Annotated in this window: 38 protein-coding genes; 24 read left to right on the top strand and 14 right to left on the bottom strand. The window is 71.9% G+C overall.

Annotated features, from left to right (window positions below):
* Positions 1–86: 86 nt before the first annotated feature.
* Complete coding sequence (locus tag F8271_RS06895) at positions 87–3,800, top strand: S8 family serine peptidase (protein ID WP_151488812.1); 3,714 nt, start codon at positions 87–89, stop codon at positions 3,798–3,800.
* 87 nt (positions 3,801–3,887) lie between these two features.
* Here F8271_RS06895 and F8271_RS06900 read toward each other — a convergent pair whose 3' ends face one another.
* The 5 genes from F8271_RS06900 to F8271_RS06920 are packed head-to-tail and all read right to left on the bottom strand — an operon-like array spanning position 3,888 to position 9,345.
* Entirely contained in the window at positions 3,888–4,445 is a 558-nt protein-coding gene (locus F8271_RS06900; protein ID WP_151488813.1) for a GNAT family N-acetyltransferase, read from the bottom strand.
* Positions 4,435–6,489, bottom strand: coding sequence for a penicillin acylase family protein (locus F8271_RS06905; protein ID WP_151488814.1), 2,055 nt, complete (start codon positions 6,487–6,489; stop codon positions 4,435–4,437). The genes F8271_RS06900 and F8271_RS06905 overlap by 11 nt, the downstream gene beginning before the upstream one ends.
* Positions 6,486–7,298: an ABC transporter ATP-binding protein gene (locus F8271_RS06910; protein ID WP_151488815.1), complete on the bottom strand. Its 813-nt coding sequence runs from the start codon at positions 7,296–7,298 to the stop codon at positions 6,486–6,488. The genes F8271_RS06905 and F8271_RS06910 overlap by 4 nt, the downstream gene beginning before the upstream one ends.
* A 29-nt stretch (positions 7,299–7,327) precedes the next feature.
* Positions 7,328–8,356 (bottom strand): iron chelate uptake ABC transporter family permease subunit, encoded by a 1,029-nt coding sequence (locus F8271_RS06915; protein WP_151488816.1) that lies wholly within the window; start codon positions 8,354–8,356, stop codon positions 7,328–7,330.
* Positions 8,353–9,345, bottom strand: a complete 993-nt coding sequence (locus tag F8271_RS06920; RefSeq protein ID WP_370461874.1) for a FecCD family ABC transporter permease — start codon at positions 9,343–9,345, stop codon at positions 8,353–8,355. Before F8271_RS06920 ends, F8271_RS06915 begins: the two co-directional genes overlap by 4 nt.
* 188 nt (positions 9,346–9,533) lie before the next feature.
* Here F8271_RS06920 and F8271_RS06925 point away from each other — a divergent pair, with 188 nt between their 5' ends.
* The 7 genes from F8271_RS06925 to F8271_RS06955 all read left to right on the top strand — a co-directional run bounded on the left by F8271_RS06925 (position 9,534) and on the right by F8271_RS06955 (position 19,386).
* Complete coding sequence (locus tag F8271_RS06925; RefSeq protein ID WP_151488817.1) at positions 9,534–10,565, top strand: ABC transporter substrate-binding protein; 1,032 nt, start codon at positions 9,534–9,536, stop codon at positions 10,563–10,565.
* Positions 10,566–10,569: 4 nt separating this feature from the next.
* Entirely contained in the window at positions 10,570–11,427 is an 858-nt protein-coding gene (locus F8271_RS06930) for a siderophore-interacting protein (RefSeq protein ID WP_151488818.1), read from the top strand.
* A 95-nt stretch (positions 11,428–11,522) separates the two neighbouring features.
* Positions 11,523–13,073 (top strand): aspartate aminotransferase family protein, encoded by a 1,551-nt coding sequence (locus F8271_RS06935; RefSeq protein ID WP_370461875.1) that lies wholly within the window; start codon positions 11,523–11,525, stop codon positions 13,071–13,073.
* Between the two features lie 35 nt (positions 13,074–13,108).
* Positions 13,109–14,386, top strand: a complete 1,278-nt coding sequence (locus F8271_RS06940) for a lysine N(6)-hydroxylase/L-ornithine N(5)-oxygenase family protein (RefSeq protein ID WP_151488845.1) — start codon at positions 13,109–13,111, stop codon at positions 14,384–14,386.
* Positions 14,383–14,976, top strand: coding sequence for a GNAT family N-acetyltransferase (locus F8271_RS06945; protein WP_151488819.1), 594 nt, complete (start codon positions 14,383–14,385; stop codon positions 14,974–14,976). The genes F8271_RS06940 and F8271_RS06945 overlap by 4 nt, the downstream gene beginning before the upstream one ends.
* Positions 14,973–16,820, top strand: coding sequence for an IucA/IucC family siderophore biosynthesis protein (locus tag F8271_RS06950; RefSeq protein ID WP_151488820.1), 1,848 nt, complete (start codon positions 14,973–14,975; stop codon positions 16,818–16,820). Before F8271_RS06945 ends, F8271_RS06950 begins: the two co-directional genes overlap by 4 nt.
* A gap of 232 nt (positions 16,821–17,052) precedes the next feature.
* Positions 17,053–19,386, top strand: a complete 2,334-nt coding sequence (locus F8271_RS06955) for a beta-L-arabinofuranosidase domain-containing protein (protein WP_151488821.1) — start codon at positions 17,053–17,055, stop codon at positions 19,384–19,386.
* Positions 19,387–19,402: 16 nt separating this feature from the next.
* On the opposite strand, the gene F8271_RS06960 is transcribed toward F8271_RS06955, so the two are convergent.
* A complete protein-coding gene (locus F8271_RS06960; protein WP_151488822.1) occupies positions 19,403–19,867 on the bottom strand; it encodes a MarR family winged helix-turn-helix transcriptional regulator in 465 nt (154 codons plus the stop codon).
* 137 nt (positions 19,868–20,004) lie between these two features.
* On the opposite strand from F8271_RS06960, the gene F8271_RS06965 reads away from it, so the two are divergent.
* Together F8271_RS06965 and F8271_RS06970 are read left to right on the top strand one after the other, a co-directional pair.
* A complete protein-coding gene (locus F8271_RS06965) occupies positions 20,005–20,565 on the top strand; it encodes an NADPH-dependent FMN reductase (RefSeq protein ID WP_151488823.1) in 561 nt (186 codons plus the stop codon).
* A gap of 88 nt (positions 20,566–20,653) precedes the next feature.
* A complete protein-coding gene (locus tag F8271_RS06970; RefSeq protein ID WP_151488824.1) occupies positions 20,654–21,949 on the top strand; it encodes an MFS transporter in 1,296 nt (431 codons plus the stop codon).
* 113 nt (positions 21,950–22,062) lie between these two features.
* On the opposite strand, the gene F8271_RS06975 is transcribed toward F8271_RS06970, so the two are convergent.
* Entirely contained in the window at positions 22,063–22,548 is a 486-nt protein-coding gene (locus tag F8271_RS06975; protein ID WP_151488825.1) for a GNAT family N-acetyltransferase, read from the bottom strand.
* Between the two features lie 132 nt (positions 22,549–22,680).
* Between F8271_RS06975 and F8271_RS06980 the strand changes: the two genes are divergently transcribed.
* A complete protein-coding gene (locus tag F8271_RS06980; RefSeq protein ID WP_151488826.1) occupies positions 22,681–23,343 on the top strand; it encodes a fasciclin domain-containing protein in 663 nt (220 codons plus the stop codon).
* Between the two features lie 51 nt (positions 23,344–23,394).
* Here F8271_RS06980 and F8271_RS06985 read toward each other — a convergent pair whose 3' ends face one another.
* Positions 23,395–24,414, bottom strand: coding sequence for a phosphotransferase family protein (locus F8271_RS06985; RefSeq protein WP_151488827.1), 1,020 nt, complete (start codon positions 24,412–24,414; stop codon positions 23,395–23,397).
* Positions 24,411–25,475 (bottom strand): LacI family DNA-binding transcriptional regulator, encoded by a 1,065-nt coding sequence (locus tag F8271_RS06990; protein ID WP_151488828.1) that lies wholly within the window; start codon positions 25,473–25,475, stop codon positions 24,411–24,413. The genes F8271_RS06985 and F8271_RS06990 overlap by 4 nt, the downstream gene beginning before the upstream one ends.
* Positions 25,476–25,567: 92 nt before the next feature.
* Here F8271_RS06990 and F8271_RS06995 point away from each other — a divergent pair, with 92 nt between their 5' ends.
* From F8271_RS06995 to F8271_RS07035, 9 genes are all read left to right on the top strand, one after another.
* Complete coding sequence (locus F8271_RS06995) at positions 25,568–25,912, top strand: cupin domain-containing protein (RefSeq protein WP_151488829.1); 345 nt, start codon at positions 25,568–25,570, stop codon at positions 25,910–25,912.
* On the top strand, positions 25,905–26,621 hold the full coding sequence (locus F8271_RS07000; RefSeq protein WP_151488830.1) for a cupin domain-containing protein: 717 nt from the start codon (positions 25,905–25,907) through the stop codon (positions 26,619–26,621). The genes F8271_RS06995 and F8271_RS07000 overlap by 8 nt, the downstream gene beginning before the upstream one ends.
* A 140-nt stretch (positions 26,622–26,761) precedes the next feature.
* Positions 26,762–27,736: an ABC transporter permease gene (locus tag F8271_RS07005; RefSeq protein WP_225854207.1), complete on the top strand. Its 975-nt coding sequence runs from the start codon at positions 26,762–26,764 to the stop codon at positions 27,734–27,736.
* Positions 27,737–27,759: 23 nt separating this feature from the next.
* A complete protein-coding gene (locus F8271_RS07010) occupies positions 27,760–28,764 on the top strand; it encodes an ABC transporter substrate-binding protein (protein ID WP_151488831.1) in 1,005 nt (334 codons plus the stop codon).
* Positions 28,765–28,807: 43 nt separating this feature from the next.
* Entirely contained in the window at positions 28,808–29,563 is a 756-nt protein-coding gene (locus tag F8271_RS07015) for an ABC transporter ATP-binding protein (RefSeq protein WP_370461877.1), read from the top strand.
* A gap of 39 nt (positions 29,564–29,602) precedes the next feature.
* Positions 29,603–30,754 carry a Gfo/Idh/MocA family protein gene (locus F8271_RS07020; protein ID WP_151488833.1) on the top strand — a complete coding sequence of 384 codons (1,152 nt, stop codon included), beginning with the start codon at positions 29,603–29,605 and terminating at the stop codon, positions 30,752–30,754.
* Positions 30,751–31,905, top strand: a complete 1,155-nt coding sequence (locus F8271_RS07025) for a dihydrodipicolinate synthase family protein (protein ID WP_151488834.1) — start codon at positions 30,751–30,753, stop codon at positions 31,903–31,905. Before F8271_RS07020 ends, F8271_RS07025 begins: the two co-directional genes overlap by 4 nt.
* On the top strand, positions 31,902–32,750 hold the full coding sequence (locus F8271_RS07030) for a sugar phosphate isomerase/epimerase (protein WP_225854208.1): 849 nt from the start codon (positions 31,902–31,904) through the stop codon (positions 32,748–32,750). The genes F8271_RS07025 and F8271_RS07030 overlap by 4 nt, the downstream gene beginning before the upstream one ends.
* Entirely contained in the window at positions 32,743–33,951 is a 1,209-nt protein-coding gene (locus tag F8271_RS07035) for a hypothetical protein (protein ID WP_151488835.1), read from the top strand. Before F8271_RS07030 ends, F8271_RS07035 begins: the two co-directional genes overlap by 8 nt.
* Positions 33,952–33,971: 20 nt before the next feature.
* Here F8271_RS07035 and F8271_RS07040 read toward each other — a convergent pair whose 3' ends face one another.
* Positions 33,972–34,691, bottom strand: coding sequence for a PP2C family serine/threonine-protein phosphatase (locus F8271_RS07040; RefSeq protein WP_151488836.1), 720 nt, complete (start codon positions 34,689–34,691; stop codon positions 33,972–33,974).
* On the bottom strand, positions 34,688–35,716 hold the full coding sequence (locus F8271_RS07045; protein WP_370461876.1) for a GntR family transcriptional regulator: 1,029 nt from the start codon (positions 35,714–35,716) through the stop codon (positions 34,688–34,690). Before F8271_RS07045 ends, F8271_RS07040 begins: the two co-directional genes overlap by 4 nt.
* Between F8271_RS07045 and F8271_RS07050 the strand changes: the two genes are divergently transcribed.
* From F8271_RS07050 to F8271_RS33980, 3 genes are all read left to right on the top strand, one after another.
* Positions 35,661–35,882, top strand: coding sequence for a hypothetical protein (locus F8271_RS07050; RefSeq protein WP_151488837.1), 222 nt, complete (start codon positions 35,661–35,663; stop codon positions 35,880–35,882). The genes F8271_RS07045 and F8271_RS07050 overlap by 56 nt on opposite strands.
* Before the next feature lie 329 nt (positions 35,883–36,211).
* Entirely contained in the window at positions 36,212–37,405 is a 1,194-nt protein-coding gene (locus tag F8271_RS07055) for an amidohydrolase family protein (RefSeq protein WP_151488838.1), read from the top strand.
* A gap of 218 nt (positions 37,406–37,623) precedes the next feature.
* A complete protein-coding gene (locus F8271_RS33980; RefSeq protein ID WP_305069469.1) occupies positions 37,624–40,635 on the top strand; it encodes a S8 family serine peptidase in 3,012 nt (1,003 codons plus the stop codon).
* Positions 40,636–40,692: 57 nt separating this feature from the next.
* Here the strand turns inward: F8271_RS33980 and F8271_RS33000 are convergent, their stop codons facing one another.
* Entirely contained in the window at positions 40,693–40,905 is a 213-nt protein-coding gene (locus F8271_RS33000; protein ID WP_225854209.1) for an SDR family NAD(P)-dependent oxidoreductase, read from the bottom strand.
* A gap of 325 nt (positions 40,906–41,230) precedes the next feature.
* Positions 41,231–44,695, bottom strand: a complete 3,465-nt coding sequence (locus F8271_RS07070) for a ThuA domain-containing protein (RefSeq protein WP_151488840.1) — start codon at positions 44,693–44,695, stop codon at positions 41,231–41,233.
* A 370-nt stretch (positions 44,696–45,065) separates the two neighbouring features.
* On the opposite strand from F8271_RS07070, the gene F8271_RS07075 reads away from it, so the two are divergent.
* A complete protein-coding gene (locus tag F8271_RS07075; RefSeq protein WP_151488841.1) occupies positions 45,066–45,566 on the top strand; it encodes a DUF3995 domain-containing protein in 501 nt (166 codons plus the stop codon).
* 70 nt (positions 45,567–45,636) lie between these two features.
* On the opposite strand, the gene F8271_RS07080 is transcribed toward F8271_RS07075, so the two are convergent.
* Entirely contained in the window at positions 45,637–46,137 is a 501-nt protein-coding gene (locus tag F8271_RS07080; RefSeq protein WP_151488842.1) for a hypothetical protein, read from the bottom strand.
* Positions 46,138–46,565 lie beyond the last annotated feature (428 nt).

Below are 46,565 nucleotides of genomic sequence, written 5' to 3' on the forward strand. Positions count from 1 at the left end.
TGATGCGTCGGGGATCGACGGGGATGGAGGGTGAGCTTTGCGTCGATGCTGTGCTGCGTACCACTCCTCGACACAAAGAGGTCATCTTGGCTCTGTCTTCCAGGCGTTGCCGCTCCGGGCTGATCGCCCTCGGCGCCGCCCTCACCCTGGCGGCCGGGTTCACCCCACCCGGCACAGGGGCGTCCGCCGCCCCGCCGAACAACCCGGGCCAGCCCACCGGTCAGCCGCCGGCCGCCCCCGGACACTCGTCCACCGTCACCCTGATCACCGGTGACACGGTCAACGTCACCACCGCGGCCGACGGCAGCACCATCTCGACGGTCCGCCGGCCGGACGGCAGCACGCCGACCTTCCACCGCACCGTGCTCGACGGCGACACCTACGTGTACCCGGACGCCGCGCTGCCGTACGTCACCAGCGGCGTGCTGGACCGGCAGTTGTTCAACGTCACCGAGCTGATCGCCGACGGTTACGACGACGCGCACTCGGACAAGCTGTCGCTGATCGTCACCCTGACCGACGCGGCGGTCCGCAACCGCACCCGTCCCTCGGTGGACGGTGCCGAGCTGGTCCGCCCGCTCGACAGCGTGCAGGGCGCGGCGCTGACCCGTCAGCGGGCCACCGCCGGCACGTTCTGGACCGCCCTCACCGCCGGCACGGCCCGCCGTACGGGCGACGCGCCGACGCTCGCGGGCGGAATCGCGAAGGTCTGGTTGGACGGACGGGTGCACGCCGACCTGGCCGAGTCCACCGCCCAGATCGGTGCCCCGGCCGTCTGGGCCGAGGGCAACACCGCCGCCGGTGTCGACGTCGCGGTGCTCGACTCCGGTGCGGACACCGAGCACCCGGACCTCGCCGGCCAGGTCACCGCGTCGAGCAGCTTCGTGCCGGACGAGCCTGACATCCTCGACTACAAGGGGCACGGCACGCACGTCGCCTCGACGATCGCCGGCACCGGTGCGGCCTCCGGCGGCACCGAGCGGGGTGTCGCCCCCGGCGCCCGGCTGCACATCGGCAAGGTCCTCAACAGTGAGGGCAGCGGGCAGGACTCGTGGATCATCGCCGGCATGGAGTGGGCGGCCCGCGAGCAGAAGGCCCGGATCGTCAGCATGAGCCTGGGCGGCGAATCCACCGACGGCAGCGACCCGATGAGCCAGGCGGTCGACCGGCTCAGCGCCGAGACCGGCGCCCTGTTCGTGATCGCCGCCGGCAACAGCGGCCCGGCGACCATCGGCAGCCCGGGTGCCGCCAACTCGGCGCTCACCGTGGGCGCCGTCGACGCCACCGACCACCTCGCGGACTTCTCCAGCCAGGGCCCCCGCGCCGGTGACGGCGGGCTGAAGCCGGAGATCACCGCGCCCGGTGTGGACATCCTGGCCGCCCGCTCCCACCTCGTACGTGGTGGTTCCGGGGACTACACGCTGATGAGCGGCACGTCGATGGCCACCCCGCACGTCGCCGGTACGGCCGCGCTGGTGGCCGCCGCGCACCCCGACTGGACCGGCCAGCGCATCAAGGAGGCGCTGGTCAGCACGGTCAAGGCCACCCCGGCGTACACCCCGTACCAGGCTGGTGCCGGCCGGCTGGACGCGGTCGCCGCCGTACACGCCACCGTCTTCGCCACCCCGAGCGCCTACTCCGGCTTCCAGGCCTGGCCGCAGCAGCCGGGGACGACGGTCGACCGGACGGTCACCTACACCAACGTCGGCGGCGCACCGGTCGCCCTGCGGCTGGCTCTCGACGCGCCGACCGCGCCGGCCGGCCTGTTCGCCCTGTCCGCCGACACGGTCACCGTGCCGGCCGGCGGCACCGCGACGGTGACGCTGCGCGCGGCGTACGACAAGCTGCCGGTCGAGAAGCAGGTCAGCGGCGCGATCATCGCCACCGACGACGCCGCTACGGTCCGTGGTCGCACCCTGATCGGGGCGAGCAGGGAGGGCCAGCGGCAGAACCTGACGCTGGTCGCGAAGGACCGGGACGGCAGGCCGCTCGCCGGCAAGGTCATTCTCACCGCCGATGGTCTGTTCACCGCCGTGGATCTGCCCGAGAGCGGCACCGCCACGCTGCGGCTGCCGGTGACGAACTGGAACGGCTGGATCTCCGCGGACGTGCGGGGCCTGAACGGGCCGCACTCCAAGGGCATGGTGATGCTGAGCTTCACCGACGTCATCCTGGACCGGGACCGGACGGTCACCCTGGACGCGCGGGCCGCCCGGCAGGTACGGGCCGAGGTGCCGCAGGAGGCCACCGCCACGTCGCTGCGGATGGACATCCACCGGTCCTTCGGGGCCAGCCTCACCGAGAGCCAGGTGCTACCCGACGACTCGTACGACAGCATGTGGGCGTTGCCGACGAGCCGTGCGGTCACCGACGGCGAGTTCGAGTTCGGTGCCCGGTGGCGCCTGGAGCAGCCGGCGCTGACCGTCGCGGCGGGCGGCCGGTCGTACGCCGATCTGCTGGTGAAGCGGGCGACCCCGGCGCTGCCGGCGGGTCGTCGCCAGCTGGACGCGGTCTACGTCGCCGACGCGTCGGCGGCCGGGCTGGCGAAGCGGCCGGTCCGGGACCGGGCCGTGGTGGTGCGGCGCAGTGACGGCGTGGACATCGCCACCCAGGCGCAGGCCGCCGCGGCGGCCGGGGCCACGCTGCTGCTCGTGGTCAACGACCGCGTCGGGCGGCTCCAGCCGTGGGACGAATCCCTGTGGGGTCCGGAGAACCCGGCCCCGGTGACCGTCGCGACCCTCACCGCCGACGAGGGCGCGCAGCTCATCGCCGCGTTGGCGCGCGGCCCGGTGCGGCTGTCGGTCGAGTCGCACCCGGAGACCACCTACCTGTACGACGTGGTGCACCACTGGACCGGCACGGTGCCGGCCGATCCCACCTACCGGCCGACGAAGCGGCAGCTGGCCCGGGTCGACGTGGAGTTCCGCAACTACCGGCAGGGCAGGGCGCTGGAGTTCCGCACCGACATCTGGAAGGGCCTGGGGTCGAGCAACCAGGAGGCCACCGCGGCGCGGGGCCGACGCACCGACTGGGTGAGCACCGACCAGCGGTGGGTCGACGACGCGTACATCCCCGGTGAGACCGGACAGCACGTGCCGGAGGTGACGACGTATGCGGCCGGCAAGCCGAGCACCGTCACCTGGTTCGGGCCGATCCAGCGCCCCCGGATGGGTGGGAACTACGTGCCGATCCGGTACCTGGACACCCTGTACCTTCCGGCACCCGGCTGGGGTGACGGTGGCGGGCACATCGGGGAGGCGTACGCCAACTTCGACATGGTCAACCGGACCACCCTCTACCAGGGGGACAAGGAGCTGAACTGGGGTAACGCCGAGTACCTCCAGGTCTCCGGCCTCGCGGAGCAGGGGCTGCCGTACCGGCTGGTGGTGGAGAACGACCGGGCGGCGTGGACCAACCCGTACTCCCGGCAGACCCGCACCGAGTGGGGCTTCCGCTCGGCGGCCACCGGGGAGGAGTCGGCGGAGGCGCTGCCGATGATCCAGCTGGACTATCAGGTGGACATCGACGCCGACGGCACGGCGTCGCGGCGGGCACCGCTCACCGTGGTGGCCTCGCACCTGCCGGGCGTGCAGGGCACGATCGGCGCGGTCACCGTCGAGGTGTCCTACGACGACGGCAGGACCTGGCAGGAGCAGCGGCTGATCCGGCACGGCGACGGCTGGCGGACCTCGCTGGCCGCACCGGCGAAGGCCGGCTTCGTGAGCCTGCGCACCACCGCGCGGGACGCCGCCGGCAACACGGTGAGCCAGAGCATCACCCGGGCGTTCGGCCTGCGCTGACGCCGTGGCGGCCGCCGGTCGGGGTGCCTCGCGCACCCGGGCCGGCGGCCGTCCGCTGTCGCCGGCGTCAGCCGACGGACGGTCGCGTCAGCGGGGCACCGCCGGTCGGTCGAGGAAGAGCAGCCGGGCGCGCTTGTCCGGCAGGTCGATCAACGGTCCGGGCCGGAACCCGGTACGCAGAAAGCGGTTGATCGCGCGGTCGTTGCGGGCGTCGGGCTCCAGCACGACCCGCAGCCGGCTCGGGTCGGCGAGGACGAAGTCGAGGATCGCGCCGAACAGCGCGCCGGTGAAACCCCGCTCGACGGCCACCGGCGGCCCGATGAGCAGGTGGACGCCGACGTCGCCGGGGCGTACGTCGTAGCACTCGCCGACCGGGTCGGCCTCGGGCTGGTAGGTCTGCGCCAGCGCCGCCGGCACCCCGTCGCGGTGCACCAGGTACGCGTGGTGGGTGGCCAGCGAGTCCAGGTACGCGTAGATCTCGTGCACGCGTTCGCGGCTCGCCTCCCGCATGCCCCAGAATCGGGCCCGGTCCTGGGTGACCCAGCCGTGCAGCAGGTCGACGTCCTGGTCGGGCCGGACCGGGCGGATGGTGACCACCCCGAAGCCGCTGACCTCGCTGCGGTAGGTGTGCTGTTCAGTGCGCATCGGTCTCCTCGGTGAGCTGGTCCCAGTCCGTGACCACCCGGAGCAGCTCGCCGGACAGCCACGCCGGGCTCTGGTCGTCGTGGTGGCGGTCGTCGGGCACCCCGCACGCGCCCAGCGGGACCACCCAGCGGCTGTCGTCGCGACGGGCCAGGTCCCAGACGAAACGGGCGGCCGGACCCCGGAAGCACCGGTGGGTGACGCCGGGCACGCTCGACGTGGCCAGCACGCAGTCGTGGTCACCGTCGAGGCGGGGGCCCGGCCCGCCGTCCGGGTCGGGCAGCGCCCGCCACGGCGCCAGCCGGTGCAGGTCACCCCAGAGCGCCGGCCCGTCCGCCGCGCCGGCGACCTCCTCGGCCGCCGCGCCGACCAGCGCGGGCACGTCGACGCCGGGCAGCCGCCCGGCGCCGAGCAGGTGCTCCAGCGCGTAGCCGACCCGCGGCGTCAGCGCCAGCCAGGGCGTGAACACCTCGGGGTACGCGGGCGGCGCGGCCAGCGCGGCCAGCGACGGATGGGCGGCGATCCGGCGTACGACGGCCGCCCGCAGGAGGGCGAAGTCGGCGGCGTCGGTGCTGTCGGCGGCCATCCGGCGGTCCCAGCGCAGCAGCCGGTCCCGCAGCGCGGCGGCGTCCGGGCTGAGCCCGGTCAACCCGGCCAGCACCACCAGCAGTGGCCCGGCCGAGCCCAGGTGGGTGTCGGTGTGCACGGCGGCCATCTCCCCGGCCGTCCAGTCCCGACCGGCGTCGAGCAGCTCGGCGATCCGGCGCGCGCGGTGCGGCGGTGCGAACTCGACGCCGAGGGGCGCCGCCAGCCCGCGTTCGTTGGCCATCACCGCCCGGCCGGTCACCTCGGCGCGGGGCATCGGCGCGTACCAGCCCCGCCAGGCGTGCCGGGCCTCCCAGGCGGGAACCACCCGCCGGCCGTTGTCCGGATGCCGTACCGGCACCGCCCCGGCGACCCGGTGCAGCAGCCCGCCCGCGGTGTCCGCCGCCTGCACCACGTTGACCGGCTCCATCCAGTGCCGCAGCGCCCGGTCCACGTCGGCCACGGTACGGGCGCGCAGCAGCTCCGGCAGCGCGGCGAACCCCAGCTCGGCCCGGACCCGCGGCGGGTAGCGCAGGCTGATCGCGGCCGGTTCGTCGGGTCCGCCCACGATCACCGGACCCCGCTCGGTCTCCAGCACCTCGACCTCGACCGGGGCCGCCCCGGCCACCTCGATCGTCTCGACGTGGCGGTGCACCGGCTCCCAGCCGTCCGGGCCGAGCGCCCGCACGTCGGAGCCGTCGCGGCGCAGCCGCTCGGCGTACACGTCCTGGTAGTCGGCCATCGCGTTGGTGATCGCCCAGGCCACCGCACCGGTGTGTCCGAAGTGGGCGATGCCCGGTACGCCCGGCATCGCCAACCCGACCACGTCGTACTCCGGGCAGGCCAGCCGGATCTGCTGGTAGACGCCCGGATCCTCGATGAACCGGTGCGGGTCGCCGGCGAGCAGCGCGGCACCGGTGCCGGTGCGCTCGGCGGCGAGCAGCCACCCGTTGCTGCCGGCGACGGCCGGCCCGTCGGTGGCGAACGCCTCGACCGCGTCCGCGCCGAGGTGCTCCGCCACGTGCTCGCGCCAGAGCTTGCCGGGGAACCCGGCGAACAGGATGTGCTGGCCCAGCCAGACGGAGAGGGGTGTCCACGGCTCCCACCGGCCGGGGGTCAGCCCGGTGGCGGCGAACTCCGGTGCGCGCGCCGCCCCGACGGCGAGGCCGGCGTTGACCCCGGCCACGTACGCGCCCACCCACGCGGCGGTCGCCTCGTCGAGGGCGGCGTGGCAGCGGCGGGCGGTGTCGTCGAGGCGGACCTGCCGGGCGAATCGGTCCCAGGCGAGCGCGTCGGCGCCGAGGAAGGCCGCGCTGGTGCCCGCCGACCGGTGCCGTTCCACCTCGATCTGCCACGCCCGGTCGTACGCGGTCACCCGACCCTGCTCGGCCGCCAGGGCGAGGGGGTCGTCGGCCCGCAGGTGCGGCACGCCCCACGGGTCGCGGAAGCGTCGGGTGCTCATGCCGGCTCGGCCGCGCGTCGGCGGGCGGCGGGAACGACCAGCGGGGTGCCGGTCTCCGGGTCGTCGATCACCCGGCAGGGCAGCCCGAACACCTCGGCGACCAGGTCGGCGGTGACCACCGTCGCCGGGTCGCCGGCGGCCACCACCCGACCGTCGCGCATGGCGATGAGGTGGGTGGCGTAGCGGGCCGCGTGGTTGAGGTCGTGCAGCACCGCGACGAGGGTGCGGCCCTGCTCCTCGTGCAGCCGGGCGCAGAGATCCAGGATCTCGATCTGGTGGGCGATGTCCAGGAAGGTGGTCGGCTCGTCGAGCAGCAGCAGCGGGGTCTGCTGGGCCAGCGCCATGGCCAGCCACACCCGCTGCCGTTGCCCGCCGGACAGCTCGTCCACCAGCCGGTCGGCGAGGTCGTCGACCCCGGTGGCGGCCATCGACTCCTCGACCACCCGCTCATCCTCGCGCGACCACTGCCGCAGCAGCCCCTGGTGGGGGTAGCGGCCTCGCGCGACCAGTTCGGCGACGCTGATGCCGTCCGGCGCGATCGACGACTGCGGCAGCAGGCCGAGGGTGCGGGCCACCGCGCGGGCGGGCCGGTCGTGGATGTCCCGCCCGTCCAGCAGCACCGTGCCGACGCTCGGGCGCAGCATCCGCGACAGCGCGCGCAGCAGGGTCGACTTGCCGCACGCGTTCGGGCCGATGATCACCGTGAACGACTGATCCGGAACGGCCACGGTCAGATCCTCGGCGATGGTGCGCCGGTCGTAGGCGAGGGTCAGCGCGGTGCCACCGAGCCGGGTGCTGCCGGGGTGCATGGGTGCTCCTTCGAAGGGGTCGCGGATGGTCACAGCCGACCCGCCCGGCGTTCGACGGCGAGCAGCCAGACCAGATAGCCACCGCCGATCACTCCGGTCACCGCGCCGACCGGAAGTTGGTGCCCGGTGAACGCGCGCTGGGCCAGCAGGTCGGCGCCGACCAGCAGCGCCGCGCCGACCGCCATCGACGGCAGCAGGTTGGGGCCGGGCGCCCGGGTCAGTCGTTTCGCGACGTGCGGCGCGACGAGCGCCACGAACGACACCGGACCGGCGGCGGCCGCCGCGAACGACACCAGCAGCACCGCCGCGGCGAGCAGCACCAGGCGCAGGCGGCGGACCGGCACGCCGAGGGCGCTGGCCGTGTCGTCGCCCAGTTCCATCATCCGCAGCGCCGGGGCGCAGCCGACGAGCACCAGGGGCGCCAGCACGGCCAGGACGGCGAGCAGCGGCCCGGCGTTCGCCCAGCCGCGCCCGTCCAGGCTGCCGGTGAGCCAGAGCACCGCGCGGGCGGCGTCCATCAGCGGCGCCCGGGTGAGCAGGTAGCCGTTGACGCCGGTGAGGATCGCGGCGACGCCGATGCCGACCAGGATGAGCCGGTAGCCGTGCACGCCGCGCCGCCAGGCGAGCGCGTAGATCAGCAGGCCGGTGGCGAGTCCTCCGACGACCGCGGCGCCCGCGAGGGCCAGGCTGCTGCCGCCGAGGACGACCACCACCAGCGCGCCGGTCGACGCGCCCTGGGTGAAACCGAGGATGTCCGGGCTGCCCAGTGGGTTGCGGACCAGCGACTGGAAGACCGTACCGGCCAGCGCCAGCGCCGCGCCGACCAGCAGGGCGGTGACCAGCCGGGGCAGGCGCAGCTCGGTCACGATGAACTGCTCCGCCGGGGTGCCACCACCGGTCAGGGTGCGCAGCACGTCGGCCGGGCCCATCGGGTAGTCGCCGCTGCCCACGGCGACCAGGCCGAGCCCGGCCGCGAGCAGGGCCGCGCCGGCACCGACGGCCAGCGCGCGCGGGCGGATCCGCACCGACAACCCGCCGGGGGTACGCAGGACGGTCATGGTTGGGCCACCGGTCGCCGGCTGACCAGCCAGAGGAAGAGCGGGCCGCCCAGCACGGCGGTCACCATGCCGACCTGAAGCTCGCCCGGTCGGCCCAGCACCCGGCCGAGCACGTCGGCGCCGAGCAGCAGCACCGGCGCGAGCACCGCGCAGTACGGCAGCAGCCAGCGCAGGTCGGGGCCGGTCAGGGCGCGGACGAGGTGCGGCACCAGCAACCCGACGAACACGATCGGGCCGCAGGCGGCCGTCGCCGCGCCGCAGAGCAGGGTGACCGCGACGATCACGGCGGCGCGGATGAGCGCCGGCCGGGCGCCCAGGGCCCGCGCCGTGTCGTCGCCGAGCGCCAGGGCGTTCAGCGGACGGGCGGCGCCGAGCGCGACCAGCAGACCGACCAGGATGAACGGTGCGACCCGGGTCACGGTCGCGGAGTCCGCGCTGGCCAGCGAGCCGACCGTCCAGAACCGCAGCCGGTCCAGCGACGCGGTGTCCAGCAGCATGACCGCGCTCACGTACGAGTAGAGCGTGGCGTTCAGCGCGGCGCCGGCCAGTGCCAGGCGGGCCGGGGTGGCGCCGCGTCCGCCGCCCACGGCGTAGACGAGCGCGGTGACCACCGCCGCGCCGAACAGCGCGAACCAGACGTACCCGCCGATGGCGGTGACGCCCAGGAAGCTGGCGGCGGTGGCGACGGCGGCGGACGCGCCGGCGTTGATGCCGAGCAGCCCGGGGTCGGCGAGGGGGTTGCGGGTGAGGGCCTGCATGACCGCGCCGGCCACGCCGAGCGCGGTGCCGGCGAGCAGCCCGAGCAGGGTGCGCGGCAGGCGCATCCGGTGCACCACGGCGTACTCGGTGGCGTCGCGGTGCAGCAACCCGGACCAGACGTCGGCGAGGGGCAGCGACTTCGCGCCCACCGCGATGCTGAGCAGCAGGAGCACGCCGAGCAGTGCCACGGCGCCGAGCAGGCCGGCGGCACGGGCCGCCTGGTGTCGCACCGGGGGCGGGGCCGTGGACCGCGCCGGCACGTGTGGTGCTGGTCTGGTGACGGTGGGTGAGGCGTCCAGTGTGGGCTCCGGTTTCGTGGCGACACGTCGGTACCGCTGTTGACAACGACCGAGGTTAGGCTAACCTAACCCCGCTGTCCCGGTCGACACCGACCCTCCCTTGATCGAAAGACGACACCATGCCCGATGCACTGTCCTCCCGTCGCCTCTCTCGTCGTGGCCTGCTGGCCGCCGGTGGCGCCGCCACGCTGGCTGCCCTGCTCGCCGGCTGCGGCAAGGACGATGCCGCCAAACCCGCTCCCAATAACGGAAACGGGCCCTGGTCGTTCACCGACGACCGCGGCAAGAAGATCGAGGCGGCGGCCCGTCCGGCCCGGGTGGTGGCGTTCACCGGAGTGGCGGCAGCGCTGGTCGATTTCGGTCTCGACAAGCAGCTCGTCGGAGTGTTCGGCGAGACCAAGCGCGCCGACGGCACGATCGACCCGCAGGCCGGCGACCTCAACGTCGAGGCCGTGGAGGTCATCGGCAACGTGTGGGGCGAGTTCAGCCTCGAGAAGTACGCCGCCCTGCGTCCCGAGCTGCTGGTCACCCACATGTACGACCCGGACGCGCTCTGGTACGTGCCGGACGAGAGCAAGGACAAGATCCTCCCGCTCGCGCCGAGCGTGGCCGTCACCACCGCCCGGGTGCCGATGACCAAGCCGATCGAGCGGTACGCCGCCCTGGCCGAGTCGCTCGGCGCGGACCTGTCCGCGAAGAAGGTCACCGACGCGAAGACCCGCTTCGACGCCGCCGCCGAGGCGGTCCGTCAGGCGGTCAAGGCCAACCCCGGCATCACGGTGATGGCCTGCTCCGGCAGCCCCGACCTGTTCTACGTCTCGAACCCGAAGGTCAGCACCGACCTCATGTACTTCGCCGAGCTGGGCGTCAACATCGTCGTCCCCACCAAGCTCGAGGCCGGCGACTACTTCGAGGCGCTGAGCTGGGAGAACACCGGCAAGTTCCCGGCCGACCTGATCCTGCTGGACAACCGCAGCACCGCGTTGCAGCCCAAGGACCTCGCCGCCAAGCCCACCTGGCAGCAGCTGCCGGCGGTCAAGGCCAACCAGGTGACCCCGTGGGACGCGGTGCCCCGCTTCTCGTACGCCGGCGCCGCCCCGCTGCTGGAGAACCTCGCCACCGCCATCCGGAACGCGAAGAAGGTCAGCTGACGCCATGAGTACGAGCACCGTCGCGCCCGTCGCCCCGCAGTTCCGCTTCTTCGCCGCGCACGTCGTGCGGTCACGCCGGATCGGCGCCTCGCTGATCCGGGTCACCCTCGGCGGTCCGGAGCTGGTCGACGTCGCCGGCGGTGGCCGGGACCAGAGCGTCTCGCTGTTCCTGCCGCACCCCGGGCAGCACGCCCCGGTGGTCCCGGTCGAGCACGGCGACGACTGGTTCGGCGCCTGGCGGGCACTCCCGCCCGACGTCCGCGCCGTGATGCGCTCGTACACCATCCGGGAGCAGCGCCCGGCCGCCGGCGAGGTGGACATCGACTTCGTCAGCCACGGCGACGGCGGCCCCGCCTCGCGCTGGGCCGCCCTCGCCGGGCCGGGCGACCGGGTGCTGCTGCTCGGCCCCGCGGTGCACGACAACCGCAGCGTCTGCTTCCGCCCCCCGGACGGCACCGACCTCGTCGTGCTGGCCGCCGACGAGACCGCGCTGCCCGCCGCCGCCGGGATCCTCGGCTGGCTGCCCGCCGGCACCCGGGTACGCGCCTGGATCGAGGTGCCGGACGCCGCCGACATCACCGAGCTGCCCAGCGCCGCCGACGCCGAGATCCGCTGGATCGTGCGCGGCAGCACCCCGCCCGGCAGTGACCTGCTGGTCGGCTCGGTGCGCGCGGCCCGGCTGCCCGCCGGCACCCCGTACGCCTGGATCGCCGGCGAGTCCGGCGTGGTGCGGGCGCTGCGCCGGCACCTGGTCGGCGAGCGGGGCTTCGACCGTCGACGGGTGACCTTCGCCGGCTACTGGCGACGCGGACTGTCCGAAGAGGACCTGCGTGCCGAGGCGCTGGCCGGCGTCACCGCCTGAGTAGCGACCCCCATCGAAGGCAGCACGACCCCGTGGCGCGACGGCGCGCCGGGGCCGGTCGCGGCTGCCCATCGTCGAGAACGTGGAGGACATCCGTGACCGTGCCGACGTACCCCGTCGAAACCACCGCGCCGCCACCGGCGCCGGCGACCGCACCGGCCGCCGCGCGGGCACAGCTGCTGCACCAGGGCTCCGTGGAGCAGTACCGGCAGGCCATCGCCGACGGCGTCGACCGGGTCGCCCGGCGGGTGGCCGGCGTGGACCGGCCCGGCACCGGCATCACACCGGCCGAGTTGGCGCCCCTGGTCGACCGCGTGGACCTGGACCGGCCGCTGGGTGACGCCGGGGCCGCCCTGGACGAGCTGGAGGACGTCTACCTGCGCGACGCCGTCTGGTTCCACCATCCCCGCTACCTCGCCCACCTCAACTGCCCGGTGGTCATTCCGGCGCTGCTCGGCGAGGCCGTGCTCACGGCCGTGAACTCCTCGTTGGACACCTGGGACCAGAGCGCCGGGGCCACCCTCATCGAGCGTCGCCTGATCGAGTGGACCGCTCAGCGGATCGGCCTCGGCCCGGACGCGGACGGCGTGTTCACCAGCGGGGGCAGCCAGTCCAACCTTCAGGCGCTGCTGCTGGCCCGGGAGGAGGCGTGCGCCGACGCGCTCGGCCCGGCGGCCCGCGCGGAGCTGCTGCCCCGGCTGCGGGTGCTCACCTCGGCGGCCGGTCACTTCAGCGTGCAGAAGTCCGCCAAGCTGCTCGGCCTCGCCCCGGACGCGGTGATCGCGGTGCCGACCGACGCCCGGCGGCGCATCCGGCCCTCCGCCGTGCGGGACGAGATCGCCCGGTGCCGGCGGGCCGGACTGGTGGTGATGGCCGTCGTCGGGACCGCCGGCACCACCGACTTCGGCTCCATCGACCCGCTCGCGGAGCTGGCCGGGATCTGTGCGAGCGCCGGCGTCTGGCTGCACGTGGACGCCGCGTACGGCTGCGGGTTGCTCGTCTCGCCGACGCGCCGGCACCTGCTCGACGGCATCGAACTGGCCGACTCGGTGACCGTCGACTACCACAAGTCGTTCTTCCAGCCGGTCAGCTCCAGCGCGCTGCTGGTCCGCGACCGGCGGGTGCTGCGGCACGTCACCTACCACGCCGACTACCTCAACCCGGCGCGGATGGTCGAACAGCGCATCCCCAACCAGGTCGACAAGAGCCTGCAAACCACCCGCCGTTTCGACGCGTTGAAGCTCTGGCTGACCCTGCGCGTGATGGGGCCGGACGCGCTCGGTGCGCTCTTCGACGAGGTGGTCGACCGGGCCGCCGACGCCTGGCGGCTGGTCAGCGAGGACCCGCGCTTCGAGGTGGTGACCCGCTCGCAGCTGAGTACGGTGGTCTTCCGCTACCTGCCCACCGGCCCGGGCCGCGAGCTGGCCGACACCGCCAACCTGTACGCCCGCGAGGCCCTCGCGGCCACCGGCCTCGCCGTGGTCGCCGGTACCCGGGTCGACGGCCAGCACTTCCTCAAGTTCACCCTGCTCAACCCCGCCACGACCGTCGAGGACGTCGGTTACGTGCTGGACCTGATCGCCACCCACGCCGGCCGGTACGTGCACGACCACACCGCCGCCGAACTGACCTGCCCCGTCGGCTGACGCCGGTGACCACGAACCCGCGCCTGGAGACCCCGATGTCCACCCACGACTTCATCGCCATCGGGCTCGGCCCGTACAACCTGGGCCTGGCCTGCCTCACCGCGCCGATCGACGAGCTGGACGGCGTGTTCCTGGAGGCCCGCCCGAGCCTCGCCTGGCACCCCGGCATGCTGCTGGAGTCGGCCCGGTTGCAGACCCCGTTCATCGCCGACCTGGTCAGTCTCGCCGACCCGACCTCGCCGTACTCCTTCCTCAACTACCTCAAGGAGATCGGCCGGCTCTACCCGTTCTACATTCGGGAGAGCTTCTACCCGCTGCGCAGCGAGTACGACGCGTACTGCCGGTGGGCGGCGGCGAAGCTGCCGAACCTGCGTTTCGGTCAGACCGTGACCAGCGTGGAATACGACGACACCGACGAGCGGTACGTGGTGCGGGCCAGCGCGGGCACCGGGGAGACCGTGGAATACCGCGCCCGGCACCTGGTGCTCGGCACCGGCACCCCGCCACACCTGCCGGAGGCGGTCGAGGGGCTGCCCGGTGACGTCGTGCACAACTCGCGGTACCTGGAGAACCGGTCGACGTTGCGGACCAGGCGCAGCATCACCGTGGTGGGCAGCGGGCAGAGCGCCGCCGAGATCTACCACGACCTGCTCGGCGACATCGACCGGTACGGCTACCAGCTGAACTGGGTGACCCGCTCGCCCCGGTTCTTCCCCCTCGAATACACCAAGCTGACGCTGGAGATGACCTCGCCGGACTACGTGGACTACTTCCACGCGCTGCCCGAGGCGACCCGCTACCGGCTGGAATCGGAACAGAAGGGCCTGTTCAAGGGGATCAACGCCGACCTGATCAACGACATCTTCGACCTGCTCTACGCGCACAGCGTCGACGGGCCGGTGAACACGCGGCTGCTCACCAACACCGAGTTGGTCGGCGCCGAGCACCGGGACGGGGCGTACACGCTGAGGTTGCGTCAGGTGGAGCAGGAGCGCGACTTCGCGCTGCGGACCGAGGGCCTCGTCCTGGCCACCGGCTACCGCTACCAGGTGCCGGAGTTCCTCACCCCGGTGTCCGACCGGATCCGCTGGGACTCCCACGGTCGCTTCGACGTGGCCCGCAACTACAGCATCGACCACACCGGGCGGGGCATCTTCCTACAGAACGCCGGCACCCACACGCACAGCATCACCTCACCGGATCTCGGCATGGGCGCCTACCGCAACTCGTGGATCATCCGGGAACTGCTCGGCCGGGAGCACTACCCGATCGAGAAGAGCATCACCTTCCAGGAGTTCGGAGTGTCGTCGTGACAGGCGTCTTCACCCGCCTCGACGAACGGCTCGGCGAGTTTGCGCTGCGTCCGCTCGACCCGGACGCCGACGCGGCGCTGCTGCACACCTGGGTGACCCATCCGAAGGCGTCGTTCTGGATGATGCAGGACGCCGACGAGGCCCAGGTCACCGAGGAGTACCGGCGGATCGCCGAGCACCCGCACCACGACGCGTACCTCGGCCTGTGGCGGGGGAGTCCCGCCTTCCTCGCCGAGCGCTACGACCCGGCCCACGTCGAGCTGGTCGGCCTCTACGACCACCAGCCCGGTGACGTGGGCATGCACTTCCTCTGCGCGCCGGTCGACGCGCCGGTGCACGGCTTCACCCGGGCGGTGATCGGCACCGTCGTGGCGTGGCTGTTCGGCGACCCCGCCACCGCGCGGGTGGTGGTCGAGCCGGACGTGCGCAACACCGCCGTGCACGCGCTGAACGCGGCCGTCGGCTTCGAGGTCGTCGGCCCGATCGTCAAGCCCGAGAAGGACGCGCTGCTCAGCGTCTGCACCCGAGCCCAGTTTCAGGCCGCCGCCGACCGCGTTGCCGCCATCCGAACCGAAGGAGCCCCGGCGTGACCACCACCGCCGTCCCCACCCACCCGCCCGTCGCCACCGCGCACAGCGCCTCCGGCGACCCGGTCGGGCACCTCACCCCGCAGCGCTGGGCGCGGGCCAACCGGCTGCTGGTGCGTAAGGCGCTCGCCGAGTTCACCCACGAGCGGCTGCTCAGCCCCGAAGCCGTGTCCGGCCCCGACGACCGGCAGTGGTACGAGGTCCGCAGCGACGACGGCACGGTCACCTACCGGTTCGCGGCCCGGGTGCTGACCCTGGCGCACTGGCAGATCGACGCGGACAGCATCACCCGACACCGCGACGGCGCCTCGCTGCCGCCGGACGCGGTGGACCTGATCGTCGAGTTGCGCCACACCCTCGGACTCTCCGCGCGGGTGCTCCCCGTCTACCTGGAGGAGATCACCTCCACCCTCGCCGGCACCGCGTACAAGCTGGCCCAGGCCGCGCCGAGCGCCGCCGAGCTGGCCGAGGCGGACTTCCAGACCATCGAGACGTCGATGACCGAGGGCCACCCCTGCTTCGTCGCCAACAACGGCCGGCTCGGCTTCGGCGTCGACGAGTACCACCGGTACGCCCCGGAGGTCGCCGCGCCGGTACGGCTGGAGTGGCTGGCCGCGCACCGGGACCACTCGACGTTCAGCAGCGCCGCCGACCTCGACTACGACACGCTCATCGAGAGCGAACTGGACGTCGAGACCCGGGCCCGGTTCGCGGCCACGATGGCCGATCTCGGGCTGGACCTCGCCGACTACCACCTGATCCCGGCGCACCCGTGGCAGTGGTGGAACAAGCTGGCGGTGACCTTCGCCGGGGAGTTGGCCGAGCGCCGGCTGGTGCACCTCGGCCCGGGGCCGGACGTGTACCTCGCCCAGCAGTCCATCCGCACCTTCTTCAACGTCAGCGAGCAGGGTCGGCACTACGTCAAGACCGCGCTGTCGGTGCTGAACATGGGCTTCATGCGGGGGTTGTCGGCCGCGTACATGGCGGCCACCCCGGCGATCAACGACTGGTTGGCCGACCTGATCGCCGGCGACGAGGTGCTGACCGGCACGGGCCTGACCGTCATCCGGGAGCGGGCCGCGGTCGGTTACCGGCACCGGCAGTACGAGGCGGCCACCGAGCGCACCTCCCCGTACCGCAAGATGCTGGCCGCGCTGTGGCGGGAGAGCCCGGTGCCCGACCTGGCGCCGGGGCAGCGGCTGTCCACCATGGCCGCGCTGCTGCACGTGGACAGCGCCGGTGGTTCGCTGGCGGCGGCCCTGATCGAGCGGTCCGGGTTGCCCGCCGAGGTGTGGCTGCGCCGCTACCTGGACGCGTACCTGACCCCGCTGCTGCACAGCTTCTACGCCCACGACCTGGCCTTCATGCCGCACGGCGAGAACGTCATCCTGGTCCTCGGCGAGCGGGACACCGTCGAGCGGGTGATCTTCAAGGACATCGCGGAGGAGATCGCGGTGATGAGCGCCGACCGCGAGCTGCCGGCGGAGGTGGAGCGGATCCGCGTCGACGTGTCCGACGACACCAAGCTGCTGAGCATCTTCACCGACGTGGTGGACTGCTTCCTGCGCCACCTCAACGCGGTGCTGGTCGAGGCCGGGGTGCTCACCGAGGACGCCTTCTGGGGCGCGGTCGCGGCCTGCGCGGTCGACTACTTCGACCGGGTGCCGCACCTGGCCGAGCGGGTTCGCCACTACGACCTGTTCGCACCGGAGTTCACGCTGTCCTGCCTCAACCGGCTCCAGTTGCGCGACAACCAGCAGATGGTCGACCTGGCCGACCCGTCGGCCGCTCTCCAGTTCGTCGGCACCCTGACCAATCCGCTGGCCGCCCACGCCCCGCGTCGGTGACTCCGTCCACGCCTCCTGGTGTTATCGATAACACCAGGAGGCGTGCCGTCCACTGAGCCGTCACGGCCCTGATCGTCGGGGACGAGCCAGTCACCATCTTGAATGAGACCGCCCCTCCGCCGTAACATGCCGGACACGGATGTGAGCGCTAACGCTCGTGTCTGACCGCCCTGTCGAGCCCGTCCCCGCCCGGCTGTGCTCCGTCGCCCGTTGCGCTCTCCGTGGAGGTTCCATGTCCCCCCTGCCCATCAGCCGGCGCCGCGTGCTGCAAGCCGCCGGTGCCACCGCAGTCATGTCCGCGACCGGTACGACGGTCCTCACCGCGGGCCCCGCCGCGGCAGCCGTGGTCCCGCCCGCCCGGCCGGACATCGGGGTGTCGGCGTACCCCTTCGACCCGGGTCAGGTGCGACTGACCGCCGGTCGCTGGCTGGACAACCAGACCCGCACCCTCACCTACCTGCGCTTCGTCGACGTCGACCGCCTGCTCTACAACTTCCGCGCCAACCACCGGCTGTCCACCAACGGGGCCGCCACCAACGGAGGCTGGGACGCGCCGAACTTCCCCTTCCGGACCCACATGCAGGGCCACTTCCTGACCGCCTGGGCGTACGGGTACGCGGTGCTGGGCGACACCACCTGCCGGGACAAGGCGAACTACATGGTGGCCGAGATGGCCAAGTGCCAAGCGAACAACGGCGCTGCCGGGTTCGGCTCGGGCTACCTCTCCGGGTTCCCGGAGTCCGACTTCACCGCGCTCGAGGCACGCACGTTGTCCAACGGCAACGTGCCCTACTACTGCATCCACAAGACCCTCGCCGGGCTGCTCGACGTCTGGCGTTACACCGGCAACACCCAGGCCCGCTCGGTGCTGCTGGCCCTGGCCGGCTGGGTCGACACCCGGACGGCCCGGCTGAGCTCCAGCCAGATGCAGTCCATGCTGGGCACCGAGTTCGGTGGCATGAACGACGTGTTGACCGACATCTACCAGCAGACCGGCGACGCCCGGTGGCTCGCCACCGCCCAGCGGTTCGACCACGCGGCCGTCTTCAACCCCCTGGCCGCCAACTCCGACCAGCTCAACGGTCTGCACGCCAACACGCAGGTGCCCAAGTGGATCGGCGCCGCCCGCGAGTTCAAGGCCACCGGGACCACCCGGTATCGGGACATCGCGAGCAACGCGTGGAACATCACCGTCGGCGCGCACACCTACGTCATCGGCGGCAACAGCCAGGCGGAGCACTTCCGGGCGCCCAACGCGATCGCCGGTTACCTCAGCAACGACACGTGCGAGCAGTGCAACACCTACAACATGCTCAAACTGACCCGGGAGCTGTGGCTGCTCGACCCGAACCGGACGGACTACTTCGACTTCTACGAGCGCGCGCTGATCAACCACCTGATCGGCGGACAGAACCCGGCCGACAGCCACGGCCACATCACGTACTTCACCCCGCTGCGCCCGGGTGGCCGTCGGGGCGTGGGCCCGGCGTGGGGCGGCGGCACCTGGAGCACCGACTACAACTCGTTCTGGTGCTGCCAGGGCACCGGCCTGGAGATCAACACGAAGTTGATGGACTCCATCTACTTCTACAACGGCACGACGCTGACCGTGAACCTGTTCACGCCGTCGACGCTGACCTGGTCGCAGCGCGGCATCACGGTCACGCAGAGCACCAGCTACCCGGTCAGCGACACCACCACCCTCACCCTGTCCGGCACGATGAGCGGGTCGTGGAGCGTCCGGGTGCGCATCCCCGCGTGGACGAGCGGCGCGACGGTCAGCGTCAACGGTGTGGCGCAGAACGTCGCCACCACGCCGGGCAGCTATGCCACGGTCACCCGCACCTGGGCCGACGGGGACACCATCGTCGTACGCCTGCCGATGCGGGTCGTCATGCGGGCCGCCAACGACAACCCCGGCGTCGCCGCCGTCACCTACGGCCCGAGCGTGCTCTGCGGCAACTACGGCAATACCGCGCTCACCGCGCTGCCGTCACTCACCGTCGCGTCGATCGCCCGGACCAGCACCAGCTCCCTGGCGTTCACCGCGACCGCGAACGGCTCCACCGTCACACTCGCGCCGTTCCAGGACGCCCACGGTTACAACTACACCGTCTACTGGAACGCCAGTGGCAGCAGCGGCGGTGGCAGCCACCGGCTGGTCAACGTGGGCACCGGCCTGGTGCTCGGCATCCAGAACATGTCCACCGCCGACGGTGGGCTCGCCGTGCAGTGGGGTGACAGCGGCACCGCCGACCACAACTGGGTGGTGGTGACCGACGGCTCAGCGGTCAGGTTCCGCAATGTCAACAGCGGGAAGGTCCTCGGGGTGGAGAACATGTCCACCGCCGACAACGCCCGCGTCCTGCAGTGGTCCGACAACGGCACCGCCGACCACCGGTGGACCCTGGTGGACAACGGTGACGGCACCTACCGGATCCGCAACGTCAACAGCGGCAAGCTGCTCGGCATCCTGAACGGGTCCACCGCGTGGGGTGCCCAGGCCGTGCAGGATTCGGACAACGGCAGCGCGGACAACCGCTGGCGGCTCGTGGCGAACGCCTAGGACGGCGCGGCCTGGCTCAGTCGGTCGTCCCCGCGCTGCGGAACGCGCGGGCCAGCTGAGCCAGGTCGAAGCCGTCGAAGTGCTGGAGGAACCGTCGGCGTACGGCGGCCAGGTGGCTGGGCCACGACTCTTCCAGGCGGGCGAAGCCCGCGTCGGTGAGGACGGCGTTCCAGCCACGGGCGTCCTCCTCGCACCGTTCCCGCTTCACCAGGCCCTGCGTCTCCAGTCGGATGATCGTGCGGGTCATGCCGCTGAGCGAGAGGTGGCAGAGCGAAGCGAGTTCGTGCATGCGCATCCGCCGGTCCGGTGCCTCGGAGAGGTTCATCAGGGCGGTGTACTCGGTCAGCGGCAGTTGACGATCAGCGATCATGTCGCCGTCGATGGTGCGGGGCAGCACATGCATCACCTGGCCCAGGGCGCGAACCAGGGCCTCTTCGTCCGGATTGAGGGGAAGCGGACGCTCTGCGGGTGGGCCGGCCATCCCGACATCCTAGTTGCTTGACCGATCAATTGCCCACCGTGCGTGTGGGGACAGCCACACCAGGCCCATTTGCTTGACCAAGCAACAACCGGCTAGCGTCGGCGCGTCAGCCCAACCCACTTCTGAAAGGCGCCACCATGACCAGGATCGGGATCATCCTCGGCAGCACCCGCCCCGGGCGGAACGGGGAAGCGGTCGCCCGCTGGGTCCTCGAGGTCGCCAAGCAGCGCTCCGACGCGGAGTACGAGCTGATCGACCTGCTGGACTACGAGCTGCCGCACCTCGACGAGGCGTACCCGCCGGCGATGGGTCAGTACACCAAGCCGCACACGCTGCGGTGGGCCGAGACGATCGCCTCGTACGACGGGTTCATCATCGTGACCCCCGAGTACAACCACTCCACGTCGGGCGCCCTCAAGAACGCCATCGACTACCTGTACGCCGAGTGGAACAACAAGGCCGTCGGCTTCGTCAGCTACGGCTCGCTCGGCGGCGCCCGGGCCGTCGAGCACCTGCGTCTGATCGCCGGCGAGCTGCAGATGGCCGACGTGCGTTCCCAGGTGGCGCTGTCGCTCTTCACCGACTTCGAGAACTTCAGCGTCTTCAAGCCCAACCAGTTCCACGAGGACGCGCTGACCACCACCCTCGACCAGGTGGTCGCCTGGAGCGGCGCGCTCGCCCCGCTGCGCCAGAGCTGACCCTTGCTGACCCGGAGCCGGCCGCGGGATGTCCTCCCGCGGCCGGCTCGTGGTTGACGCCCCTCTGGTGCGTACTACTCTCGATCCGGTGAGTCGAGTTGCCAACGCGCGCCATGCGCCGCTGTGGCGGGACCGCACCTTCGGCACGTACTGGATCGCGCAGTCGCTCTCCGCGGCCGGTGACTCGTTCGCCTACCTGGCGGTACCGCTGCTGGTGCTCCAGGCCACCGGGTCGGTGGCGCAGATGGGCCTGCTCACCGCCGTCGCGGGTGCCGCGTCCGTCGTGGCCGGCGTCTTCGGCGGGGTGCTCGTCGACCGGTACGACCGCCGCACCCTGATGATCGCGGCGGACCTGACCCGGCTGGTGCTGTACGGCCTGGTGCCCCTGGCCTGGCTCGCCGGCCCGCAGGTCTGGCTGCTCTTCGTCGTGCTGCCGATCTGCGAGGCGGCCGGCATGGTGTTCCAGGTCGCCGCGGTGACCGCGGTTCGCAACCTCGTCGACCGGGACCGGATCACCGAGGCCAACGGCCGGTTGCAGGCGACGTTCGCGGCGACGGCCGTCCTCGGGCCGCTGCTCGCCGGTGTCGTGTCGGCCCGCTTCGGGCCGGCGGTCGCCATCGCCGTCAACGCGGGCAGCTTCGCGCTCTCCGCGGCCGGTCTGTGGCTGATCCGACTGCGGCCGGTCGAGGTCGACGACGCCGCGGACGCCACGGCCCTCCGGCAGCGCCCGCTGGCCGAGTTCCTGGCGGGGGCGCGGTTTTTGTGGCGGCAGCCCGTGCTCCGCGCGCTGACCGTGCTGCTGTCGGTCTTCATCTTCCTGACCTACGGCTTCACCGACGTGCTGATCTACCACGTCACGCACGACCTGGGCGGCTCCGAGGGCACCGTCGGCACGGTGCTCGGTGTGGCGGCGTTGGGCACGGTCGCCGGCGCGCTGCTGGTCGCGCCGCTGCGCCGTCGGCGCGGCTTCGGCGTCACCTGGATCAGCGCCCACACGGTCTGTGGCTGCGCGGTGGTGGGAGTGGGTGCCGCCACCAGCGTGCCGGCGGTCACCGCGCTGACCGCCGTGTACCTGTGCTGCCTCAGCATCGGCGGCATCTGCTCGATGTCGCTGCGCCAGGAGATCACCCCCGACCATCTGCTCGGCCGGGTCACCTCGGCGTTCTGGAGCATCCACTACTCCCTCGGGCCGGCCGGTGCGGCGGTGCTGACCTGGTCCGCCGGCCGGTACGGCGTCCAGGCCGTCACGCTCGTGGCGGGAGCGGGGTGCCTGCTGGTCGCGATCGGGGGACTGTTCACCCCGATCCGCCGCGCCGGCGCGGAGCTGGCCGCCTCGCGGTCCGGACTTCGCGCCGCCCCGGCCGGGGGCAACCTCAGTGGTTGAGACGCTTCGGAGTTGATGTCGTCAGCGAATCACGCCCTGACGGCGGCGCGGAGGTCGGTGCGCGGTGCGCGGCAGCGGAGCCCACCACCACCATGGCCCCCCGAGCGCCGGGCTCAGAACTCCTGGTACATGACGTGCAGGCCGACCCGGCCGAGGGTGGGGTGGCGGAACGCGCCCGGCACCGTGCCGACCACCGTGAAACCCTCCCGCCGGTACAGCTCGACCGCCGACCGGTTGCTCTCCACCACGGCGTTGAACTGCATGCCCGCGTACCCCTGCTGGCGCGCCCAGGTGAGGGCGTCGCGGCACAGCGCGGTGCCCACGCCCCGCCCTCGCGCGCCAGCGGCGACCATGAAACTCGCGGTGGACACGTGCGCGCCCGGCCCCGGCCGGTTGGCGCCCATCTTCGCGGTGCCGAGGACCCGCTCCCCGTCGACGGCGACGACGGTCCGTCCCGGCGGGGCCTCGGCCCACATGCCGTACGCCGCGTCGGAGGTCATCGCCGGGTCGTAGACGAAGGTCTCCCGGGCCCGGATCACCTCCTCGACGATCGGCCAGACCTGCGACCAGTCCTGGTCGACGAACTCCCGAATCAGCACCGGGCGAGGCTAAGCCCCGGACAGGTTCCGGACAATCCGTTATCCGCAGGTGCATCCGAGGGGCGTTGACGATGCGAAGCATGGGTCGTGACGAGACGTCACGGATCTGTCGCCTCGACGAAAGGCCCGCTGATGAAGATCGCACGACTCGCCGCCCGGGTGGCGGTGGGCACCCTGGCCACCGCGCTCGCCACCACCGCCGTCGCCGTGCCGGCCGCACAGGCCACCGGCAAGAAAAAGCCGTTGGGCACGGCGTCGCTCGCCCAGGTGCTCACCAAGGACCGGTCCGGATTCGATCGCAACGCACGAGACTTCGACGTGCTGACCGCAGCCGTGCTGGCCGTGCTGGAGGCCAAGCCGAACTCACCGGTCAAGGTGCTCACCGACGGCACGGTCGCGTTGACCGCGTTCCTGCCCAACGACGCGGCGTTCCAGCAGTTGGTCCGGGAGATCACCCACGCCCAGAAGCTGCCCGGCGAGAGTGCGGCGTTCTCGGCCGTCGCCGGGCTGGGCATTGACACCGTGGAGACGGTGCTGCTCTACCACGTGGTGCCGGGCGCGACCATCGACCGCAAGACGGCCGTCACGGCAGACGGCGCCGAGCTGACCACCGCGCTCGGCCCGACCGTCGAGGTCGACGTGCGCACCTACTGGCACTACTTCCGTCAGGTACGCCTGGTCGACGCCGACACCAACGATCGCGACCCACGGGTGGTCGCCTTCGACGTCAACAATGGCAACCGGCAGATCGCGCACACCGTGGACCGGGTGCTGCGCCCGATCGACCTGCCCTGATCGAGGTCGGGTGGCGTGCGACCAGGCGTCGCACGCCACCCGCACGGATCGTCAGACCGGGCTGAGCGCCGTGATCTCCGCGTCGAGCAGGGCCGCCAGCCGCTCGTGCCGCCCCGGGTGGCTGCCCGGGGTCATGCCACGGCTGGGCATCTCCACGGTCATCAGCAGGTACAGGTGCAGCCGGTACAGCGCGAGCCGCCGACGCGCCGAGGCGTCCAGGACCAGCGGCTCGGCGGCGGCGTCCCGGTAACCGCGCAGCAGGGGGTGCTCCGGCTCGTCCTCGACGCGCCGGAACAGCCGGGGCGAGACCAGGTCGAGCAGCGGGTCGCCGTACAGGAACCGCTCGCCGTCGACCAGACCGCGCAGCCGTAGCCGTCCGTCGGCGTCGGGCGCGGTTAGCACGTTGCCGTCCCAGCAGTCGAAGTGCAGCAGCGCCGGGCGGCGGACCTCGTCCAGCACGTCGGCGTGCCGCCGCACCAACGCGCGCAGACCGGCCTCGGTGATCGGCAGCCGCACGTCCCAGTCGGCCGCGTCGGCGAGCAGCGCGTCGAGCATCGCGGAGAACGCCGCCCGCCAGGTCGATCCGTCGGCCCGGTCGCCGTCGTAGCCGAACCGGTCGCCGGTGACCCGGTGCAGCGCGGCGAGCGCCACCCCGAGGTCGTACCGCGCCGGGCCGTCGTCGACCGCGACGCCCGCGCCGGCCAGGTCGGACAGCGACCGGCCGGGCAGCATCGCGGTGACGAGCCATTCGCCGTACGCCGGGTCGGTGCCGTGGTGCAGCACCGGGGGTACGGGCACCTGCGGCGCCCGCTCGGCGACCAGCCGGAAGTAGCGTGCCTCGGCCGCGCAGAGCCCCCGCTCGTAGCGCAGCAGTCGGGTGCCGGCCGGCGGAGCCACCTTCAGCACCACCCGACGGCCGTCGTCGAGCAACGCCCACCACACCGTCGCGTACCCGCCGCCGGTCAACGGACCCGCGTCCCGGACCCGGTCCCGCGGGCCGAACGACGCGCGGACCAGGTACGACACGTCGTCCGTCGTGAGGGGACGCTGCGTCGGGCTGACCACGGTCACGACGCGGTGTCAGCCCGACGGGCCCGGGGCGCCGACCCGGTGGTGGCCCGGGCGGCGGGGCCGGTGGTGTCCCGCCGGATCAGCTCGGCGGGGAGCACCTCGACCCGGGGTGACAGCGCCTCTGCGCCTAGCACCAGCGACATCGCGCGCACTCCCATGTCGACCAGCGGCAGCCGCACGGTGGTCAGCGCCGGCGTGACGTCCCGGGCGATCGGCATGTCGTCGAAGCCGATCACGGAGACCCACCGCGGTACGGCCAGCGAACGGGCCCGCAGGGTGGCGAGCGCGCCGATGGCCATCGAGTCGTTGAGCGCCACGATCGCGGTCAGCTCCGGATCCGCGTCGAGGAGACGGGCGGTGGCCTCGGCGCCGCCGTCGCGGTCGAACTCGGCGTAGCGGATCCGCCGCTCGGGCAGGTCACGGCCCTGCTCGGCGAGCGCCTGCCGGAGCCCGGCCAACCGATCGGTGGTGGTGGTGAGGATGCGCGGGCCGGCGACCACGCCGATCGCCCCGTGTCCCAGCTCGCACAGCTCCCGGCCGGCGAGGTACCCGCCGGTCCGGTTGTCCGGCATCACCGCGTCGCCGGAGTGCTCGTGCCGGCCGATCACCGCGACCCGTCCGCCGGTGGCCCCGTACGCGGCGAGCTTCTCGTTGAGCTGCCGGGTGAACGCCTCGTCGTGATAGCCGGAGCCGGCGAGGATGAGCGCCGCCACCTGGTGGCCGCGCAGCAGCTCCACGTACTCCAGCTCGCGGTCCGGGTCGCGGTAGCTGTTGCAGATCATCAGCAGCCGGCCCTGGTCGGTGGCGACGCGTTGCAGCCCACGGGTGATCTCGGCGAAGTACGGGTCGGAGACGTCGTGCACGATCACGCCGACCGCGCTGCGGTGTGAGCGGGCCAGCAGCTGGGCGTGGGCGTTCGGCACGTACTGCAACTCGGCGACGGCGGCGAGCACCCGCTCGCGCAGCTCGTCGGTGACCGGCTTGCTGCTGCCGTTGATCACGCGGGAGGCGGTGGCGGGCGAGACGCCCGCGCGTCGCGCCACGTCGGACAGGGTCGCCATGGCCGCCCCCTCGATCTGTTGACGGCGTTTCGCCGTGCCGGCTAGCGTCACGGTACCGCAGTGAAAGCCCTTTCCCGCAGGGAGGCCCGGTCATGTCCGATCGCTTCGCGGTGCTCCAACTCGACGACCTTCCCACCAGGCGCTGCTCGTGTGGGACCACCCGCAGGGGCTTCATCGCCGAGAGCGACGGCCAGGCCAGCGTGCACCTGCTCGAGGTGCAGGACGCGGTCACCCACCATCACCGCATCGCCACCGAGTACTACATCGTGCTCGCGGGGGAGGGTGAGATCGAGCTGGACGGGGTGCGCCATCCCGCCCGGCCGATGTCCGCGTTCCTCATCAAGCCGGGTTGCCGGCACCGGGCCATCGGTGACCTCACCGTGCTGCTGGTGTCGCTGCCGGCGGCGGACGACACCGACGAGTACTTCGATGCCTGACCGGTCGGCCGTGCTGCCCGGCGGCATCGGGTTGTCCCGGCTGCGGGTCTACGACACGGCGGCGCCGGACGGCGTGGTCGGCGGCACCCCGCACGTGCACCTGTGCTGTACGGAGGGGTACGTGGTGACCGGCGGCGAGGGCGCGGTGCAAACCCTCACCGCGGCCGGCTACCGGGAGACCCCGTTGCGGCCGGGTGCGGTGGTCTGGTTCGAGCCGGGCACCGTGCACCGTCTGGTCAACGGCGGTGAACTGACCATTGTGGTGCTCATGCAGAACAGCGGGCTGCCCGAGGCCGGGGACGCGGTGCTGACCTTCCCGCCCGACGTGTTGGCGGACCCCGACGCGTACCTCGCGGCGGCGGCGCTGCCGAACGGGGGAGCGCCGGGCACGGACGTGTGTGCCGCGTACCGTCGACGGGATCTGGCCGTGATCGGCTTCCAGGCGCTGCGGGCCGGCGGTCCGGCGGCGCTGGCCGCGTTCCACGACGCGGCGGTGGCGCTGCGCCGCCCGTTGCTGACCCGCTGGCGGCAGCGGTGGTCGGCCGGTGCCGGCCGCGCCGCCGCCGGCACCGGCGAACAGCTCGACGCCCTGGAGAGGGGCGATCCCGGCCACCTGGGGGACGCCCGGGTGTACGCGGTGGACGAACCGGTCGAGCGGGGCCGGCTGGGCATGTGCGGCCTGCTGGACACCTACCCGGCGGCGAGCTGACGGCGCGGGCACGGCCCGAATAGATCGAGGAAAGGCCTTGCCCGGTGCGAAGGTGCCGCCTACGCTCCAGGAAAGCGTTTGCCTGATCCGTCGACCGGCCCCCTCCGCGGGTGCTGAGCCGGGCCCCGAGGAGGTTCCGCGTGACCGAGAACTCTTTGGACACGGCGGGCCGGCAGGCCGCCGTCGACATGACCGAAGGCGGGCGGGCAGCCGTGTCCGCGTCCGGGGCCACCGCTTCGTCGGACACCGTCGACGCCCCGGCGCCGTCCACGGTGGCCGGTCCTCCGCCCGGCACCGACGGTCGACCACCACGACCGACGCTCGGCCGCCGCGCGGTGGCGCTCGCCGACTCGCTCTGGCGCCCGGCGCTGGTGCTGGCCGCGCTGTTCGCCGCGTGGTGGTTCGTCGCCGCCCAGGAGTACGTGCCGAACTACCTGGTGCCCACGCCCGGCCAGGTCTGGACCACCATGACCGGGCAGTCGTCCGAACTGGCCCGGCACACCGTGGTCACCCTCTACGAGACGGTGCTCGGCTTCGTGCTGGCCGCCGCGCTGGGGCTGGCCGCCGCGGTCGCCATCGCCTACTCGCGCACCCTGGACAAGGCGCTCTACCCGATCGTCCTGTTCGCACAGGTCATCCCGAAGATCGCCATCGCCCCGCTGCTGGTGGTCTGGTTCGGCCTCGGCCTCACCCCGAAGGTCATCCTCGCGGTGCTCATCGCGTTCTTCCCGGTGGTCATCTCCGGCGTGGCCGGGTTGCGCTCCACCGACCCGGAGCTGCTCGACCTCGCCGCCACGATGGGCGCCGGACCCTGGCGTACGTTCCGCAAGATCCGCTTCCCGAACGCGTTGCCGCACCTGATGGCCGGCCTGAAGGTGGCCGTCACCCTCGCCGTGGTCGGCGCCGTGGTCGGTGAGTTCGTCGGCGCCAGCGAAGGGCTCGGCTACGTCCTGCTGCTGGCCAACGGCAACCTCGACGCCCCACTGCTGTTCGCCGACCTGATTCTGATGTCCGCCATCGGCATCGTCCTGTTCGTCCTCGTCGAGATCGCCGAGGCACTGCTCATCCCGTGGCACGCCAGCCGCCGTGCCGGCGTGTCCCTCACCACCTCCTGACCGACCCCATCACGGAGGCACCGATGAAACGCACCGCCACCACCATCCTGGTCACCGCCGCCCTGCTCGTCGCCGCCACCGGCTGCGGTGGGGACGACTCCGGCGGCGACACCAACGCCGACGGCAGCAAGCAGGTCACCCTCACCCTCAACTGGGTGCCGTACGGCGAGCACGCGCCCTTCTACTACGGCCTGCAGAAGGGCTACTACTCCGCCGAGGGCATCGACCTGAAGATCCTGCCGGGCAACGGCTCGGGCAACACGGTCAAGCAGGTCGCCCAGAAGCAGACCGACTTCGGCTGGGCGGACAGCCCGGTGCTGCTCAAGTCGGTGGCCAGTGGCATGCCGGTGCGCAGCCTCGGCGCGTACCTGGAGAAGGGTCCGTCCTCGGTGGAGTTCTTCACCGAGAAGAACATCAAGACCCCGGCCGACCTCAAGGGCAAGACCGTGGGGGGCACCCCCGGTGACGCCCTCTACGCGACGTTCCCGGCGTGGCTGGAGAAGAACGGCCTGAAGAAGGACGACGTCAAGGTCGTCAACGTGGACGCGGCCGGCAAGATCGCCGCGCTGGCCGAGGGCAAGGTCGACGCCATCATGGGCTTCTTCCACGACCAGGCGCCGACGATCGAGAGCAAGACCGGCAAGAAGGTCGACGTGCTGCTCTTCGCCGACTACGGGATGAACCTGCTCGGCACCGGTCTGATCGCCAACACGCAGACCCTGCAGAAGGACCCGGAGCTGGCCCGCAAGTTCGTCCGGGCCACCCAGAAGTCCTGGGCCGACGCCGCACGCGACCCGGCCGGCGCGGTGAGCGCGATGGTCGAGCTGGCCGAGAACGAGCCCGCCCCCGAGGTGCTCACCAAGCAGCTCACCCTCAACCTGCCGCTGCTCGGCGCCGAAGGCCCGCCCGGGGTGAACACCGAGGCCCAGTGGACCGAGACCATCGACCTGATGTCGCGCTACGCCGAGCTGAAGGATGCGGGCGCGCCCAACGCGTACTGGGACTCCTCGTACGCGGCGCAGGGGTGACCCGGTGACCGCAGCGCCGGCCCGCGCCGGCACCGCCATTGGGATGTCCGGCGTGACCGTCCGGTTCAGCTCCCGCCGGTCGCAGACCACCGCGCTCGACGACGTGTCGCTGGACATCCAGCCCGGCGAGTTCGTGACGATCGTCGGCCCGTCCGGCTGTGGCAAGTCGACCCTGCTGAAGATCGTCGCCGGGTTGGTCCAGCCGACCAGCGGAGAGGTGTCGCTGCTGGAACGCCCGGTTCGCGGCCCGCAGAAGCAGATCGGCTTCGTCTTCCAGAAGGCCGCGCTGCTGGAGTGGCGCGGCGCGCGGGCCAACATCCTGCTCCAGGCCGAGATGCGCGGCATGGACCGGGCGCAGGCGGCCCGTCGGGCGGACGAGCTGATCGAGATGACCGGCCTGACCGGTTTCGAGAAGGCACTGCCGCACGAGCTGTCCGGTGGCATGCAGCAGCGGGTGGCACTCTGCCGCGCGCTGCTGCACGCCCCGCCGGTGCTGCTCATGGACGAGCCGTTCGGCGCCCTGGACGCCCTCACCCGGGAGCAGATGAACGCCGAGCTGCACCGGATCTGGCGGGAGACCGGCACCACCGTGGTGCTGGTCACCCACTCCATCGCCGAGGCGGTCTTCCTCGGCACCCGGGTCGTGGTGATGAGCGCCCGGCCCGGCCGGATCATCCGCACCTTCACGGTCGAGCTGCCGACGCACCGCGACTACGCGCAGGTGATGTCGGATCCCCGCTTCGACCGGCTCGCCACCGACCTGCGCGGGTTGCTCGGCAGCGCGGCCGCCAACCACTGAGACGCGGATCGGCACGACCAGCACGACGGAAGGAACACCATGACCCGCAGGTCGATCGGCATCATCGTCAACGGCGTGACCGGAAGGATGGGCTACCGGCAGCACCTCGTCCGCTCGCTGCTGGCCATCCGCGAGGCCGGCGGCGTGACGCTGGCCGACGGCACGACCATCTGGCCGGAACCGGTCCTGGTCGGGCGTAACGAGACCAAGCTCCGTGAGCTCGCCGAGCGGCACGGCCTGACCGACTGGACCACCGACCTGACCTCGGCGCTGGCCCGGGACGACGTCGAGGTCTACTTCGACGCCCAGGTCACCCAGCAACGGGAGAAGGCCATCCGGCAGGCCATCGAGGCCGGCAAGCACATCTACACGGAGAAGCCCCTCGCCGAGGACACGGCCGCGGCGCTCGACCTGGCCCGGGCCGCCGACGCGGCGGCCGTCCGCACCGGCGTCGTACAGGACAAGCTGTTCCTGCCGGGGCTGCGCAAGCTCGAGCGTCTCGTCGTCGGGGGTTTCTTCGGCCGGATCCTCTCGGTGCGCGGTGAGTTCGGCTACTGGGTCTTCGAGGGCGACTGGCAGCCGGCGCAGCGTCCGTCGTGGAACTACCGGGCCGAGGACGGCGGCGGCATCGTGGTGGACATGTTCCCGCACTGGCACTACGTGCTGGAGGAGCTGTTCGGCCGGGTGAACGCCGTCTCCTGCGTGATCGCCACCCACGTGCCCGAGCGGGTCGACGAGGCCGGCGGCCCGTACGCGGCCACCGCCGACGACGCCGCGTACGCCACCTTCGAACTCGACGGCGGGGTGATCGCGCAGATCAACTCGTCCTGGGCCGTGCGGGTGTACCGCGATGAGCTGGTGGAGTTCCAGGTCGACGGCACCGAGGGCAGCGCGGTCGCCGGCCTGCGCAACTGCCGGGTGCAGCACCGGGCGGTCACCCCGAAGCCGGTGTGGAATCCGGACCTGCCGGTCACCGAGGACTTCCGCGCCCAGTGGGCCGAGGTGCCCGACAACGAGGAGTTCGACAACGGCTTCAAGGTGCAGTGGGAGGCGTTCCTGCGGCACGTCGTAGCCGGCGAGCCCTTCCGGTGGGACTTCCTGGCCGGCGCGCGCGGCGTGCAGCTCGCCGAACTGGGATTGCGCGCGGCCCGCGAGGGCGTCCGCGTCGAGGTGCCGGAGTTGCACTCGTGAGCGCCGCCGAGGTCGTGCTGCCGGGCGGGCGGCGCCACCGGCTGGCCGGGGGGACCGGGTTCGCCCGCCCGTCGGCGCCCGCGACCAGCCGCATCGCGTACGCCGCCGCGCACGTGGTCGCCGACCCGGGCGCGGAGAACACCCCGGGTGCTCCGGCGGCCGTGGACTGGGACACCACGCTCGCCTTCCGGCGGCACCTGTGGTCGTACGGGCTGGGGGTGGCCGAGGCGATGGACACCGCCCAGCGGGGGATGGGGTTGGACTATCCGGCGACCCGGGAGCTGATCCGGCGCAGCGCGGCCGAGGCCCGCGCCGTGGGTGGACGCATCGTCGCCGGTGTCGGCACCGACCAGCTGCCGGCCGGTCCGGCCACCCTGTCGTCGGTCACCGCCGCGTACCGCGAGCAGCTCGACGACGTCCACGCGGCCGGTGCCCGGCCGGTGCTGATGTGCAGCCGGCACCTGGCCGCCGCCGCCCGCGGCCCGGAGGACTACCTGCGGGTGTACGACGAGCTGCTGAGCGCCGCCGACGAGCCGGTGGTGCTGCACTGGCTGGGTCCGATGTTCGACCCGGCGCTGACCGGCTACTGGGGTGCGGTCGACCTGGACCTGGCCGCCGACACGGTCGTCGAGCTGATCAAGGCCCACCAGTCCAGGGTGGACGGCATCAAGGTGTCACTGCTCGACGCCGGCCGGGAGGTCGCGTTGCGCCGCCGGCTACCGGCCGGGGTGCGTCTCTACACCGGTGACGACTTCCACTACCCGGAGCTGATCCGGGGCGACGAGGCGGGCCATTCCGACGCGCTGCTCGGGGTGTTCGCGGCCATCGCGCCGGCCGCCGCCGCCGCGCTGGCCGCCCTGGACCGGGGGGACGTCTCGACGTACGACGAGGTCTTCGCGCCGACCGTGCCGCTGGCCCGGCACCTGTTCGCGGCGCCGACCTGGCACTACAAGACCGGGATCGTGTTCCTGGCCTGGCTGGCCGGGCACCAGGACCATTTCACGATGGTCGGTGGCGCGCAGTCCGGGCGTTCTCCCGCACACCTGGCCACCCTGCTCACCCTGGCCGACGCGGCCGGCCTGTTGCCCGACGCGGACCTGGCCGCCGCCCGCGCCCGAGCGCTGTTCACGGTGGCGGGGGTGGCGCAGTGACCGTCGAGTTCGCGGGTGCGGCACCGTCGGGTGGCAGCGGCGACGCGCTGCGGCGCTTCTCGTTCAACCAGGCCACCGCCCAGCGCTGGCCGCTGCCCGACGTGGTGGCCGGTTGTGTGGCCGCCGGCGTGCCGGGCATCGGCCTGTGGCGGGAACCGGTCGCGGAGTACGGGCTGGCCCGCTCGGCGAAGCTGGTCCGCGATGCCGGGCTCACCGTCACCTCGTTGTGCCGGGGCGGGTTCTTCTCCGCCGACGACTGGCTGGCGGAGAATCTGCGCGCCATCGAGGAGGCGGCCACGCTGGGCGCCCCCGAACTGGTGCTGGTCTCCGGTGGGCTGGCGGCGGGCCGCCGGGACATCGACGGCGCCCGCCGCCGGGTCGCCGACGCGATCGGCGAGCTGGCCCCGCACGCGGCGGCAGCCGGCGTACGGCTGGCCATCGAGCCGCTGCACCCGATGTTCGCCGCCGACCGCTGCGTGATCGCCACCCTCGGGCAGGCGTTGGACATCGCCGAACGGTTCGACCCGACGGTGGTGGGTGTGGTCGTGGACGCGTACCACATCTGGTGGGACGACACGGTGTACGCGCAGATCGAGCGGGCCGGCACGCGGATCGCCGCGTTCCAGGTCTGCGACTGGGTGACCCCGCTGCCCGAGGGGGTCTTGCTCGGCCGGGCGCTGCCCGGCGACGGGTGCATCGAGCTGCGCCGGCTGCGCGAGGCGGTGGACGCCGCCGGCTACGTCGGCCCGATCGAGGTGGAGGTCTTCTCCGCGCAGGTGTGGGCGCGTCCCGGCGCGGAGGTGCTGGACGCGGCGATAGCCGGCTACCTGCGCCACGTTGTCTGATCCCGGTCCAGCGGCCGGCGTCGCTCCGGCGTCCGCCGGGCCCGTCGAGGAGGGCCGGGGGCGGCGGTGGCCGGCGGCGGTCGGCGCCTGGCTGGGCATCGGCACCGCGCCGGCCACCCTGGTGCTCGGCGCGGCGATGGCCGACCGGCACGGCGGCGCGGTGCCGGTGGCCGGGCTGCTGGTCGGCGGGGCGCTGATGGTGGCGCTGCTGTGGGGGCAGGGCCGGATCGGCCTGCGCCGGCCGCTCGGTGACGGCGGCACCCTGACCGCGGTGCTGCCCGCGTACCTGGGGCGGGTCTCCCGCCTGCTGCTGGCGGCGGTGCTGGCCGTGTCGATGGTCGGCTGGAACGGCTTCAACGTCGGGCTCGGCGGCGCGTCACTGGCCGCGTTGACGCACCTGCCGGGCTGGGTCGGGCCGGCGCTGCTGGAGGTGGCGGTCCTCGCCGTCTCCTGGGCGCCCGCCCGGCTCGGCAACCGGATCGCGGTGCTCACCACCCTCAGCGCGGTGGTCCTGGTCGGATGGTGCCTGACCGTGCTGCCGCCGCCCGGCGCGCCGGTCCGCCTCGCCGCCGGTGGGCTCGCCGACGCCGCCGCGCTGATCGGCTACGTCGCGGTGTTCGCGTTGCGGGCACCGGACTTCAGCGTCGGTCTGGCCCGCGGGAGGGACCTGGCCTGGTGCGTGGGGCTGCTGATCGGGCCGACGCTGCTCGGGGTGCTCGCCGGCGCCGGTCTGTGGCTGCGGACCGGCTCGGCGGACGTGGTCGCGCTCCTCGCCGCCGGGTCGGGGCTGGCCGCGTACGCCAATCTGTTCGTCGCGGTGGCGGTCTTCGCGGCAGCGCTGACCACGACGTACTCCGGGACACTGGCGATCCGTGGCCTGGCGCCGCGGGTGCCGGCCCGCACCGCGATGCTGGCCGTCGCGGTGCTCGGGGGACTGCTGACGGTGGCGCGCTTCGACCGGCTGGTGCTGCCCTGGCTGACCCTGCTGGCCGCCGCGCTGCCGGTGCTGGTCGTGCCGATGGCGACCGAGGCCGCGGCCCGGCGGCGCGGCCGCGCCCCGCGCAGCGTGCCCGCCTGGTGTTGGGTGCCGCCGGCGTTGCTCGCGGTCGCCTGCACCCTCGCCGGGGTGGGTCTCGCGCCGCTGCTCGGCCTGGCCCTCGCCGGGCTGCTCACCGCAGGCTGGCGCCGACACCAGCGCTGATGCTGGCGTGCGGCGGAGCCTTAGCGCTGGGCCACGTCAATGACAATGACGGTGATGTTGTCGTGCCCGCCCTGGTTGACCGCCAAGGTCACGAGCTGGTCGGCGATATCCCCTGGACTACCGTCGGAGTCGAGCGCAGCTCGTATCTGTTCGCCTGGTACGTACGAACTCAGACCGTCAGAGCACAACAGGATTCGGTCGCCGGGTTGGAGGTGGAGAGGTGTCAGGTCGGGCGATCGGCCGTCGTTTCGGCCATCGAGAAAGCGGGCCAGCTTCTCGCCCAGATTCGGCACCTTGTCTGCGTTGGCGACGAGATGTTGGTAGGTGTGATCCTCGCTGATCTGGAGCATCGCACTGTCGCGGGAGCCGTGGCGCCGGATCAGGTAGGCGCGGGAGTCCCCGACGTTCGCCACGACCGCCTCGCTGCCGGAGCACAGCAGAGCGACCAACGTGGTCCCCATCCCAGCCAGCTCCGGGTCCGCGCGGACCTTCCGGCGTAACGCTTCGCTCGCCTCGTAGATCGCCTGCCCCAAGAAGTTGGCAAGATCCTTCGCCGGCACCGGACGGTCATACGCCGCCAAGGCCGTTGTCACCGTGCTGCTGGCGATGTCACCGGCGACGTGGCCGCCGAGACCGTCCGCGACAACAAAGAGCCACTGCCCTTGGCTGTGGGAGTCCTCGTTTCGTCTACGGACGAGGCCCTGGTGTGTCCGGCTGGCGGCTTCGACGATGACCGTCACGGCAGTGAGTCACCTCTCGATCCGGCGTCAGACCACGGCTGCTGGGCGTTGTCGGCACGGTGCAGGACGTGGACCGTCTCGACCCGATCGCTCGCCACGACGTACTCGGTCACCTCGACCGGCTTGTTGTCGGCCCCCGAGGTCCCGACCCGCACGATCTCCAGCACGGGCAGGTTGGTGGGGATCTCCAGGAGCGTGGCCTCGTCCTTGTTGGGCATTCGGGCGCGATGAATCTCCATCCAACTGATGGGCCAGTGGCCGGCGTTCTCAATGCGATGCAACCACTCGCCCGCAGCGGGTTCCGCGTCCAACTCGGCAGCGATGTCGGCGACACGCGGGTGAATCCACGAGACGTTGATCTGGAACGGGGCTTCGGACGCGGGCCCGGTGACCCGGAACCGGCGAAGCACCTCGGTGCCAGGGTCCACGCCGAGAAGCTTGGCGACGCGGGGATCGTCCAGGCGGGCCGGTGCGCTGACGGCCTCGCCGTGGCGAACCCACACCTCCTGGCTGCTGGCCGAGGGGAACGAGTAGCCGGTTGCTTGCTCGTTGCGTTTGACCAGGTCACCGCGTGGTCGACGGGGACGCATAGTGCCGTACCGAACGGCGATGCCCCGGCCTTGGACGGCCCACACGTAGCCCTCTGTCTCAAGAAGGGCGATGGCCCGACCGATGGTGTCGCGGTTGGCGTCGTACTCGGCGGCGAGGTCGTTGAGGGTCGGAAGCCGCGCGCCCGGCGCCCACTCCCCGGCTTCGATCCGTTCTCGGATCTTGGACGCGATGCCCAAGTAACGCGAGTGCACCACCACGTCAACACCCCTCGATTGTCCCAGGATAATCCTTGACCTTCGGTCAGATTGTCCCCACACTATCGTCATGCAATTGTCCCAGGACAATCTCGGGCTTGACGGGGTAGGTGCTGCCCCTCGTGGAGAACCAGAGGAGTTGCGGCCGTTGAGTGAGTCGCCGATGCCCGAGATTCCGGAGGTTGTCGTGGCGCAGGTGCCGCAGGTCTTCGTTCTCATCAGAGACGAGGAGGCTGTTGGCTACCTCTTCGACCTGCCGTCCGGAGCAGTGGCCATCCTCGATGGTGCGAGGGAGATCTTCCAATCGGGCTCCTTGGAGGAATTCACCAGGTTCTTCGGCCCCTTGCTGGGGCTGGACGTCGCGAAGGTCAGGCAGGACATCTAGTACCAACGCCGCACGTCGGCGTGCCCGGGTGGCCCGCTCCCTCTGTTGAGGGACAGGGCTCGCTTCCTGAGGGGAGGTGACAGGGTTCGACGGCGCGGATGGTGGGTTTCATGAGGACGAAGCCATGACCCCTACCTCGGCCGGTCCGAGTTGGACGCCGGCCGTGCACACAGGAGTCGAACCGGTGAGCAGGTTCGCTCTCGTCGCAGTGGGGCGTCGGGCTGCTGGTGGCTTCGGCGTCGTACTTCACGCTGACCAGGGCCCCGTGTTCGCGGGGTGCCGTCAGTGCAGAGCCGGTGGAAACTGTTTAGCTCGACGGGGGAGCACCGATGACGAAGCATGCTGTCCGGGCGGCCCGGATGTTCGACGGCGAGCGGCTGGTGGGCGGTGGGGTGCTGCTCCTGCTGGACGGCGGTCGCATCACCGACGTGCGGCGAGGGTGGATCGAGGTGCCGGAGGGCTGGCCGGTGCGCGAGCATCCGGACGGCACCCTACTTCCCGGCTTGATCGACGCGCACGTGCACCTGTGCGCCGACGCCGGGCCGGACGCCCTCGGCCGGCTCGCCGAACGTCCCGAGACGGACCTCGACGCGGTCGTCGAGGCGTCCCTGCGCGCGCACCTGGCGGCCGGTGTCACGACCGTCCGGGACCTGGGTGACCGCCACGGTGCCGTGCTCCGGTGGCGGGACCGGGAGGTGCGCGACGACCTGCCCACGGTGGTCGCGTCGGGTGCGCCGATCACCAGTGTCGGCGGGCACTGCTGGTGGATGGGGGGCGAGGCGAGCGGCGTCGACGGGATCCGCGAGACCGTGCGTCGGCAGGCGGCGGCCGGCGCCGACGTGGTCAAGGTCATGGCCAGCGGCGGAGTGTTCACCCCCGGCACCGACACCACCCGGCCGCAGTTCACCGACCAGGAACTGACCGCCGCGCTGACCCAGGCGCACGATCTCGGCCTGCCGGTGACCGCGCACGCGCACGCGCTGAGCGCCGTCGAGCAGGCGCTGCGCGTCGGCGTCGACGGCATCGAGCACTGCACGTGTGTGACCGCGTCCGGCGCCCAGGTCCCCGGCGAACTCGCGGCTCGCCTGGCCACGTCCGGGGTGGCGGTCTGTGCCACGCTCGGCACCGATCCCGCCGTGATCACGCCGCCGGAGGTGGTGGAGATGGCCGCGCGGGCCGGGCTCAGCGAGGCCGCGCTGCGCGCCGCCGCCACCCTGCACCGGGCCGGGGTCCGCCTGGTGGCCGGTTCGGACGCGGGCCTCGGCCCCGCGAAGCCGCACGGGATCCTGCCGGAGACGCTCGTCGAGTACGTCGCGAGTGGCATCCCCGCGACCGCAGCTCTGGCCGCGGCGACCTCCGTCGCTGCCGAGGTGTGTGGCCTGGGGCGGCGCAAGGGCCGCGTCCGCGCCGGCTTCGACGCCGACCTGCTGGTCGTGGACGGCGACCCGACGCGCGACATGACGGTGTTGCGCCGACCGCTCGCCGTGTACCGCGCCGGGGCGGTGCCGGAAAACATGATCTAGCCGCGACTGATCGATCGTGATCTTATACGGACCAGTGATCCGTAACACCGTGCAAATCCTCGATTAACCGTCGACAGCTTAGGTGGGGGAGCGCTCCCATTCGCGGATCGCGATCGATGCGGACAGCTCCACAAGGGGCGATCGAGAGGAGACTCGTGGCTACACGCACGAGCGGCAACAGGCTGCGAAGACTAGCGCTACCGACGCTGGTCGTCGCCATGATCACCGGCACAACCGGTGTCGCGGGACCGGCCTCGGCGGCCCCCGGTGAACGGCCCGGCACCAGCGGCCCGGGCTACTTCTCCGCCGGGTCCGACCGGAAGGTCACCCTGACCGACGGGGCCGATCGGCGCCCCGACAGCGACCACGCGGACAGCCCGAAGTCCGCTGTGGACGCGACCGGATCCGGCGTGTACATCGTCGAACTGGCCGAGGACCCCCTGACCACGTACGTCGGCGGGACCTCGGGGCTGACGCGGACCCGTCCGGCGCCCGGCACCCGGCTGGACGTGACGTCGGCGCCGTCGCAGGCGTACCGCCGCCACCTCGACGCGCAGCGGACCGCCGTCGCCACGGCGGTCGGCGTCCACGTCACGGCGGCCTACACCGCCGCCTTCAACGGGTTCTCGGCGACGCTGACCGCCCAGCAGGCGACCGCGTTGCGGGCGGACAAGCGGGTCCGTGCCGTGACCGCGGCGCAGGCGCTCGGCACCCGCTCGACGTCGGCCCTCGCGACCACGTCGGCCCCCGCCACGTCGGCCCCCGCCACCGCGGCCGGGCCTGACCCGTCGGCGGCGGGCCACACCCCCAAGCCGCCCAAGCCGGTCACGCCAGGTCCCGCCACCGGTGCGGGCATGGTGATCGGCGTCCTGGACACCGGCATCTGGCCGGAGAGCGCGTCGTTCGCCAAGAAGATGCCGGCTCCCGCCAACTGGCACGGCACCTGCCAGACCGGGGTGGCCTTCGTGGCCGAGCACTGCAACGGCAAGATCGTCGGCGCCCGGTACTTCGCCGACACGTGGCTCGCCGGCGGTGGCTCGGTGCCCGAGGGCGAGTTCCTGTCCCCCCGCGACGCGGCCGGGCACGGCACGCACACCGCGTCCACGGCGGCCGGTCTGCCGGTCTCGGACGTCACGATCGACGGTCGGCGCTTCGACCCGATCTCCGGAGTGGCGCCGGACGCCCAGATCGCCGTCTACAAGGTGCTCTGGGGTGGCGTGGGCTACGACGCCGACATCATCGCCGGCATCGACGCGGCCGTCGCCGACGGCGTGCAGGTCCTGAACTTCTCGATCGGCTCGCAGCTCGGCGACTGGGAGGCCAACACCCCGATCGGCATGGCCTTCCTCAACGCCACCCTGTCCGGGGTGTTCGTGGCGGCGTCGGCGGGAAACACCGGCATCGTGAGCGGGGCCATCAGCAACGCGGCACCCTGGGTGACCACGGTCGGCGCGGCGGTGACCAACCTCGACGAGGCGACGCTCAAGCTGGGTGACGGCACGAAGCTGGTCGGCGGCTCGCTGGACGCGTTGCCCGGTGGCGGCTCGCGGCCGTTGGTCTTCGGCGACCAGGCCGGCTCGCCGGACCTGGGCGCGGTGTACTGCGAGCCGGGCAGCCTCGACGCTGCCAAGATCAAGGGCAAGGTGGTCGCCTGCGCGCTGAACGACACGTTCGGCTCCGCCGCCGAGGTCAAGGCCAAGGGCGGGGCGGCGATGGTGCTGTTCGACCCGGTCGGCAACTACCGGGTCAACTCCATCTACAACTTCCCGGTGGTGTACCTGCCGACCGAGAAGCAGGCCGGCACGGTGTTCAACTACCTGATGCGCCACCCCACCGACGCGACGGTGTCCGTGCGGGCCGGCGGTGACGGCTCCAGCGTCCCGGGCGTACCCAGTGTCGCCGACTTCTCCTCCACCGGCCCGGACAAGGTGACCTACGGCGTCTTCAAGCCCGACCTGGTCGCCCCGGGATCGGACATCATCGCCGCGGTCTCACCGGCGGGCAACTTCGGGCGGCAGTACGACGCGTACTCGGGCACCTCGATGGCGTCGCCGTACGTGGCCGGCGCGGCAGCGGTCCTACGTGCCACGCATCCGGACTGGTCGCCGGGCCGGGTCGCCTCGGCGCTGCGGACCACCGCCACCGACACCGTCGGCACCACCAACCCCCTGGACCAGGGCAGCGGCTTCATCAACCTGGCCGGTGCCAGCGACCCGGGACTGGTCATCGAGCCGACCGCGGCGGAACTGGTCGCCTTCAGCGAGACGGCCCAGCCCGACGGCAAGGAACTCAACCTGCCGGCCATCTCGCTGCGCGAGTACGACGGCACCCGCCCGGTGACCCTCACCCGCACCCTGACCAACGTGGGCAAGGCGCGGGAGACCTACCGGTCGTCGGTGTCCGGCCTGAAGGGCATGAGGGTCACCGTCACGCCGGCGTCGGTGACGCTGGCGCCGGGCGCGTCCGCGACGGTGACCATCACGGTGAGCCGGGGCAGCGCCCCCTGGGACCGGTACGTGACCGGATCGATCACCTGGCGCGGCAAGGCCCACAGCGCCCGGATCCCGGTCGCCGCCCGTCCGTGGGGGATCACCGCCCGGCCGTACGGGGACGACGGCGAGGAGTTCGGCCGGATGGCCAACGGCGCGTTCGGCTACGTCCAGCCGGGCTTCACCGGGCCACTCGCCGGTCGCAGCACCGGTTACACGCCGATGCGGCGTACGTCGTACTCGATGCCGGCCGGCGTCTACGGCGGCGTGTTCGACCCGAAGGCGTCCGGGGTGAAGAAGGTCGACTTCACCGTGCCGGCGAACACCGCCGGCATCGTCGTCGAGGCCAACACCGAGGACCCGAACACGAACCTCGACCTGTACCTGTACAAGGGCGACACCCTGATCTACAGCAGTGACAGGTACTGGACCAGCGCGGAGCAGGCGTACAAGTTCCTGCCCGAGCCGGGGCGTTACACGGCCTACGTGTTCGCGCAGGTGCCCGGCGGCCCGGTCGTCGACTTCGAACTGAAGCACGCCATCATCGGCCGTAACGCCACGTATTCACCCGCCACGCTGACGGTGCCCTCCACGACGGAGCGCGGTCAGAGTGTCAACTTCACGTTGAAGCCGAACAAGCCGCTGGCCGAGGGCGACTTCTGGGCGTACACCGAGTGGAGCACCAACGGGGCCGTGGTTCCGGGCAACCTCGTCTACACCCAGCAGAGTTCCTGGGAGTAACGCAGAACGAGTGTGGGGCGGTGCCGATGGGCACCGCCCCACATCCCGTCGTCCCCCTCACCTCCCCCGGGCAGTTCCCCGCGACGCTTCAGCGGGGACGATCAATACCCGCCGGACGGATCGACGCCAACGGCGGCGCAGGCGGGCCTGGTCCCGGCCGTGAACGACCACGGCAACGCCTTCGGCGGCCAGCACCGCCGCGATCTCCGCGCCGAGACCGCTGCTCGCGCCGGTAACCAGAGCGCGCTTGCCGGCAAGCTGCAAATCCATCGGTCTTCCCCCGTCATATCCGGAAAGGGCCGGGCCAGTGCGCGGCGCCGTAACGGACTGGGACTCGCAGATAATGGACCGGCAAGTCCAGAAACTGTGGCGGACGAGCCTCTGTCGGCACCTCTCGCGAGCCTGGTCGAAACGCGGTCAGCGAGGTTCGACCTGGACAACTCTGCCCGACCTGACGCAGATCTTGGACAGTTTCCGTTACGCGAGAACGGAAACTGTCCAAGATCTACGTTGCTGGCCCGTTCAGTGATCAAATCCGCAGTGCCGACCGGTGGCGGGCGGCTGGGACAAACCCGCCCGCCACCGGCCCGCGCGGTCAGGTGACTGTGATGGTCAGGTTGAGCGAGCGGGTCTCCCCGCTGGTGTAGGTGGTCGTCACCCGGGCGGTGTAGGTCCCCTTGCGCGGGTAGCTGTGGCTCGTCGAGCGCAGTGTCGCACCGTGCGTGATGGCGCTGTTGTCGCCGAAGTCCCACGCGTAGTCGGTGATGCTCTGCCCGGACGGCGCCGTGGCGGTGGCGGTCAGCGTGGTGGTCAGCGGTGCGGCGCCGCTGCCCGGACTGGCCGCGATGGCGAGCGTCCCACCGGGCTCCTGTTTGACGCCGGCGCCGTTGAAGCGCAGCCAGTCCAGCGAGAGTAGGTCCGGGGTGCCGCCGACCTGGGCGGTGTTGACGAACCTCGCGTACAGGGTGGTGGTGCCGGTGGGCTTGTTGGTCAGGGTGACGGTGGGGGAGACCAGGTTGTCCCACCCGCCGGTCGAGCCGATGCTGGCCGTGCCGATCAGGGTGCCGGTGGGTGAGCCGGTCCGCAGTTCGATGGTGCCGCCGAGGCCACCGTTGGTCACACCGAGCGTCACCGAACCGATGTTGCGCAGGTCCACCGGCCCGTACGCCGCCCAGTCGTTGTGGTCGACGTCGCCCAGCCGCTTGCCGGCGCGGGCGGTGGCCCGGTCGTTCACGGTGAGGCCGGACTGGGCGCTGAAGTGCTCGGCCTCCTTGCTCTTGGGCTGCAGCTGGGCCCGGGTCGAGCCGGTCAACGCCGGTACGCCGCCGGCCGCGCCGCCGTCGGTGTACTGGGCGGTGACGACGGTGTAGAGGTTCTGCCCGGGGCCGTGCCCGTCACCCGCGTCGGCCTCGGTGGCGAGCAACCCCGAGCAGCCGGTGTAGACGTCCAACGGGTGGGCGTGCGAGTCGTGGCCGAGTTGCGTCTGGACGGTCACCTTGGCGCAGTCGATGGTGGCGTCCTCCGGGTCGGTCACCGTCACCGTGTACGGGATCTTGTCGCCGAAGTCGAAGAACCCGCCGTCGGGCACGGTGATGGTCACCGTCGGTCGGGTGTTGCCGACGACCACGTCGGTGACCGCGCTGGCGGTCAACCCGTTACCGCTGTTGCGGACGGTCAGCCGGGCGGTGTGCTTCCCGGCCGACGAGTAGGTGTAGGTGGGGTTCGCCGCGGTCGAGTCGGTGGTGCCGTCGTTGGTGAAGTCCCAGGCGTAGCTGAGCGCCGTGCCGTCACCGGCCGCCGTGCCGGCCGAGGAGAAGGTGACCGTGAGCGGCGCGCGCCCGCTGTCCGGGGTGGCGGCGATCTTCGCGGTCGGCGGTCGGCCGTTGGCCACGTAGTCGATCCGGTAGATGCCGGCGCCGGCGTTGCTGCCGCCCCGCCCGCTGCCGGTGCCCTCGCCGAAGTCGATGACGTAGAGCGACCCGTCCGGGCCGAACTCCGCCTCGAAGGGCTGGATCCAGCTCATGTTGTCGAAGATCCCGTTTATCGACTGGAGGTCACCCACGGCGGTGGGGCCGAAGCGCGCGTTGGTGAAGGTCTGCGCCGTCTTGTGGATCGAGAGCGTCTTGAACCACCTGCGGGTGAACTCGTAGGTGATCCACTTGCCCTCGAAGTACTCGGGGAACTTCGTGGTGCGGGTGTTGGTCGGGTCGTAGTCGTAGACCGGACCACTCATCGGCCCGCCACCGCCGGTGCCCACCTCGGGGAACTGGCTGGAGGCGGAGTACGCGTACCAGACCAGAGCCGACCGTGCCGCCGGCAGGGTGGTCAGGCCGGTGTTGTTGGGGGAGTTGTTGACCGGTGCGGAGCAGGTGAACTTTGCCCCGGAGGTGCTGGTGGCGTAGTTGTAGTCGTTGAACGCGATGTTGTTGCCCACGCAGTACGGCCAGCCGTAGTTGCCGGCCGTGGTGATCCGGTTGAACTCGACCGTCCCCTCCGGACCACGGTTGGGGTCGGCGGCCCGGGCGTCCGGGCCGTAGTCACCCACCAGCACCGCGTTGGTCTGCGGCTCGATGGTGATCCGGAACGGGTTGCGCATGCCCATCGCGTAGATTTCCGGCCGGGTCTTCGCGGTGCCGGCCGGGAACAGGTTGCCGCTCGGCACGGTGTACGTACCGTCGGCCTGTGGGGTGATCCGCAGGATCTTGCCGCGCAGGTCGTTGGTGTTGCCGGCGGTGCCCTGGGCGTCCCACGCGGCGCGGCCCGAGCGTTCGTCGATCGGGGTGTAGCCGCTGGACGCGAACGGGTCGGTGTTGTCGCCGATCGCCGCGTACAGGCGGCCGGCCGCGTCCATCGCCAGCGAGCCACCCATGTGCGAGTTGGCCCGGCCCTCACCGCGGAACGTGGGTACGGTCAGCAGCCGCTTCTCCGAGGAGAGCGCGACGCTGTTGTTCGCCACCGTGAACCGGGACAGGTTGAGCTGTTTGAGGGTCTTGTCCGACCAGAGCAGATAGACCCAGCCGTTGCTGGCGAAGTTGCGGTCCAGGGTCATCCCGAGCAGCCCGTCGGACTGGTCGGTCATCGCCGAGGTGTACGCGAAGTCGAGCAGCGTGGTGACCTGGAGGGTGTCGGAGTTGACCACCTTCAACGCGCCGGTGCGCTGGATGTAGTAGACCTTGCGGTCCGGGGCGACGGCCAGTTCGAACGGGTCGGCCAGGTTCTCGGTGACCAGCCCCACCCGCTCGAAGGTGCCGGTCTCGGTGGCCGAGCAGTCGCCGGCGACCGCGCCGGCGGCCCACTCGATGCCGTAGCGCAGGTGCTCCAGGAAGGTCGGCGTGCTGAACTGGGAGCTGGCGTGCCCGCCGGCGGTGAACCAGGACCGGCCGCCGTCGTAGCGCTGACACCAGGAGTACGCGTGGTCGACGCCCTCGTCCAGGCCGTTGATCCCGTCGCGCACCTTGATCTGCGCGAGGGTGTGCACGTTGCCGGTCGGGTTGGTCCGCCAGTTGTACCACTCCTCGCTCTGCTCCCAGAGCTCCGGCAGGTTGCGCGTCGACGGGTGCGCCCGGTCGAGCACCTTCACCCGGCCGGGAAACGTGCCGCCGGTGGCGGAGAAGTCGGGGTGGTAGTCGAAGATGGTGCCGACCAGGCCCTCGTACCACGGCCAGTCGCGTTCGCTGGCCGAGGCGGCGTGCAGGCCGGCCCAGCCGCCGCCGTTGCGGATGAACGTCTGCAACGCCGCCCGCTGGCTGGCGTTGAGCAGGTCGCCCGAGGCGGGTGTGGAGTTGGTGTTGTTGAACACCAGGGCGTCGAAGGTGGCGAGGTTGGCGTCGGTGAACGCGCCCGCGTCGGTGGTGGCGACCACCTCGAAGTTGTGAGTGGCGCCGAGCTGCTGGATCGCGGCGACGCCGGCCGGGATCGAGTCGTGGTAGAAGTTGGTGATCTTGGAGAAGACCAGCACCCGGAAGCGGGGGGCGGCCTCGGCGGGCAGGGCGGTGGTGGTGCTCACCACGGTGGCGATGGTGAGCAGGGCGAGGCAGATCGCGCGCAGGAATCGGGGCATGGGGGCGCTCCCTGTCGGACGGTAAGGGTCGGAAAGCGCTTTCTCGCTGCCGCATCACGGTACTGACGGCCAGTGACGACCGTCAATAGGCGTGGGTAAGCGTTTTCCTGGCGGGACGGCGGCTGGCTGGCGCGGGGCCACCGCGTCGACGATCGTCGCCTACCATCGATGGCGGTCGACCTGGGGAGGTCACGTGACGACACCATCGGCTTCGGAGGCGTACGGGGCCCGAAACGCCGAACCGATCGACACCACCGTGGTGCACCCGAAGAGGTCCCAGCGGCGCGACGCGGGGGCCTCCCCCTCGGGCGGGAGTCGACTCCACCCTGGGCGGGAGGCGTCGCCATGCCGGCCTCACGAGGCTGCTGGTATGCCCGTCTCCCGAAGTCCTCGCTGGGCGTACGGCGCCCTGGCATGGCTGATCCTCTTCACCGCCTCGCATGTGGTCCTCGTGCTCGTCGCCGGTGACGATCCGACCGGTGACGGCCCGTGGGGCAGGAGGGCCTACCTCATCTTCAACGTCGTGCTCATCGTGATGTCGACGGTCGGCGCGGCCGTCGTCGCAGCCACGGTCCGTCCGTGGGCTCGACAGCTGCCCCGCTGGTTGATCCTGATCCCACTGTGGTTCGGGAGCATCCTGCTCGTCCTGCGAGGCGTTCCCGGGATGGTCGAGAACGTGCTGATGGTGACGGGTAACCGTCGTGGCGGCTTCGTCGGTGCCCAGGACATCTCCACGGGTGAGTTCTGGGCCGGCATCGGCATCAACACCTACTTCTTCCTGGGGGCGGTGCTGCTGGTCGCGGCAACCGTCTCCCACACCCGCCGCTCGTCGAAGAGCCGGCGCGACGGACCGTCGGACCGGTCCGAGTGACCGATTCCGGTACGCCACGGCGGGGCGATCCCCTCGCCCCGCCGTGGCCCGGTTTACCCCGTCGTCGAGGTCAGCTGCCGGCCGGCGGCGCCGTCAGCTCGGCGTGCCGCACCCGGTAATCCCCGTGCGTGACCGTGGCGAACGCGGCCGGTGCCAGGCAGGTGCCGATTCGGGACGGACCCCACTGGCCCGCCTCGTTCTGGTCGGCGCTGGCCGACCAGGTGAAACCGACCCGGTCGCGATGGCGACCGCCGTCCTGCACGCTGAAACCGACACGCTTGCCGAGGAAGTCGCGGGCCTGCTCGTCCGCGCGGGTGACGATCGCGGTCAGGGTCGCATGACCAGGGCTGGTGATCATGCAGTCGACGGCCGCCTCGAACCGTACGGTGATGCCCTCGGCGGCCAGCCGGTGCGAGACCCGCACCGTACCGGTGGCATCCGCCGGCGAACCCTGCTCCCCGCCGGGCAGCGGAATCGGGCGGCTGTACGGCACCGACCGGGCGTCGAAGGCGAACGACCGCACGTCGTCGTCCTGCCCGTACGGTAGGACGAACTCCGCGGAGCCGGTCACCCGTGCCGGGCTGCGGTCCGCGGCGGCCGCCGGTGCCGCCGCCCCGCGATGACGGCCATCGCGACGATTCCCCATCCGATTGTTCTGCGCATGTTCTTCCTCCCGATCCGGCCGCGATCCCGCGGCTCTGCGATACCTCCACGGTCAGCCATGCGGACGGAAGATCGATCCCCTCCGAGGGGGAAGGCGCTACCTCGCGTACGGGAAAACGGGCCGCCCCGCACCTGGCGACGGGACACCGGTTCGGTGGGCGAGGTCGGTCGGCGGCGTCGAGGATGGCCCACGGCCGTTTCATGATCACGATGTGAGGCCGAGGATGGTGAATGGCCTGGTCATGTTGCGGGCTGCCCAGCGGGTGGCTTCGGTGATGTCGGGTCGGCCGGCCAGGCGTAGGGCGTTGATGGCGAGGTTGCGTAGCGAGGCCAGGA

The organism is Micromonospora sp. ALFpr18c (genome assembly GCF_008868155.1).
Classification (GTDB): domain Bacteria; phylum Actinomycetota; class Actinomycetes; order Mycobacteriales; family Micromonosporaceae; genus Micromonospora.

Bases quoted from the DNA above. Each gene is read 5' to 3' on its own strand.
- F8271_RS33000 (WP_225854209.1), bottom strand. From the start codon at position 40,905: ATGGATTTGCAGCTTGCCGGCAAGCGCGCTCTGGTTACCGGCGCGAGC.
- F8271_RS06965 (WP_151488823.1), top strand. From the start codon at position 20,005: ATGACCAGGATCGGGATCATCCTCGGCAGCACCCGCCCCGGGCGGAAC.
- F8271_RS07020 (WP_151488833.1), top strand. From the start codon at position 29,603: ATGACCCGCAGGTCGATCGGCATCATCGTCAACGGCGTGACCGGAAGG.
- F8271_RS06930 (WP_151488818.1), top strand. From the start codon at position 10,570: ATGAGTACGAGCACCGTCGCGCCCGTCGCCCCGCAGTTCCGCTTCTTC.
- F8271_RS06915 (WP_151488816.1), bottom strand. From the start codon at position 8,356: ATGACCGTCCTGCGTACCCCCGGCGGGTTGTCGGTGCGGATCCGCCCG.
- F8271_RS06940 (WP_151488845.1), top strand. From the start codon at position 13,109: ATGTCCACCCACGACTTCATCGCCATCGGGCTCGGCCCGTACAACCTG.
- F8271_RS07075 (WP_151488841.1), top strand. From the start codon at position 45,066: ATGCCCGTCTCCCGAAGTCCTCGCTGGGCGTACGGCGCCCTGGCATGG.
- F8271_RS06955 (WP_151488821.1), top strand. From the start codon at position 17,053: ATGTCCCCCCTGCCCATCAGCCGGCGCCGCGTGCTGCAAGCCGCCGGT.
- F8271_RS07015 (WP_370461877.1), top strand. From the start codon at position 28,808: ATGTCCGGCGTGACCGTCCGGTTCAGCTCCCGCCGGTCGCAGACCACC.
- F8271_RS06980 (WP_151488826.1), top strand. From the start codon at position 22,681: ATGAAGATCGCACGACTCGCCGCCCGGGTGGCGGTGGGCACCCTGGCC.
- F8271_RS06900 (WP_151488813.1), bottom strand. From the start codon at position 4,445: ATGCGCACTGAACAGCACACCTACCGCAGCGAGGTCAGCGGCTTCGGG.
- F8271_RS06990 (WP_151488828.1), bottom strand. From the start codon at position 25,475: ATGGCGACCCTGTCCGACGTGGCGCGACGCGCGGGCGTCTCGCCCGCC.
- F8271_RS33980 (WP_305069469.1), top strand. From the start codon at position 37,624: ATGATCACCGGCACAACCGGTGTCGCGGGACCGGCCTCGGCGGCCCCC.
- F8271_RS06910 (WP_151488815.1), bottom strand. From the start codon at position 7,298: ATGCACCCCGGCAGCACCCGGCTCGGTGGCACCGCGCTGACCCTCGCC.
- F8271_RS07045 (WP_370461876.1), bottom strand. From the start codon at position 35,716: ATGAGAACGAAGACCTGCGGCACCTGCGCCACGACAACCTCCGGAATC.
- F8271_RS07000 (WP_151488830.1), top strand. From the start codon at position 25,905: ATGCCTGACCGGTCGGCCGTGCTGCCCGGCGGCATCGGGTTGTCCCGG.
- F8271_RS06960 (WP_151488822.1), bottom strand. From the start codon at position 19,867: ATGGCCGGCCCACCCGCAGAGCGTCCGCTTCCCCTCAATCCGGACGAA.
- F8271_RS06925 (WP_151488817.1), top strand. From the start codon at position 9,534: ATGCCCGATGCACTGTCCTCCCGTCGCCTCTCTCGTCGTGGCCTGCTG.
- F8271_RS06905 (WP_151488814.1), bottom strand. From the start codon at position 6,489: ATGAGCACCCGACGCTTCCGCGACCCGTGGGGCGTGCCGCACCTGCGG.
- F8271_RS06995 (WP_151488829.1), top strand. From the start codon at position 25,568: ATGTCCGATCGCTTCGCGGTGCTCCAACTCGACGACCTTCCCACCAGG.
- F8271_RS07010 (WP_151488831.1), top strand. From the start codon at position 27,760: ATGAAACGCACCGCCACCACCATCCTGGTCACCGCCGCCCTGCTCGTC.
- F8271_RS07055 (WP_151488838.1), top strand. From the start codon at position 36,212: ATGACGAAGCATGCTGTCCGGGCGGCCCGGATGTTCGACGGCGAGCGG.
- F8271_RS07050 (WP_151488837.1), top strand. From the start codon at position 35,661: ATGCCCGAGATTCCGGAGGTTGTCGTGGCGCAGGTGCCGCAGGTCTTC.
- F8271_RS07070 (WP_151488840.1), bottom strand. From the start codon at position 44,695: ATGCCCCGATTCCTGCGCGCGATCTGCCTCGCCCTGCTCACCATCGCC.